General features: G+C 67.1%; 60 protein-coding genes and 2 pseudogenes (1 of these 62 running past the window's edge). 23 read left to right on the forward strand and 39 right to left on the reverse strand.

The genetic code is table 11. The features are described 5' to 3' along the window. A pseudogene (locus B7R22_RS19405) lies at positions 1–183 on the forward strand (HNH endonuclease); the annotation flags it as partial. Between the two features lie 70 nt (positions 184–253). Here B7R22_RS19405 and B7R22_RS00005 read toward each other — a convergent pair. Beyond that, positions 254–748 carry a GNAT family N-acetyltransferase gene (locus tag B7R22_RS00005; protein ID WP_116409794.1) on the reverse strand — a complete coding sequence of 165 codons (495 nt, stop codon included), beginning with the start codon at positions 746–748 and terminating at the stop codon, positions 254–256. A gap of 119 nt (positions 749–867) precedes the next feature. Between B7R22_RS00005 and B7R22_RS00010 the strand changes: the two genes are divergently transcribed. Then, positions 868–1,377 carry a GNAT family N-acetyltransferase gene (locus B7R22_RS00010; RefSeq protein ID WP_253258785.1) on the forward strand — a complete coding sequence of 170 codons (510 nt, stop codon included), beginning with the start codon at positions 868–870 and terminating at the stop codon, positions 1,375–1,377. 15 nt (positions 1,378–1,392) lie between these two features. Here B7R22_RS00010 and B7R22_RS00015 read toward each other — a convergent pair whose 3' ends face one another. The 4 genes from B7R22_RS00015 to B7R22_RS00030 all read right to left on the reverse strand — a co-directional run bounded on the left by B7R22_RS00015 (position 1,393) and on the right by B7R22_RS00030 (position 5,200). Further along, the gene (locus tag B7R22_RS00015; protein WP_253258786.1) at positions 1,393–2,214 is read right to left on the reverse strand and encodes a carbohydrate ABC transporter permease; all 822 of its coding nucleotides are present in this window, start codon (positions 2,212–2,214) and stop codon (positions 1,393–1,395) included. A 10-nt stretch (positions 2,215–2,224) separates the two neighbouring features. Next, positions 2,225–3,205: a carbohydrate ABC transporter permease gene (locus tag B7R22_RS00020; protein ID WP_116409795.1), complete on the reverse strand. Its 981-nt coding sequence runs from the start codon at positions 3,203–3,205 to the stop codon at positions 2,225–2,227. After that, positions 3,202–4,530, reverse strand: a complete 1,329-nt coding sequence (locus tag B7R22_RS00025) for an ABC transporter substrate-binding protein (protein ID WP_116409796.1) — start codon at positions 4,528–4,530, stop codon at positions 3,202–3,204. Before B7R22_RS00025 ends, B7R22_RS00020 begins: the two co-directional genes overlap by 4 nt. 103 nt (positions 4,531–4,633) lie before the next feature. Further along, positions 4,634–5,200: a TetR/AcrR family transcriptional regulator gene (locus B7R22_RS00030; protein ID WP_116409797.1), complete on the reverse strand. Its 567-nt coding sequence runs from the start codon at positions 5,198–5,200 to the stop codon at positions 4,634–4,636. A 120-nt stretch (positions 5,201–5,320) separates the two neighbouring features. On the opposite strand from B7R22_RS00030, the gene B7R22_RS00035 reads away from it, so the two are divergent. Then, positions 5,321–6,220: an SDR family oxidoreductase gene (locus tag B7R22_RS00035; protein WP_116409877.1), complete on the forward strand. Its 900-nt coding sequence runs from the start codon at positions 5,321–5,323 to the stop codon at positions 6,218–6,220. Here B7R22_RS00035 and B7R22_RS00040 read toward each other — a convergent pair. From B7R22_RS00040 to B7R22_RS00050, 4 genes are all read right to left on the reverse strand, one after another. After that, complete coding sequence (locus B7R22_RS00040) at positions 6,202–7,008, reverse strand: ferritin-like domain-containing protein (protein ID WP_116409798.1); 807 nt, start codon at positions 7,006–7,008, stop codon at positions 6,202–6,204. The two genes, B7R22_RS00035 and B7R22_RS00040, sit on opposite strands and share 19 nt — an antisense overlap. A 130-nt stretch (positions 7,009–7,138) precedes the next feature. Further along, positions 7,139–7,447 carry a siderophore-interacting protein gene (locus B7R22_RS20385; protein WP_437184117.1) on the reverse strand — a complete coding sequence of 103 codons (309 nt, stop codon included), beginning with the start codon at positions 7,445–7,447 and terminating at the stop codon, positions 7,139–7,141. Further along, a complete protein-coding gene (locus B7R22_RS20390; RefSeq protein WP_437184118.1) occupies positions 7,444–7,932 on the reverse strand; it encodes a siderophore-interacting protein in 489 nt (162 codons plus the stop codon). Before B7R22_RS20390 ends, B7R22_RS20385 begins: the two co-directional genes overlap by 4 nt. A 41-nt stretch (positions 7,933–7,973) precedes the next feature. Beyond that, positions 7,974–8,597: a TetR/AcrR family transcriptional regulator gene (locus B7R22_RS00050; protein WP_116409799.1), complete on the reverse strand. Its 624-nt coding sequence runs from the start codon at positions 8,595–8,597 to the stop codon at positions 7,974–7,976. 122 nt (positions 8,598–8,719) lie between these two features. On the opposite strand from B7R22_RS00050, the gene B7R22_RS00055 reads away from it, so the two are divergent. After that, a complete protein-coding gene (locus tag B7R22_RS00055) occupies positions 8,720–9,286 on the forward strand; it encodes an NAD(P)H-dependent oxidoreductase (protein ID WP_116409800.1) in 567 nt (188 codons plus the stop codon). A gap of 143 nt (positions 9,287–9,429) precedes the next feature. On the opposite strand, the gene B7R22_RS00060 is transcribed toward B7R22_RS00055, so the two are convergent. The 4 genes from B7R22_RS00060 to B7R22_RS00075 form a co-directional block, all read right to left on the reverse strand. Next, positions 9,430–10,548 carry an ABC transporter permease gene (locus B7R22_RS00060; RefSeq protein WP_172582122.1) on the reverse strand — a complete coding sequence of 373 codons (1,119 nt, stop codon included), beginning with the start codon at positions 10,546–10,548 and terminating at the stop codon, positions 9,430–9,432. A 110-nt stretch (positions 10,549–10,658) separates the two neighbouring features. After that, on the reverse strand, positions 10,659–11,420 hold the full coding sequence (locus tag B7R22_RS00065) for an ABC transporter ATP-binding protein (RefSeq protein ID WP_116409802.1): 762 nt from the start codon (positions 11,418–11,420) through the stop codon (positions 10,659–10,661). After that, the gene (locus B7R22_RS00070; RefSeq protein ID WP_116409803.1) at positions 11,417–12,529 is read right to left on the reverse strand and encodes a peptidoglycan-binding protein; all 1,113 of its coding nucleotides are present in this window, start codon (positions 12,527–12,529) and stop codon (positions 11,417–11,419) included. The genes B7R22_RS00065 and B7R22_RS00070 overlap by 4 nt, the downstream gene beginning before the upstream one ends. Next, positions 12,526–13,239: a hypothetical protein gene (locus B7R22_RS00075; protein WP_116409804.1), complete on the reverse strand. Its 714-nt coding sequence runs from the start codon at positions 13,237–13,239 to the stop codon at positions 12,526–12,528. The genes B7R22_RS00070 and B7R22_RS00075 overlap by 4 nt, the downstream gene beginning before the upstream one ends. A gap of 114 nt (positions 13,240–13,353) precedes the next feature. Between B7R22_RS00075 and B7R22_RS00080 the strand changes: the two genes are divergently transcribed. From B7R22_RS00080 to B7R22_RS00095, 4 genes are all read left to right on the forward strand, one after another. Beyond that, positions 13,354–14,007 carry a response regulator transcription factor gene (locus tag B7R22_RS00080; RefSeq protein WP_147305253.1) on the forward strand — a complete coding sequence of 218 codons (654 nt, stop codon included), beginning with the start codon at positions 13,354–13,356 and terminating at the stop codon, positions 14,005–14,007. 17 nt (positions 14,008–14,024) lie between these two features. Then, the gene (locus B7R22_RS00085) at positions 14,025–15,251 is read left to right on the forward strand and encodes a sensor histidine kinase (RefSeq protein ID WP_147305254.1); all 1,227 of its coding nucleotides are present in this window, start codon (positions 14,025–14,027) and stop codon (positions 15,249–15,251) included. A 40-nt stretch (positions 15,252–15,291) separates the two neighbouring features. Beyond that, a complete protein-coding gene (locus B7R22_RS00090; protein WP_216363337.1) occupies positions 15,292–15,900 on the forward strand; it encodes an RBBP9/YdeN family alpha/beta hydrolase in 609 nt (202 codons plus the stop codon). Between the two features lie 66 nt (positions 15,901–15,966). Beyond that, complete coding sequence (locus tag B7R22_RS00095) at positions 15,967–16,428, forward strand: hypothetical protein (RefSeq protein ID WP_116409808.1); 462 nt, start codon at positions 15,967–15,969, stop codon at positions 16,426–16,428. Here the strand turns inward: B7R22_RS00095 and B7R22_RS00100 are convergent. Next, positions 16,385–17,026, reverse strand: coding sequence for an alpha-ketoglutarate-dependent dioxygenase AlkB (locus B7R22_RS00100; RefSeq protein WP_116409809.1), 642 nt, complete (start codon positions 17,024–17,026; stop codon positions 16,385–16,387). The two genes, B7R22_RS00095 and B7R22_RS00100, sit on opposite strands and share 44 nt — an antisense overlap. 119 nt (positions 17,027–17,145) lie before the next feature. Here B7R22_RS00100 and B7R22_RS00105 point away from each other — a divergent pair, with 119 nt between their 5' ends. Both B7R22_RS00105 and B7R22_RS00110 read left to right on the forward strand, forming a co-directional pair. Beyond that, positions 17,146–17,490, forward strand: coding sequence for a hypothetical protein (locus B7R22_RS00105; protein WP_116409810.1), 345 nt, complete (start codon positions 17,146–17,148; stop codon positions 17,488–17,490). A gap of 32 nt (positions 17,491–17,522) precedes the next feature. After that, positions 17,523–19,991: a phosphoketolase family protein gene (locus B7R22_RS00110; protein WP_116409811.1), complete on the forward strand. Its 2,469-nt coding sequence runs from the start codon at positions 17,523–17,525 to the stop codon at positions 19,989–19,991. A gap of 17 nt (positions 19,992–20,008) precedes the next feature. Here B7R22_RS00110 and B7R22_RS00115 read toward each other — a convergent pair whose 3' ends face one another. Continuing rightward, a complete protein-coding gene (locus tag B7R22_RS00115) occupies positions 20,009–21,340 on the reverse strand; it encodes an MFS transporter (RefSeq protein WP_147305255.1) in 1,332 nt (443 codons plus the stop codon). 79 nt (positions 21,341–21,419) lie between these two features. Here B7R22_RS00115 and B7R22_RS00120 point away from each other — a divergent pair, with 79 nt between their 5' ends. After that, positions 21,420–21,965: an SRPBCC family protein gene (locus B7R22_RS00120; RefSeq protein ID WP_116409813.1), complete on the forward strand. Its 546-nt coding sequence runs from the start codon at positions 21,420–21,422 to the stop codon at positions 21,963–21,965. Then, complete coding sequence (locus tag B7R22_RS00125; protein WP_116409814.1) at positions 21,962–22,630, forward strand: dienelactone hydrolase family protein; 669 nt, start codon at positions 21,962–21,964, stop codon at positions 22,628–22,630. Before B7R22_RS00120 ends, B7R22_RS00125 begins: the two co-directional genes overlap by 4 nt. Before the next feature lie 5 nt (positions 22,631–22,635). On the opposite strand, the gene B7R22_RS00130 is transcribed toward B7R22_RS00125, so the two are convergent. Then, entirely contained in the window at positions 22,636–23,154 is a 519-nt protein-coding gene (locus B7R22_RS00130) for a DinB family protein (protein ID WP_116409815.1), read from the reverse strand. A gap of 109 nt (positions 23,155–23,263) precedes the next feature. On the opposite strand from B7R22_RS00130, the gene B7R22_RS00135 reads away from it, so the two are divergent. After that, positions 23,264–23,575: a DUF2470 domain-containing protein gene (locus B7R22_RS00135; protein WP_116409816.1), complete on the forward strand. Its 312-nt coding sequence runs from the start codon at positions 23,264–23,266 to the stop codon at positions 23,573–23,575. A gap of 29 nt (positions 23,576–23,604) precedes the next feature. Then, complete coding sequence (locus tag B7R22_RS00140) at positions 23,605–24,258, forward strand: heme oxygenase (biliverdin-producing) (RefSeq protein WP_116409817.1); 654 nt, start codon at positions 23,605–23,607, stop codon at positions 24,256–24,258. A 3-nt stretch (positions 24,259–24,261) separates the two neighbouring features. Here B7R22_RS00140 and B7R22_RS00145 read toward each other — a convergent pair whose 3' ends face one another. The 6 genes from B7R22_RS00145 to rpmB all read right to left on the reverse strand — a co-directional run bounded on the left by B7R22_RS00145 (position 24,262) and on the right by rpmB (position 28,745). Continuing rightward, positions 24,262–25,536: an ATP-dependent DNA helicase gene (locus tag B7R22_RS00145; protein ID WP_116409818.1), complete on the reverse strand. Its 1,275-nt coding sequence runs from the start codon at positions 25,534–25,536 to the stop codon at positions 24,262–24,264. Continuing rightward, positions 25,533–27,482: a cytochrome c oxidase assembly protein gene (locus tag B7R22_RS00150; protein ID WP_116409819.1), complete on the reverse strand. Its 1,950-nt coding sequence runs from the start codon at positions 27,480–27,482 to the stop codon at positions 25,533–25,535. Before B7R22_RS00150 ends, B7R22_RS00145 begins: the two co-directional genes overlap by 4 nt. Before the next feature lie 157 nt (positions 27,483–27,639). Then, positions 27,640–27,927: an HU family DNA-binding protein gene (locus tag B7R22_RS00155; protein ID WP_104245587.1), complete on the reverse strand. Its 288-nt coding sequence runs from the start codon at positions 27,925–27,927 to the stop codon at positions 27,640–27,642. Between the two features lie 105 nt (positions 27,928–28,032). Then, entirely contained in the window at positions 28,033–28,338 is a 306-nt protein-coding gene (gene rpsN / locus B7R22_RS00160; protein WP_116409820.1) for a 30S ribosomal protein S14, read from the reverse strand. Between the two features lie 3 nt (positions 28,339–28,341). Further along, on the reverse strand, positions 28,342–28,509 hold the full coding sequence (gene rpmG, locus B7R22_RS00165; RefSeq protein ID WP_104245585.1) for a 50S ribosomal protein L33: 168 nt from the start codon (positions 28,507–28,509) through the stop codon (positions 28,342–28,344). Further along, complete coding sequence (gene rpmB / locus B7R22_RS00170; protein ID WP_116409821.1) at positions 28,509–28,745, reverse strand: 50S ribosomal protein L28; 237 nt, start codon at positions 28,743–28,745, stop codon at positions 28,509–28,511. The genes rpmG and rpmB overlap by 1 nt, the downstream gene beginning before the upstream one ends. Positions 28,746–29,089: 344 nt before the next feature. Between rpmB and B7R22_RS00175 the strand changes: the two genes are divergently transcribed. Continuing rightward, entirely contained in the window at positions 29,090–29,329 is a 240-nt protein-coding gene (locus B7R22_RS00175; RefSeq protein ID WP_116409822.1) for a hypothetical protein, read from the forward strand. Then, positions 29,320–29,898 (forward strand): ABC transporter permease, encoded by a 579-nt coding sequence (locus B7R22_RS00180; protein WP_116409823.1) that lies wholly within the window; start codon positions 29,320–29,322, stop codon positions 29,896–29,898. The genes B7R22_RS00175 and B7R22_RS00180 overlap by 10 nt, the downstream gene beginning before the upstream one ends. Here the strand turns inward: B7R22_RS00180 and B7R22_RS00185 are convergent. The 8 genes from B7R22_RS00185 to B7R22_RS00220 form a co-directional block, all read right to left on the reverse strand. Further along, on the reverse strand, positions 29,865–30,254 hold the full coding sequence (locus tag B7R22_RS00185; RefSeq protein ID WP_116409824.1) for a Fur family transcriptional regulator: 390 nt from the start codon (positions 30,252–30,254) through the stop codon (positions 29,865–29,867). The two genes, B7R22_RS00180 and B7R22_RS00185, sit on opposite strands and share 34 nt — an antisense overlap. 67 nt (positions 30,255–30,321) lie before the next feature. Beyond that, positions 30,322–31,212 carry a metal ABC transporter permease gene (locus B7R22_RS00190; RefSeq protein ID WP_116409825.1) on the reverse strand — a complete coding sequence of 297 codons (891 nt, stop codon included), beginning with the start codon at positions 31,210–31,212 and terminating at the stop codon, positions 30,322–30,324. Next, positions 31,212–32,105: a metal ABC transporter ATP-binding protein gene (locus B7R22_RS00195; protein ID WP_116409826.1), complete on the reverse strand. Its 894-nt coding sequence runs from the start codon at positions 32,103–32,105 to the stop codon at positions 31,212–31,214. The genes B7R22_RS00190 and B7R22_RS00195 overlap by 1 nt, the downstream gene beginning before the upstream one ends. 10 nt (positions 32,106–32,115) lie before the next feature. Continuing rightward, positions 32,116–33,060 carry a metal ABC transporter solute-binding protein, Zn/Mn family gene (locus tag B7R22_RS00200; RefSeq protein ID WP_116409827.1) on the reverse strand — a complete coding sequence of 315 codons (945 nt, stop codon included), beginning with the start codon at positions 33,058–33,060 and terminating at the stop codon, positions 32,116–32,118. Positions 33,061–33,172: 112 nt separating this feature from the next. Continuing rightward, the gene (locus B7R22_RS00205; RefSeq protein ID WP_116409828.1) at positions 33,173–34,624 is read right to left on the reverse strand and encodes a dihydrolipoamide acetyltransferase family protein; all 1,452 of its coding nucleotides are present in this window, start codon (positions 34,622–34,624) and stop codon (positions 33,173–33,175) included. Positions 34,625–34,696: 72 nt separating this feature from the next. Further along, a complete protein-coding gene (locus B7R22_RS00210) occupies positions 34,697–35,683 on the reverse strand; it encodes an alpha-ketoacid dehydrogenase subunit beta (RefSeq protein ID WP_116409829.1) in 987 nt (328 codons plus the stop codon). Beyond that, a complete protein-coding gene (locus B7R22_RS00215; protein WP_116409830.1) occupies positions 35,683–36,804 on the reverse strand; it encodes a thiamine pyrophosphate-dependent dehydrogenase E1 component subunit alpha in 1,122 nt (373 codons plus the stop codon). Before B7R22_RS00215 ends, B7R22_RS00210 begins: the two co-directional genes overlap by 1 nt. Positions 36,805–36,839: 35 nt before the next feature. Beyond that, positions 36,840–37,946: a histidinol-phosphate transaminase gene (locus B7R22_RS00220; RefSeq protein ID WP_116409831.1), complete on the reverse strand. Its 1,107-nt coding sequence runs from the start codon at positions 37,944–37,946 to the stop codon at positions 36,840–36,842. A gap of 125 nt (positions 37,947–38,071) precedes the next feature. On the opposite strand from B7R22_RS00220, the gene B7R22_RS00225 reads away from it, so the two are divergent. Genes B7R22_RS00225 through purB form a run of 5 tightly spaced genes read left to right on the forward strand, consistent with a single transcriptional unit; the run spans position 38,072 to position 44,149 of the window. Beyond that, a complete protein-coding gene (locus tag B7R22_RS00225) occupies positions 38,072–40,351 on the forward strand; it encodes a glycosyltransferase (protein WP_116409832.1) in 2,280 nt (759 codons plus the stop codon). Next, positions 40,348–41,700 carry a nucleotide disphospho-sugar-binding domain-containing protein gene (locus B7R22_RS00230; RefSeq protein ID WP_116409833.1) on the forward strand — a complete coding sequence of 451 codons (1,353 nt, stop codon included), beginning with the start codon at positions 40,348–40,350 and terminating at the stop codon, positions 41,698–41,700. The genes B7R22_RS00225 and B7R22_RS00230 overlap by 4 nt, the downstream gene beginning before the upstream one ends. A 17-nt stretch (positions 41,701–41,717) precedes the next feature. Further along, on the forward strand, positions 41,718–42,128 hold the full coding sequence (locus B7R22_RS00235) for a phage holin family protein (protein ID WP_116409834.1): 411 nt from the start codon (positions 41,718–41,720) through the stop codon (positions 42,126–42,128). 51 nt (positions 42,129–42,179) lie between these two features. Then, positions 42,180–42,770, forward strand: a complete 591-nt coding sequence (locus tag B7R22_RS00240) for a low molecular weight protein-tyrosine-phosphatase (protein WP_116409835.1) — start codon at positions 42,180–42,182, stop codon at positions 42,768–42,770. Continuing rightward, on the forward strand, positions 42,767–44,149 hold the full coding sequence (gene purB, locus B7R22_RS00245; RefSeq protein WP_116409836.1) for an adenylosuccinate lyase: 1,383 nt from the start codon (positions 42,767–42,769) through the stop codon (positions 44,147–44,149). Before B7R22_RS00240 ends, purB begins: the two co-directional genes overlap by 4 nt. Here purB and B7R22_RS00250 read toward each other — a convergent pair. The 8 genes and pseudogenes from B7R22_RS00250 to rpsF all read right to left on the reverse strand — a co-directional run. Further along, on the reverse strand, positions 44,143–44,451 hold the full coding sequence (locus tag B7R22_RS00250; protein ID WP_216363338.1) for a hypothetical protein: 309 nt from the start codon (positions 44,449–44,451) through the stop codon (positions 44,143–44,145). The two genes, purB and B7R22_RS00250, sit on opposite strands and share 7 nt — an antisense overlap. Continuing rightward, positions 44,448–45,095 carry a DUF308 domain-containing protein gene (locus B7R22_RS00255; RefSeq protein ID WP_116409837.1) on the reverse strand — a complete coding sequence of 216 codons (648 nt, stop codon included), beginning with the start codon at positions 45,093–45,095 and terminating at the stop codon, positions 44,448–44,450. The genes B7R22_RS00250 and B7R22_RS00255 overlap by 4 nt, the downstream gene beginning before the upstream one ends. A 95-nt stretch (positions 45,096–45,190) precedes the next feature. After that, a complete protein-coding gene (locus B7R22_RS00260; RefSeq protein WP_116409838.1) occupies positions 45,191–46,864 on the reverse strand; it encodes an RNA-binding domain-containing protein in 1,674 nt (557 codons plus the stop codon). 103 nt (positions 46,865–46,967) lie between these two features. After that, positions 46,968–48,344, reverse strand: coding sequence for a replicative DNA helicase (dnaB, locus tag B7R22_RS00265; RefSeq protein ID WP_116281252.1), 1,377 nt, complete (start codon positions 48,342–48,344; stop codon positions 46,968–46,970). Between the two features lie 379 nt (positions 48,345–48,723). Then, positions 48,724–49,176, reverse strand: a complete 453-nt coding sequence (rplI, locus tag B7R22_RS00270) for a 50S ribosomal protein L9 (protein ID WP_116281253.1) — start codon at positions 49,174–49,176, stop codon at positions 48,724–48,726. Between the two features lie 9 nt (positions 49,177–49,185). Further along, positions 49,186–49,449, reverse strand: a complete 264-nt coding sequence (rpsR, locus tag B7R22_RS00275) for a 30S ribosomal protein S18 (RefSeq protein WP_104245567.1) — start codon at positions 49,447–49,449, stop codon at positions 49,186–49,188. A 30-nt stretch (positions 49,450–49,479) separates the two neighbouring features. After that, on the reverse strand, positions 49,480–49,998 hold the full coding sequence (locus tag B7R22_RS00280) for a single-stranded DNA-binding protein (RefSeq protein ID WP_116409839.1): 519 nt from the start codon (positions 49,996–49,998) through the stop codon (positions 49,480–49,482). 237 nt (positions 49,999–50,235) lie between these two features. After that, positions 50,236–50,565: pseudogene (gene rpsF, locus B7R22_RS19620) on the reverse strand (30S ribosomal protein S6); the annotation flags it as partial. A gap of 181 nt (positions 50,566–50,746) precedes the next feature. On the opposite strand from rpsF, the gene B7R22_RS00290 reads away from it, so the two are divergent. Then, on the forward strand, positions 50,747–51,988 hold the full coding sequence (locus B7R22_RS00290; RefSeq protein WP_172582123.1) for a glycosyltransferase: 1,242 nt from the start codon (positions 50,747–50,749) through the stop codon (positions 51,986–51,988). Positions 51,989–52,064: 76 nt separating this feature from the next. Here the strand turns inward: B7R22_RS00290 and B7R22_RS00295 are convergent, their stop codons facing one another. Continuing rightward, on the reverse strand, positions 52,065–53,501 hold the full coding sequence (locus B7R22_RS00295) for a CCA tRNA nucleotidyltransferase (protein WP_116409842.1): 1,437 nt from the start codon (positions 53,499–53,501) through the stop codon (positions 52,065–52,067). Between the two features lie 79 nt (positions 53,502–53,580). Here B7R22_RS00295 and B7R22_RS00300 point away from each other — a divergent pair, with 79 nt between their 5' ends. Beyond that, positions 53,581–55,217 carry the 5' portion of a DUF6049 family protein gene (locus tag B7R22_RS00300; RefSeq protein WP_116409843.1) on the forward strand. It continues 793 nt past the right edge of the window, so 1,637 of the gene's 2,430 nt are visible here — the first part of the coding sequence; its start codon is at positions 53,581–53,583; its stop codon lies off the right edge, out of view.

The raw sequence follows: 55,217 nt of genomic DNA on the forward strand, positions 1-55,217 counted from the left end.
AGCAGCCACCACAAAGTCAAACACCACACCGAATGGTCGGTAGAACAAGCACCTCACGGCACCATCACCTGGACCTCACCCGCCGGACACGAATACACCGTCGAACCCACCCCCATCGCACCACCCATCGCACCACCCACCATCCGGTTCGACAACAGACCCACCACACCACCACCCTTCTGACAGGGGCCCCGCCAGATCCAGGAGAGTTTTGAACAGAGGCGCTCCTGCAGCACGGGCAGGGCTCGGCGCGTCAGACGGAGGCGGCGACCGAGCCCGCGGCGGCGGGGAGGTCGCGGGCGAAGCAGAGCGATCCTTCCGAGTGCACGTAGTGGCCGAAGAGGGGGATGCGCGTGTATCCCTCTCGCGTGTAGAAGCGCACGGCGTCGGGCTGGGCGGGGCCCGTTTCGAGTTTGAGCGTCGTGATTCCTCGCGCGGCGGCCTCCGCTTCGAGGGCTCGGAGGATCGCCGTCGAGACGCCGCTTCCCCGCGAGGCCTTCACCACGAACATCCGCTTCACTTCGGCTTCGGACGGTCCGAGCATCCGGAGCGCACCACAGCCCACGGCCGAACCGTTCTCGTCGCGGGCCACCAGGAACACTGCGATGTCGTCGGCTGACGGCTTCACGCCCGGTTCTGTGTCGGCACCGTACCGGGTGTCGAGTTCGTCCCGTTGGGCGCGGCGCAGGGTCTCGCCGTCGGGGTGGTTCCAGTCGGTGGGCAGGATTGTCAGGGTCACAGGATCCATTTTCGCTCATCCTCGAGGCTCCCCCGTCTGCCCCACGCATCGCACAGCCGACCAGCCCGCTCCGCACAGCCGACCAACCCGCCCCAGCACGCGAGGCCGCGCGAGTTTAGGCTGGGTGGGTGAACACCCCGTCGATCACCGTGCGCCGCACCGCAGAGAGCGACTGGGCCGCGGTGCGCACGCTGCGGCTCGAGATGCTCGCGGACACGCCCATCGCTTTCGGCGAGACGCTCGCGGCCGCCGAGTCACTCGGGGAGGCGGCGTGGCGCGAGCGGGCCCGCCGGGGTGAGAACCCGCGCGGTACGGCACTGGTTGCGATCGACGAGAGCGCGGGCGGGCGGTGGGTCGGCACGATGGGCGGGTACCGCGATCCGGTGGGTCCGATGCTGGTGGGCGTCTACGTGACGCCCGACTATCGCGGGCGCGCGTCGGGTGTCACAGATCTGCTGCTCCAGGGCATCGAGGAGTGGGCGCGCAGCGAGTCCGATGCCCTCTACCTGCACGTGCACACGGAGAACGCGCGGGCGATCGCAGCGTACGAGCGCCGTGGGTACATCGCCACGGGAGTGCTCTTTCCGTACATCCTGAACCCGCACCAGCGCGAGATGGAGATGCGCAAGGCACTCTGAGTGCCGAAGCCGGGCTCAGCGGATCCCGCTCCGCGCAAAGCCCTGCACGAAGTACCGCTGGAACACCAGGAACAGCACCACCATCGGCAACACGTTGATGAGCGCGAAGGCCATGGTTCCGCCGTAGTCCGCACCGAACTGGCCCTGCAGGTAGAGCAACCCGATCGGCAGCGTGAACAGCGCGTTCTGCTTCAGAGCGATCAGCGGCCAGGCGAAGTCGTTCCAGGTCTGCAGAAGGCTCATGAAGAACAGCACCGCGATCAGTGGTTTCGAGAGCGGCAGGATGATTCGGGTGAACACCCGCCAGTTGCCGGCCCCGTCCATCCGTGCCGCCTCGATCAGGTCGCGCGGAATGGCGAGGATGAACTGTCGGGCCAGGAAGAGCCCGAACGCCGAGGCGGCCGTCGGCAGGATGACGGCCCAGTAGCTGCCGTAGAGCCCGAGCCCGGTGACCAGCCCGAAGAGCGGGACCATGATGACCTGCACCGGGATCATCAGCGTCGCGAGCGCGATCAGGAACAGCACGGTCGAGCCCCGGAAGCGCAGGTCCGCGAGCGCGTACCCGCCCAGCAGGTTGACGGTCACGGTGATGATCGCCACGCTGACGGCGATCGCGGTCGAGTTGCCGAACCAGGTCGCGATGGGGAAGGCCGCGAACACCCGCTCGAAGTTCGCGAACGTGAGGTTCTCGGGCCAGAGGCGGAGCTCACCGCCGAGCAGGTCGGAGCGGGTCGAGAAGGCGACCACGATCATCCAGTAGAGCGGAAAGATCACAATGATCGAGATGATGACGGCGAGGGCGACGCGCACCATGCGCCAGCGGAGCGTTTCGGTCACGGCGGCTCTCCTAATCGACCAGGTCGCGGGTTCGGCTGACCCGCCACTGCACGGCGGTGAAGACGAGCGTGATCACCAGCAGCACGACTCCGATGGCGGCCGCGTAGCCCTGGTCCCGGGTGACGAACCCGTTGTTGTAGGCGTAGGTCACGAGAACGGATGTCGCGTTCTGGGGCCCTCCGCCCGTGAGGACGAAGACGATGTCGAACACCTGGAACGAGTAGATGACGTTCATGATCAGCAAGAAGAACGACGACGGACCGACCAGGGGAACGGTCACGAACCGAAAACGCTGCCAACCACCGGCCCCGTCGAGCCGGGCCGCCTCGTAGAGCCCGGGGCTGATCCCCTGCAGGCCCGCCAGGTAGATCAGCATGTTGAAGCCCACCCGCCACCACAGTGTCACGATGACCACGGAGGCGAAGGCGGCGGCACCGCCCGACTGCCATTCGACCGCGGGCAGACCGACGAATTTGAGCAGCTTGTCGAGCACCCCGTTGTTCTGGTCGAAGACCAGCACACCGATGAGGGCCGTCGCGACTCCGGAGATCGCCATCGGCAGGATCAGGATGCTGCGGAAGAGCCCCCGCGCCGGCAGCACCGAGTTCATCAGCACGGCCGCCCCGAGGCCGAGCAGCATCGACAGCGGCGTGACGATCGCCGTGAAGAGAGCGGTGTTGATGGTCGAACGCCAGAACACGGGGTCTGTCGCCAGTCGGGCGTAGTTGTCGATCCCGGTGAATGTTCCGGTACCGAATCCGTCGGTGCGCTGGAAGCTGATGACGACAGCCGAGACCAGCGGCACGATGACGAAGAGGCCGAGCAGCAGGAGGTTCGGTGTGAGGAAGGCGTAGCCGGCAAGGGTCTCGCGGGCACGACTGCGGCCGCGGCGCCGGGGGCTCGCCGTGCGGGCGCCCGCTGCGGAGGGGGTACCCGGCGCGGCAGAAGCAGCGGCGGCAGCCCCCGCGCCGAGGCCGACGGCAGCGGTCATGACCCGGCCGTCGCGGCCGCGATCCCCGACGTCATCGCGGCGAGCGTGTCGGATGTGCTCTGGCCGCCGACGAAGGCCTGCTCGAGCTGGTCCTGCAGCACCGTGATGATCTTCGACATCGACGGTGACGTGACCTGCCCGGAGTCCTTGGCCTGCACGCTCGACGCCTGGCCGACGAACACCGGCGAGAGTTCGGGGCGCACCGCGAAGTCGATCCCGCTCGCCGTGAGGTCGGCGCGGGTCGGCAGCAGCGAGGCTCCCGCGCAGAACTGCCGCATCTCCTCCTCCTGGGTGACGAACTGCAGGAACGCGCTGGCGAGCTCCGGGTTCGCCGTGGCCTTGGTGGCGACCAGGGCGTTGCCGCCGAAGTCTCCCGCCGAGCGCACGTTACGGGGGGAGAACGTGGCTCCCCATTCGAAGTCGAGTGTCGACGTAGCATCCGGAACCAGGAAGGCACCCGCCGACACCATCGCCGAGGTCTGGGCGTACCAGATGTCGCTGGCGAGGGTCGTCGACTTGACCGAGTTGTTCTGCGGCACGAAATTCGAGCTGAAGAAGTTCTTCGTGTAGTCGACCGCCTTGCGGCCGGCGTCCGAGTCGATCGCCGGGGTCACGAGGTCGTCGTTCAGGAACGCACCGTCGGATTCGAACAGCCAGCTGAGCCAGCGGGTGACGCCGTTGCCCTGCCAGTTCGCGGCGTACGGATACTTGTCAGCCGGCAGGGATCCGCGGAGCTTCTGCAGCACGGAGCCGAATTCATCCCAGCTCCACGCGTCGTCGAGGGTGGTCGGAATCGAGGTAATGCCGGCCGTCTCGAGGGCGGCCCTGTTGTACAGGATGACCGAGGTGTCGGTGTGGTGGGGAACACCGTATGGGGTCTTCCTGTTCTGCACAGCAGCCCAGGCCGCGGGCGTGAACGCATCGCTGAAGCCTGCGGGCAGGTAGCTACTCAAGTCGAGGAGCTGGTCGCGCCCGGCGTAACTGCCGAACGTGTAGTAAGGCACGCGGAAAATGTCCGGCGGGTTGCCCGCCTGCAGCTGGGCATCGATGTTGGTGAACATCTGGCCGTAGGGAACGGAGTTCAGGGAGACGGTCGCCCCGGCGTTCGCCTGCTGGAACCGGTCGATGGCCGACTTGAAGCCCGCCAGTTCGGCGTCGGTGCCCCAGGTCGTGAAGGTGAGGGTGCCCGTGGCGCCCGAGCCGCCCGAGCCGGTTGCTCCGCCGCCCGACGTGGTCGCGGGGGGCGCGAACCCGCAGCCCGCGAGGAGGAGCGGGAGGGATGCGGCCGCCGCACCGATCAGGATTTGGCGTCGAGTGAGCTCCATGGGGGATCCTTCCGAGTACGCGTGTGCGTGCGCGTGTGCGAGACAAGCAGTCTCACCCGCGCGCCCCGGACTCCGACAGGGCTTGCGCGCCGCGCAGAATCCGTCAGGATGCCGCGGTCAGCTCGCGCAGCTCCGCGAGCGCCATGCGGATGCACTCGGCGAAATCGCCGGGCGGATCGGCGCCCACCCAGGTGTCGAACCCGATCGAGAACACGCTGACCCCGGTGTGGGCAGCGAGCCGAGCCGGAAGGGCCGCGACCCCGCGCAGGCGGAGGGCATCCGCGGCCGCCTCCCCCAGCGCGGACAGTTTGAGCAGCTCCCGCTCCATCAGGCTGGGGTTCGCCGCGAGCAACGCGGCTCGCTGGCAGGACCAATCGCGGTTGCCGCCGATGCGCTCTGCCCCCGCGAACATCCCGGCGAGCACCGCATCGACCGGCGACGCCTCGGTCGGCGCGGCCTCGATCGCTTCCAGCACAATTCGCTGCAGCTCACTCGCACCCCCGAAGAGCACCTCGCGCTTGTCGGCGAAGTAGCGGAAGAAGGTGCGCTCGGTCACCCCGGCCCGCTCGGCGATCTCCGCCGCGGTCGTCTGCTCGAATCCCCGCTCGACGTACAGCTCCATGGCACTCTGCATCAGGCGGCCCTCGGCGCCCGGTTTCCATCGTCCCATCTATCCAGTCTAGCAATCGGGCGAACAAACGATGTCGGTGACTGACATCGCGTGTTACGGTTCTGATGTCAGCAACTGACATGGATGTCCGGCCCACGAGCCGGAGGAATGGAGAACATCATGCGCGTATTCGTCACCGGCGCTTCCGGCTGGATCGGCTCAGCCGTCGTCCCCGAGCTTCTGGATGCCGGCCACACCGTGACCGGACTCGCCCGCAGCCAGGCGTCGGCGGACGCCCTCACCGCGGCCGGTGTCACGCCGCTCGCCGGGAGCCTCGACGACCTCGAGAGCCTGAAGGCCGGCGCAGCCGACTCCGACGGCGTCATCCACCTCGGCTTCAAGCACGACTTCAGCGACATGGCAGGCGCCGGGCGCACCGAGCGGGCCGCCGTCACCGCGCTCGGCGACACCCTCGCAGGCTCCGACCGCCCCCTGCTGTTCGCCGCCGGAGTCGCCGGCCTCACCCCGGGCCGCGCCGTCACCGAGAACGACCCGTCACCCGCGGTCGGCCCCGATGCTCCCCGCGGCGGCGGCGAGAACTTCGCCTTCGAGTACGCCTCGCGCGGTGTTCGCCCCGTCTCGCTGCGATTCGCCCCCACCGTGCACGGCGAAGGCGACCACGGCTTCATGTCGACGATCGCCGGTGTCGCGCGCGATCGCGGCGTCTCGGGATACGTCGGCGACGGGTCGAACCGCTGGGCGGCCGTCAATCGCAGCGACGCCGCCAGGCTCGTGCGTCTGGCACTCGAGCAGGCCGAAGCCGGCGCGATCGTGCACGCGGTGGGAGAGGAGGGCATCAGCGCCCGCGAGATCGCCGAGACCATCGGACGCCAGCTCGGTGTGCCGGCCGAGTCGGTGGCTCCGGATGCCGCAGCCAGCCATTTCGGCTGGATCGGCATGTTCTTCGGGCTCGACATGTCCGCCTCGAGCGTGCTGACCCAGCAGCGGTTCGGCTGGTCGCCCACCCACCCCGGCCTGGTGGCCGAACTCGAGGCCGGCTACTACACCCGCCGCGCGTAGCCCGCGAAGTACTCGCGGGCCTCCACCCCGGGGCCGAACGCCGGAGGCTCGGCCCCGAGACGGAAGGCCGCGGGAACGGCTCGCCCGAACTGGCCGAGCGCCCGTCGCCAGAACACGGTCGGCGAGAGCCCCAGGGCGCGCATCGCGGCACCGTGGTCGACCGCGAGCACGGTGGCCGCACCGACGGCGACGATCCATGCGGCGCCGGCCGCGAGCATCCGCGCCGCCCGGGGAGTGCGCGCGAAACCGGCCCGCAGCTGGTCGATCTGGAACTTCACGTGCTCCACCTCGTCGGTCAGCACCCGGCGCGCCACGCCGTGGATGACCGGATCGCTCGACCGGCTGAGCGCTCCGAAGTACTCCATCGCCGTCGTCTCTGCGATGAGGAACAGCGTCACCTCGGTGCGGAGGCCGAGTACTCGGCGCAGGACGACAAAGCAAGCATCCGACCAGTGCGAGGTCAACCGGCTCTCACCGAACCGTTCCAGAGCGGCGGCGAACAGCGCGGAATGCTTCTGCTCCTCGCCGATGAAGCGGATGAGCGCCGATTCGTACGCGGGGTCGTGGCGGCGTGCTGCCTTGCCGAGCAGCCCCTGGCCCTCACCGCTCTCGCCGAGCTCGAAGCGCTGCAGCGAGCGCGCTATCGCCACCACGTCGGCGGGCGGGAGCAGGCACACCGACTGCCAGGGAATCAGCGCATCCAGCCGATCGTGTCTCGCGGTATTGGCTTCGAAATAGGCGTCCCAGATGCCGAAGTCTGGCGTCTGGAAAGGTGTGGGCGTGGGCATCCGGTCTCCTGTCGTCGGGCAGGTCCTCGGTGGCCGGGTGGCGATCGAGGAGGGCCTGCCATTCACTTGCAGGCCTCAAACTATCGAATATCGATATGAATTGCACGCTTTTCGATATGGAAAGGCGTGGTCAGTCAGAGACAGGCGCGATGACCCCCACCGGTTCGCGCTTCTCGGCCTGGAACCGGTCCTCGGTGCGGCCGGCGGCCCAGTACCCCGAGAGCGACAGCTCCGAGCGCAGCACGCCGCGGCGCTTGAAGACATCGCGGAGCTCCTTCATCGACTCCCGCTCGCCGTGCGCGAACACCTGCGGCCGGCCCGCGAGCCAGTCGGCGCCGTCGACTGCCGCTGCGAGCGTCAGACCGGGGGCGCTGTGGATCCAGACCACCGTCACGTCGGCCGGAACATCCAGAACCAGCTCGTCGGCGGCATCCGTCACCTCCACGAACGCGAGGCCGCGAGCAGTGCGGGGCAGGCGGCGAGCGCAGATGCGATGGCGGGCAGGACGGACTGGTCGCCGGCGAACAGATGCCAGTCGGCAGCGGGATCGGGCGCGTAACCGGCACCCGGGCCGGCAAAGGTCAGCAGGTCGCCGGGCTCTGCCGCAGCTGCCCACGGCCCGGCGAGTCCCTCGTCGCCGTGCACCACGAAGTCGATGGAGAGCGTGCGCGCGACGGGGTCGACCTCCCGCACGGTGTAGGTGCGCGTGACCGGCAGCTCCCCCGGTGCGGCGAACGCGATCTTGACATATTTGTCGGTGGAGTCGTTCGCCTGGAACGCGTCGAACTCGTCGCCGCCCAGCACGATGCGAACAAGGTGGGGGCTGAGCTGCTCGCGGCGCACGACGGCGAGGGTGATCTGCGGGCGCGCAGGGCGCTGGGTCTGGGATGGGGTCGGGGTCGGGGTCGGGGTCGGGAATGTCATCGGCTTGCTCCTTCGAAGTAAGGCAAGCCTGACAAGCCGCCTCAGGATGCCCGGGGTGCCGTGACCCGGCGAACGAGGTCCTCCCAGCCGTCGGCCACCCGCTCCATCGTGACGTTCTGGCTGCGGTTCTCGTAGAGCACCAACGTGGCGTCGAGGCTCGCGAGCAGGTTGAACGCCATCACGGCCGAGTCACCGTCGTAACCCGCCCGGTTCAACAGCATGTGGATGTGCAGTGCGCTCGCCGAGCGTGGGGCCGACGCATATCGCTCGTCCGGGCGATCCTCGGCCGCCCGCAGCAGGTCGCCCTGCACCTCGAGCATCGCGATCCGCTCGCGACCGAAGGCTACGAGACGATCGGTCGGGGACGCTCCCGGCCCGAGTGGTGGTTCGCCGCTCATGAACCGTCGCTGAAAATCGGTCTCGATGTCGTTCACCAGCGCGAGCATGAGCCCGGTTCGGGATCCGAATCGCCGGAAGACGGTGCCCTTGCCCACACCGGCCTCCGACGCGACCAGGTCCATGGTCAGCCCGTCGACCCCCCGCTCGGCGAGGATCCGGCGGGCGGCGGCGATCACGAGGGCGCGGTTGCGCTCGGCGTCGGCACGCGGCGGAACGGCAGGCTCCCCCACGAGCAGAGGCCGTGGCGGCAGCGGCCGGGCATCCATCCCTCGACCGTAGCACCTGGGCCGCGGGGGCCCCGCGAAGAAAAGTGGACAAGCCGGGAATAACCGGACCACAGTCCGGTTGCACCCATTGACACCCCAGCCGCCCTTTCTCAGGAGAAACAATGTCAGACACCTCGATCCTCGTTCTCGTCGGAAGCCTCCGCACCGGATCAACCAACCGCCAGCTCGCAGAGGCCGCCATCGGCGTCGCCCCCGAGGGAGTCGACCTGACCATCTTCGAAGGCCTCGCCGACATCCCGTTCTACAACGAGGACATCGACGTCGAGGGCTCCGTTCCCGCCGCGGCCACCACCTTCCGCGATGCTGTCGCCGCGGCCGACGCCGTGCTCGTCATCACCCCCGAGCACAACGGAACCATCCCCGCCGTGCTGAAGAACGCCATCGACTGGGCCTCGCGCCCCTTCGGCTCGAGCCCCATCTCAGGCAAGCCGGTCGCCGCCATCGGCAGCGCCTACGGCCAGTTCGGCGGCGTCTGGGCCCAGGACGAGGCCCGCAAGGCTCTGACCATCGCCGGCGCCTCGGTGCTCGAGGAGATCAAGCTCGCGATCCCCGGCTCCGTCGTGCGCTTCGCGGAGATCCACCCGAAGGACGACGCCGAGGTCGTCGCCCAGCTCGAGGCCGTCGTGCGTGACGTCGTCGCCGCTGTCTCCGTGAAGGCTGCGGCGTAACCCGCACCCCCGCCTTCACCCCCGCCTCCACCCCAGCGACACTGCGGCCCCGGATGCCCGACCCACGTCGGCGCGCCCGGGGCCGCCTCTGTATCGGGGGATCGCCTGTCCGTGCCGTCACTCTGCTCAGGCAGCGCGCGACTTCACCCGGCCTTAAGCGCGGTCGTGGGCGGCACGCGCGCTGCGCGCGTGGCGGGCTGAAGACCGGCCAACACTCCGACGATCACGGCGACGGCTGGGAACAGGCCCGCCGAATAAAGCGGAAGCACGAACGCCTGGCCACTAACTGTTGTCGCGACTCCCACGACGACCGCTCCGGCAGCCCACCCGGCCAGGCCTCCCACCCCGGACAAGACGATGCACTCGAGGAGAAACTGCCGGGCGATGTGATTCGCGCGGGCCCCGAGTGCCCGTCGCAGGCCGATCTCTCCGCGACGTTCGAGCACCGCGACCACCATGGTATTGGCGATTCCGATGGCGCCGACCAGCAGAGCGACGGCTGCCAGACCGGCGACGAGCACCGACATGCTGTCGTCGACAATGGCCCTCGTCGAGACCAGTGCTGACGGGTTCGACACACTCACAGTGCGAGGGTTGGACGGGTCGACAGTCGGTGCGAGCATCCGGCGAACCGTGTCGAGGCTCTCCGCTCCCACCCTCATCGTCATCGAGATGATGTGCGAGGCGTCGTGATCGGACCAGAGCCGTTGCTCGGCCCAGACGTCACCGAGCAGCACGGAGGTGTCGAGGCCGGCTACCCGCGGCCGTGGGTCGAGGATGCCCGAGACCGCGTACCACTCGGAGCCCACCCAGATGCGCTGATTGGCTTGGTCCACACCGAGAAGACGGGCCGCTTCGTACCCCAGCACCACCTCGGGGAGGGCACGCCCACCCTCGCTGAACGATTCCCCTTGGCCGAACTCTGCACCAACGGCATCGAAGTACCCGGGGTCGACGGCCGCGACCGTCAGCCCGTTCGACTCCCCCGCTGGCACGAGGTCGTTCCGGTAGGCATGCACCTCGCGGGGAACGGACCGGAGAACCGCCACCGATTCGACCGCTGGCATGCGTGAGATCATCGCGGGCGCACTGGAGGGCAACTCGGCGGCCTCGCCGTCGACCCCGGCAACCGGCGTGACGACCACGAGGTTGGCACCCTGTGCGTCGAGGTCAGCTAGGACATCTGCCTGGTTCGATGCCGAGAGCCCCAGTATGGCGGTCAGTGCGGCAATGCTCACGGCGATGCCGAGGGAGGAGAGCAACGACCGCGTGGAACGTGATCGGATACCGCTGAGGGCGGTACGCCAGGCATCGAGGTGTCTGAGGCGTGAGGGAGCAACACACCCTCCCGTTGGAGCACGAAGCTCTCCCATCAGACGCTCCCTTCTGGTTCGGGCAGACAACCGACGCCCGCGGCGTGCGCCGCATCAACCCGTCGCGTCTCGTCGCTCAGAATCCGCCCATCGCTCAGCACGATGCGACGATCCAGTGCTTCTGCGATCTCACGGTCGTGCGTAACCACGACGACGGCCGTGCCTGCGCCGGCGACCGATCGGAGCAACCGCATGACTCTGGCGCCAGAGACGGAGTCGAGCGCCCCCGTCGGTTCGTCGGCAAGCACGAGCGAGGGTTCCCCGACGAGCGACCGCGCGACAGCGACCCGCTGCTGCTCTCCGCCTGACAACTGCGACGGGCGATGTGCGAGGCGAGCACCGAGTCCCACCCTCTCCAAGGCGAGAGCAGCCCGAGAGCGCCGGGTACGGGCATCCGTTCCCGTATAGAGGAGCCCGAGTGCGACGTTCTCGACAGCGCTGAGGGTGGGCAGTAGAAAGAACTGCTGGAAGACGAAACCGACGAACCGTGCACGTACTGCCGAGCGGTGCGCGTCCGTCATGCCCGATACGTCATGTCCTGCAATTCGCACCGCGCCGTGGTCTGCAACATCAAGCGCGCCCATGAGTGCCAGAAGTGTGCTCTTCCCTGAGCCCGACGAACCGACCAGCGCGACGATCTCGCCGGCCCGAACCGTGAGGCTCACATTGTCGACCGCCCTGACGGGAACCGCGCCACCGAAGCTCCGGCTGACCCCGGCGAGTTCGAGGACAGTCTCCGCCTCGATGGATTCGCCGTTCATCCGGGAACCACCACCCTGTCGCCCTCGTGGAGGTCGCCTGCCGTGATTTGTACACGCGAGTCGGCGATAAGACCGATCTCGACGGGCACGGTGCGCGAGCGGGAACCGGCAGGCACGGAAGCGCTTGCCGGAGAGCTGTCGGGGGAGTTGGCAGGAGGGCTGGCCGCATCCACGATCTCGACGCCGTATCCGCCACCGGCCAGCGCGACCAGTGCCGTCACCGGAACCACAAGGGCGTTCTCGGCGCCTCCTGTTCCCACGGTCACACGCAGCGCAGGAAGCCCCAGACCCTCGAGGAGCGACTGGTCGGGGAACTCGACGCGCGCAGTCGGCGTCGTCGTCTTCGCCGGATCAGTCGTGGCCACCCCTTCCGGGTCGAGCGCAGCAATCGTCGCGGGAGTCTCCACGCCGCTCGGCAGCCTGACCGTGACGGCCATCCCGGGGGCCAGTTGCGTCAGCTGCGCTGCCGTCACCTTCATTCGGCCGTGGATGCCCGGCTCCGTGTACGACAGGACGGGGCCTGCCGCACTGGCCCCGACGAGGGCGCTGATCGCGTTGATCCTGACGGCGGGCGCCGAGACCATCACCACGTCTGCCTGTTCGATGACACCGCTCCTCTCCCTGCCGGCCGCCTTCTGCCATGCACGGATCGCCCGTTCGGTCGCCGCCGTGAACGTGTTGTCGATCGTGAGTCCGTCGCCGAAGCCGAGGTCGGCCAAATTCTGCTCCACCTGCTGCACGTCGGGCCCGTCGCTCATTCCGCTCTCGACAGATCGCCAGAGTGGCCGCGCTCCCCGGAACGCGACGACCGCGTGCCCGTCGACCTCGTAGAGTGCCTGCCCGACGCCCACGACCTCACCCGGTTGCGGTAGCCGGGTGAGGGTTCCACCGACCCCGACCAGCACGGTCGGCGCCGAATACTCCAGTGATGCATTCAGGATGAGATGGGCGGAGAGTGTGGTGCGTTCGGCGACTGCGGTCTGACGCGGCGCTTCGGGGCTGCTGCCAGCACCGGCCCATGGCTGCCAGAGCGCGGCAACGAGTCCTCCCCCGAGGAGGAGGCCGACAGCGGCGACACCCGCTATCCGCACAACCGGATGAGTGCTCACTGTCCGGTGCCTTCGGCCGGCTCAAGAGCGGCGAACAAGAGTGAAGTGACCTCCGGGGCCCAGGCTTTGTCGTAGGCTCCGCCGAACTGGGGCATCGCAATGCTGAAGGTCTGTCCCTGACCTGCCTGAGCGTTGGCGTCGACGCTCGGGTCGGCGATCTGGGTGCCCTGCCCGAACGCTGGAGCACACGCCGTGACCACAGCAAGGAACGCTGACTTGGTCGTGCCCTCGGGTACCAGCAGAGTGCCCTCAGTCGCTCCGTCGGGGTCAGGGAAGTCGGAGAGACCGTTCTGCCGCGCGCAGGCAGCAAACGCGCGGCTCTGTTCGATCATCTGGGCCGCGACCACGGGGTCTTCGTCGAAGACTTCGGCGTGGTACTCGGGCAATCGCGCGGAACATGCTTTCTCTGCCTCACCATAGGCACCGTCGGCGGAGGCATCCATGAAGATGCTGGAGTCGCCGCCATCCCCCGCCTCGCCGCTCCCGCCCGGCTTGGCCTCCACGCTCACCCCGACGAAATTCGCATCGTTGACGAACACCCCGTCGATACCTTCGCCGGTGAGGCAGTCGGCGTAGGCCCGGGCGACCTCGGGCGAATTGGCTGGCGCGGATGCAGCGGTCTCGCCCGATGAGCTGCAGCCCGCCAGCGAGAATGCGGCGACAAGTGCGAACGGAACCAGGAGGAGTGGTACGTGTCGGAGGGGTTTCATGACGGAGTTCCTTTTTTTCTGTGGGTTCTCAACCGTTCTAGATGACCGACCAGTGGTAATTTAGCCGAAACTTTCTCATGTTCTTCTCATGAATGGATCGCTAGATTGCTCCGTGTGCTGATAGCCGAAGACGAGACCGACCTCGCCGATTCCGTTGCCGAGGGTCTCCGCGCCGAACGGCACGTGGTCGAGGTCGCCTACGATGGAGCCTCCGCGTTGTCGCTCGCGGAAGCGTTCTCCTTCGACGTGATACTCCTCGACCGCGACCTGCCCCTGCTGAGTGGCGACAGCGTCTGCCGCGCCCTGACCGCCCTGCGGCATCCGGCTCGCATCATCATGGTGACCGCCGCGTCACTACCGGGTGCGAGTGTCGAAGGGCTCGACCTCGGTGCCGACGAATACATCACGAAGCCATTCGGCTTCGACGACCTGCTCGCACGGCTCCGTGCCGTCGAGCGGCGGCAGGCGAGCGCGGCACTCGACTTGACCTGGCGAGACCTCTCCCTCGACTCTGCGGCCCGGCGGGTGACTCGGTCAGGCAGACCGATCGAACTCGCGCCCAAGGAGTTCGACTGTCTGCGCGTACTCCTGGCATCGGCAGGCCGGGTGGTGCCCTTCTCCGAGTTTGCCGATCGCGTGTGGCCCGTGGACTCCGAACCGTCCAGGGGTGCGGTCAAGGCGGTCATCCACTCCCTCCGCAGAAAGCTCGGGCAACCCGACCCTCTCGAGACCCAGCACGGTCTCGGCTACCGGCTGGGACAACCGTGAGCGGTGGTCGGTTCACTGTGCGACCCGGTTTCCGCCTCCGCCTCACGTTCGTGTTCTTCGCCGTCTTCGTTGTCGCGGCCGCTGCGCTGCTGATCATCGAATACGGTGTCGTCTCGGCCTTGTTCGATCGCTCGCTCGCCAACGGGTTCGTCATAACACCGGCTGAGATGATCGATCCGTCCGCGGTGTCCGACCCGTCCGCCACTTCATGGATCGTCCAGAGCGGCGACGGATCGTCGCGCAATTCAGACCTGGTGGCTACCTTTTCGATCGTCGCCGATGCCCAGGCCGCCACCCGGGACGAAGTGCTGAACGGACTGGTTCTGTGGTCGGCGCTCTCGCTCGCCGTCTTCTCGGGCCTCGGCTCCGCGGTCGCCTGGTGGCTGGCGGGTCGACCGCTTCGCCGCATCCGGGACGTGACCGCTCTCGCCCAGAACATCTCCGAACACGACCTGACAGATCGGCTCGCTCTGGCCGGTCCCCGGGACGAGATCCGCGTACTCGGTGACACCTTCGACGACATGCTCGCCCGACTGCAGGTCGCCTTCGAGTCGCAGGGCGTGTTCATCGCGAACGCCTCCCACGAATTGCGGACTCCGATCGCCGTGATTCGAACAAGCCTCGAGGTGGCGCTTCGACGACCGTCCGTCTCCCCGGAGGTGCGAACCGGAATCGAGCGGGCGCTCCGCGCGAACCAGCGGAGCGAGTCGCTGATCTCGTCACTCCTCACGCTCGCTGGGGTGCAGAACGCCGATCGCCCCTCGAAGAGCTCCCAGCGGATCCTCCCTCTGGTGTGCAGCGAGATCGAAGCGTACGCCGGCCAGGCCCTTCTTCGCGACATCGTCGTGCTGAACGCCTGCCCGGCATCGATCACAGCGGTGATCGACACCTCGCTCTTCGAGCTGCTGTTCACCAATCTGTTGTCGAACGCGATTCGCTACAACCACTACGCAGGGTCGATCACGATCGAGTGCGAAGAGCGACCGAATGCCGCGATCCTCGTCATCACGAACACCGGCGACATCCTCGGGGAACCCGTGTCCGACCTGCTGAAACCGTTCCACCGTGGTGCGTCGACGCGGCTCGCCAACCAGATCGGGGGCTCGGTCAGCGTCACGCCCGGGTCAGGCCTCGGCCTGGCCATCGCAACATCGGCGGCTGATTCTTTGGGCGGCACACTGCGCCTCCAGCCACGGGAAGGCGGCGGCATGCGCGCCGAAGTCGTGCTGCCCCGCTTCGAGTAGAACGTTCTCGCGAGCACTCCGCGTACCAGAATGGTCGTACGTGCTCGACAGGAGGTTCCGGATGCTGTTCACCATCGTTCCCGGTAGCGGGAGTTCGGGCCCGGAGCACTGGCAGACACTCTGGGAGGCGGAACTGCCCGTCGCCGTGCGCATCGCACCGCCCTCGTGGGACGACCACGACCCGGCCGACTGGAGCCGGGCGCTCGATGTCGCGGCCGACCTACATGGCTGCGAGCGCGCGGTTCTGGTCGCGCACAGCTTCGGGTGCCTCGTGGCGGTGGACTGGGCGGCACGAAATTCCTCGCGGGTGGCCGGGCTGTTCCTCGTGGCGCCGCCCGACCGGCGCGGCATCGCCAGCGACATCATCACGGGCCTCGACCACACCGACGACATCCGGCTCGTCGTTCCAGCGGAAGTGCTGGTCAGCACTGATGATCCGTACTGTTCGACCGGGCGGGCGCTCGAACTCGCGCGCGCGTGGGGTGCGGTTCCGCGGGTGCTCGGCGCGCTGGGGCACATCAATGCGGCAAGCGGCCTCGAGGCCTGGCCGGAGGGGCGGCGGATGCTCGATGAGTTCGTTCTCACGGCAGCCGGTCGCCCGGCGGTGCCACCCTCGTTCCGAACCTCTCCTCCCCAGAGCGCTTCCTGACACACTTCTCCACAGATCCCGCGGGCAGCCGCCCGGACGGTGGATGACCGGGCCATTCTTCTCGGTATGAACACTCTTCTGGCCGCCACGGCCCACCGAACCCCGCTCACCACCGATGCCCAGATCGAAGACCGCGTGCTCGCCCTGATCGGCACCGCCGGCCACCGCCAGCTGTGGCTGATGTTCCTCGATCACGACGACGACCAGCTGCCGGTCGTGATCCCGCTCGACGATCTGCCCCGGGTACCGGATCGTGCGCAGACCGACGTGCTCGTCGGGCACCTCGCCGGGGTGCTCCATCAGGTGGCGGCAGTGCAGATCGTGCTGGTGTGGGAGCGCCCCGGCAAGGGCAAACTGACCGAGCTCGACCAGGCCTGGGCTCGGTCCATCGCAGAGAACTGTTCCCGTCGCGGGGTGCGCCTCCGAGCACAGCTCCTCAGCCACACCCGCGGCGTGACGATCCTCCACCCCGCGGACTACGCCCTCACGCCGACAGCCGCTTCCAGTACGGGCGGAACTGAATGCTGATGCGCGGGCCGACAGCCTGCTTCGATTTGAGGATGGCGTGCTCGTGCGTTCGCTGGCAGCTGCCGCCCATCACGAGCAGGTCTCCATGACCGACGGGAAACCGCTGCACCTCTCCTCCGCCCTTCGGACGCAGCGACAGGGTGCGCGCCGCCCCGACCGAGACGATCGCCACCATGGTGTCCCGGTTGATCGCCCGGCCGACGCGGTCGCCGTGCCACGCCACACTGTCGTCTCCGGTGCGGTAGAAGCACAGGCCTGCGGTCTCGAAGACCTGGTCTGCCGGGCGGCGGTAGTGATCGTTGAGGTCGTTCTGAGCGCGCTCGAGCACCGGGTCGGGAAACGTCGCCTCCGGACCGAACCACGACACGAGCCGCGGCACCTCGACCACCCTGTCGTACATCTCCCGCTTGTCTGCCTGCCACGGAACGTGCTGCGCCAGGCGCTCGAAGAGCGCGTCGGAGTTCGTCACCCACCCGGGCCGGATGTCGAGCCAGGCACCCACGCCCAGCACGATGCGGCGCACGGAGTCACCGAGCGTCTCGAGTTCGGGCTCGGCGTCGATGTCGTCGAAGAGGGAGGACTGGAATGCGATGCTCATCCCGCCAGCCTACAGACATTCGAACATGTGTTCTAGAGATCCGCGCACAGGCGTAAACAGCGGGCGTCGAGTCGGGGGGAGGGGTATCGCCCGGACCTCCAGTGGGATAGACCGGAGGAATGACGAACCCCGGTTCCGACCGACCACCCGACCTCGACCCGACAAAGGTCACGAGCCAACCCTCGCTGACCACGTCGACGGGTCGCATCTGGCTGGTCGTCGGCGGCCTCTTCGCCCTGATTGCAGCCGTGATGCTGTTCGCGCTGATGTCGTTCGCCCCGCACGGGCTCGCGGCGGTCGCGCTCGTGATCGTCGTGCTGCTCTACGTCGCGATGGTCATCACGCAATTGCTCACCCGCCGCGGACGACCCCGGCTCGGCATCCTTGCGGCACTGATGATCCTGATGGCCCTCGTCGCACTCGGCAGTGTGCTCGTTCTCGCCGCATCCCAGACAACCACCTAGAAGATCCCGGCAACGCCCGAAGGAAGGTTCCCATGAACACCCCCACGACCTGGCCGCACCTCGAACCGCAGAAGCTCGAAGGCGAGGAGCTCCGGCGAGTCGATGCCTGGTGGCGTGCTGCCAACTACCTCTCGATCGGGCAGATCTACCTGCTCGACAACCCGCTCCTGCGGCAGCCGCTCAGCCGGGACGACATCAAACCGCGCCTGCTCGGGCACTGGGGCACCACCCCGGGGCTGAATTTCGTCTACGCACACCTCAACCGCATCATCCAGCAGCGCGACCAGGCCACGCTCTACATCACCGGGCCCGGCCACGGCGGCCCTGGGATGGTCGCAAACGCCTGGCTCGACGGCACGTACAGCGAGGTCTACTCCCCCATCACGCAGAACGAGAAGGGCATGCAACGACTCTTTCGTCAGTTCTCGTTCCCGGGCGGCATACCCAGCCACAACGCACCGGAGACCCCGGGTTCCATCCACGAGGGAGGCGAACTCGGGTATTCGCTGTCCCACGCCTACGGTGCCGCATTCGACAATCCGAATCTGCTCGTCGCCTGTGTCGTCGGCGACGGCGAGGCCGAGACGGGCCCGCTTGCCACCAGCTGGCATTCGAATACGTTCCTGGATGCCGCCCAGGATGGCGTCGTGCTGCCGATCCTGCACCTCAACGGCTACAAGATCGCCAACCCCACGGTGCTGGCCCGGATGCCCGAGGAGCAGCTTCTCGCCCTGATGCGCGGCTACGGGCACAACCCGCACCTCGTCTCCGGTGGATTCGACGGCGAAGACCCACTCCTCGTTCACGAACGGATGGCCGAGACCCTCGACCTCGTGCTGAACGAGATCGCCGACATCAAGCAGCAGGCCGCCGACGGAACACTCGAGGGCACGCCGAACTGGCCGATGATCATCCTCCGCACCCCGAAGGGCTGGACGTGCCCGGCCGAGATCGACGGCCTCCCCGTCGAGAACACCTGGCGCGCACACCAGGTTCCGCTGGCGAATGCGAGGGACACCGAAGCGCACACGCGCATCCTCGAAGACTGGATGCAGAAGTACAAGCCCGAGGAACTCTTCGACGAGTCGGGCAAACCTCTCGACTTCATCACCTCGCTCGCACCGGCCGGCGAGCTGCGCATGAGCGCCACCCCGTTCGCCAACGGCGGCGTGCTGCGAAAGGAGCTCGACCTGCCCGACTTCCGGAAGCACGGCGTCGAGGTTCCCTCCCCCGGGGCGACGAGCGAATCGGCGACCCGGATCCTCGGAGACTGGCTGGCGGGGGTGATCGAACAGAACCCTGACAACTTCCGGATCTTCGGGCCCGACGAGACGGCATCCAACCGCCTGCAGGGTGTCTATGCAGCCACCGACAAACAGTGGAACAGCGCGATCTGGCCTGTGGACGAACACCTCGCCAGAGCCGGGCGGGTCATGGAGATGCTGTCGGAGCACCAGTGCGAGGGCTGGCTCGAGGGCTACCTGCTGACCGGGCGGCACGGTCTGTTCAACTGCTACGAGGCGTTCATCCACATCATCGACTCGATGGCAAACCAGCATGCGAAGTGGCTGAAGGTCTCCCGTTCGATTCCCTGGCGACGATCGATCTCCTCATTGAACTACCTGCTCTCGTCCCATGTCTGGCGCCAGGACCACAACGGTTTCAGCCACCAGGATCCCGGGTTCATCGACCATATGGTGAACAAGAAGGCCGATGTGGTGCGCATCTACCTTCCGGTCGACGCGAACACCCTGCTGTCGACCTACGACCACTGCCTCCGGTCGGTCGACTACATCAACGTCGTCGTGGCGGGCAAACAGCCCGCTCCCAACTGGCTGACGATGGACGAAGCCGTCGCGCACTGCACCCGGGGTCTCGGCATCTGGGACTGGGCCGGCACCGAGGTGCAGGGCGAGGAGCCCGACGTCGTGCTGGCCTGTGCCGGCGATGTGCCCGCCCTCGAGACGCTGGCTGCGGCGGCCCTGCTCCGCGAGCATCTCCCCGACCTCGCGGTGCGCGTCGTGAACGTCATCGACCTGATGCGCCTGCAGTCCGCCACCGAGCATCCGCACGGGCTGCCCGACCCGGAATTCGACACGATCTTCACCACCACGAAACCCGTGGTGTTCGCCTATCACGGCTATCCGTCGCTCATCCACCGTCTGACCTACCGGCGCATCGGTCACAACAACCTGCACGTGCGCGGCTACAAGGAGGAGGGCACGACGACAACGCCGTTCGACATGGTGATGATGAACGACCTCGACCGGTATCACCTGGTCATCGACGTGATCGATCGGGTTCCCGGGCTTGCCGTGTGCGCAGCCACGCTCCGCCAGCAGATGCAGGATGCCCGTATGCGCGCCCGGGCATACACCCGTGAGCACGGGGAGGACATCCCCGAGGTGGCCGAATGGAGCTGGGGGCGGGGCGGTGGCGTCGGCATCTCGCAGCAGAGCACGACGGCCGACGACACCGGCGACGACAACGCGGTCGCGTAGCGCAGCCCGGTTGTGGCTCAGCGAGCGGAGGTCGCCGGCCGGCGCCGCTCGCTGAGAGCGCCGACGACACCGAACACGCCGACCACGAGCGCCGCCCACGCTGCGACCTCGAATGCGCTGTAGGCCGAACCGCGGTCGATCGCGGCTCCGACCACGGCGCCGCCGAGCGTGACCCCGACCGAGAGCCCGATAGAGGGCCAGGTGAGCGCTTCGGTGAGCCGGGAATCTTCGACCAGCCCGGCGATGAGCGAGGTGCCCGAGATCAGCACCGGAGTCGTGACCAGCCCCGCGACGAAGATGAGGCTCGCGAGCGCGACCGGCGTCTGGAGCACGAGCAGGCACGGCACCACCACCGTGTAGGCGAGCGTCGCCACGAGCACCCGGCGGGCCGGTGCCCAGCGGGCGCTCAGCGGCCCGAACGCGAACCCCGCCACGACACTTCCGGTGGCAAAGACAGCCAGGATGACACCCGTGAGCCACGGCTCCCCCGCCTGGCGGGAGATGCTGATCGCTCCCACATCGACCGAGGCGAAGACCACCCCGACTCCGAGGTAGACCGGCAGCAGTCCGAGCACACCGGCGGGCAGGCGGAAGCGCTGCCGCAGAGGCAGAGGCAGAGCAATCGCAGGCGGCGGGACCGGCACCACCGGCGGCATGGTGCTGCGCTGCATCCACAGGGCGACCCCTCCGACCAGCGTCACGAGCACCCCCGCCGTGAATCCCGCAAGCGGTCCCGCTGTCGCGGCGATCAGCGTCACGGCGGGTGGGCCGACCACGAACACCAGTTCGTCGTTGACCGCCTCGAGAGCGAGCGAGGTGTGCCGGCTCTCATTCGACTCCAGCACTCGACGCCAGCGCGCCCGAACGAGAGAACCCATGTCGAGGGAGCCTGCCCCGAGCGCGAACGCACACACGAACCAGCTCCATACCGGGGCTCCGAGCACGATCGTCAGGGCGAGAGCCGCTGCCGCGACCACGGTGGCGGCGAGGCTGACCGGCAGCACCAGGGCCTGGCCCCGCGCATCCGCCGCCCGCGACCACAACGGGCCACCCACCGCGATACCGAGCACGATGGTTCCGGCAACGGCGCCTGCCAGAGTGAAGCTGCCGGTCTGCGCGGAGATGAGCAGGATGGTCGCGATTCCGCTCGTCGAACGGGCGAACCGACCGAGCCAGCCCGCAAGCGTGAACTGCCACGATCCGGGCACGCCCAGAATGTCGGCATACGACCCGAACACGCGCAGGCGCTCCCGCGGGCGCTCCCCCCGGCGCAGTGAATCCGACGAGACCAACGAACCCTCACCGCCCTGCCCCGAAGGCAGGTGAGCCTGCCGGCCACTCGGGGCCACGGCTCCAGTTTAGACGACAGGCCGTTCGGACGGCGGGCGAAGTAGAGTTGACCAACCGACAACGCCTGGTGGGAGTCTCATGGAGCGCGAGCAACTGGTCATGTTCACTGTGGTCGGAGTGAGCTTCTCGCCACCCGACGTCGCGTTCGACATCGTCGTTCCGCGTGACGACAGCACCCTCTTCAAGGGGTACCTCAAGGTGCTCCCCGCCGTGGTCGACACGGTCGACTTTGAAGGCGGCGACTACGACCACCCCGGGGCATCCAGAACCGTGAAGCTCTCCGACGGCGGCTCGTTCCGCGAGGAGATCGTGCGCTACGAGCGCCCGGGAACGACCGCTCCGGATGCCGCGGGCCACTTCGACTACGACGTCACGCTGTTCACCGGCATCCTCAGCCGCATCGTCTCCGAGGGCATCGCCCGCTGGACCTACGCACCCGGCTCGACAGGCCGCACCCACATCATGTGGACGTACGGCTACCGCCCGCTGCCCGGTCGACGGTTTCTCGTGAAACGCGTCATCGGCCCGCTCTGGATGCAGTACATGCGTCGTGGCATGGCCGCCGCCCTCACCGCCGTCGCCGAATCCCGCCCCGCAGAGGTCGCCCCGCCGGATGAGTCGTGAGCGCGTTCATCGACATCCCCTCCCCCGGCTGGCCCCTCACCTTCGGCACGCCGGGCAATCCCTGCGTGGTGATCGTCCATGACCGTTTCGGTCGATTGCCCTACCTCGAGTCCTACGCCACAGCACTGGCGAACCGTGGGTTCTTCGTCGTCGTTCCAGACCTCTTCAACGGACTCGCCACGATCGACGGGCCGAGCGCCGACGAGCTGCGCGGTGGCTTGGATCTGGGTTTCGCGCTGGCGACCCTCGACGATGCCATCGAGCTCGGGCGGGGTGGCTCGGCGGCCACCTCCACGTCGGCGGGGGCGAAAGTCGGCATCCTCGGGTTCGAGGTCGGCGGCTGGCTGGGGCTCCAGGCCGGGCAGGCAGGCTCGGCGGACGCCGTCGTCTCGTACGCCGGGGGCCTGGCTGAGAGCGAATCGGGCATCCTGCCCTGCCCCGTGCTGCTGAACTACTCCGACCTCGGCGAGTGGGGAACCGGCACCGAAGCCGACCAGTTCGTCAGCCGGCTGAAGGAGATGGGAACGCCGGTCACTCGGCACACCTACATCGGCACGAACGACATCTTCGCGAACGCAACCCTGATCGAGCGCCTCGACAAGAACGCTGCTGCGTTGGCGTTCGCCCGGTCGACGAACTTCCTGCAGGAGCAGCTGACTGACTGAACTCCCTAGCCCCTCACATCGTGGAGGTGGTGCACCGGGTCGTGGATGAAGTAGCAGGCGAGGCTCTCGACCGTGAACGACGAGCCGTCGCCGCGGCGACCGGTGCGCTGCCGCGAGCCTCCGGGTACGGCTTCGAACGCTCGGGCGGCCTTCTCGGCAGCCTCGGTCAGTTCGCGCAAGACGGTCGCCGGGTCCTGCTCGCTGTAGCGTTCCTCGAGCGCCGTCGCGTCCTGGTCCCAGTTTGGGAAGGCCGGATCGTCTTCGGCCAGCATCAGCTCGAGTCGCCCCCGGAAGATCCGGAACACGTCGCGCACGTGCGCAGCGTACTCGAGATCGGACCAGGTCGACGCGTCCGGCCTGTCGCCGACTCCCGGCCGGACGAGCACGGCTGGCCAGGCCGCCGCATTCTCCCTGACCAGGCCGGGAACCTCATCGAGCGTGATCGCCCCCGAGTCGAAACCGCATTCGGAGCATTCGCGCTCGAGCACCCAGGTCCAGTTCTTCGTGTCGGGAACGATAGTCATGCGCTCATCCTATGAAGCCGCCAGCCGCAGCGCGTCCCGGTTCGGGCCAGCGCCCGACGACTTCCTGCCAACCCGGACACACCGGGCCGATTCCGCTACGGTTGCCCCCATGACTGCATTCGAACCCGATGTCGTGGCTGCCATCCTCTCCCACATGAACAACGACCACCCCGACGACAACCTCGTGATCGTGCGGGCCTTCGGTGCGCCGGATGCCGAACGGGCCGCCATGGTCGACCTCGACACGGTCGGGGGCACGTGGACAGCGTGGCTGGTCCCCGAAGACGAGACGGTTCAGGTGGTCATCCCGTGGCCCGCCGGCACGATCGCCACCCGAGGCGAGGTCCGCCGGGAGATCGTGGCGCTCTACGACGCAGCATCCTCGGCCCTCGGTCTTCCTGCGCGCGACCACGTCGGGTAAGGTAAGGGCAACCTAACCTAGGAGTCGCTGTGTCGAATGTGATCCCCTTCTCGCAGGCCCTCCGCGAGCGCACCTGGTCGGGGCGCGGCGCGAGTGAGAGCGCCGGGTTCATGACCGACCTCATGAACGGCAAGGGCAACCGCGACGACTACATCGCGGTTGTCGCCCAGCACTTCTTCATCTATGAGGCCATTGAGGCTGCCGCCGAGCGCATGAAGAACGACCCCGTGGCGGCATCGTTCATCTCACCGAAGCTGACGCGGCTGCCGGCGATCACCGAAGACCTGCGCTTCCTGATCGGCGACGACTGGGCGGAGCAGATCACGCCGCTGCCGACGACAGCCCGTTACGTGGCCCGCATCAACGAGGTCGGGGCGACGTGGAGCGGAGGGTTCATCGCCCACCACTACACCCGGTACCTGGGCGATCTCTCGGGCGGCCAGTTCATCCGCACCCTGATGCAGCGCCAGTTCGGCTTCGAGACGAACGGCGTCGGCTTCTACCTCTTCGCCGACATCGCCGAACCGCGGGAGTTCAAGGACACCTACCGTGCCCAGCTCGACGCCGTCGGCTGGAGCGACAACGAGCGCGAGCGTGTCATCGACGAGGTCGTCGCCGCGTACGGTTTCAACACCGACCTCTTCCTCGACCTCGCCCACGCGAAGGCAGTCGCTGCGGCCTGACCCTCAGCCGCGGCGCATGAAGCGCTGCACGTTCGCGTCGACGATGATGTCGGCCGGCCGGAGCGGTCTCGTCAGGTAGAGCCCCTCCAGGGAGGTGAGCCTGCTGAGTGCCACGTAGGTCTGGCCAGAACTGAACACCCGTGACCCGAGGTCGACGATCGCGGAGTCGTAGGTCTTTCCCTGCGACTTGTGGATGGTGACAGCCCACGCCAGCCGCAACGGGAACTGGGTGAACTCCCCCACCACGTCTTTCGTGAGCTCCTTGCTCGTGGCCGAGTAGGAGTACTTGTACTTCTCCCAGCTCACCGGCTCCACCTCGTGCACGTCGCCGTCGACCTCCACCCAGACGGATCCCGCGATCTTCGTCACCGTGCCGACGGTGCCGTTCACCCAGCGCTGCTCGGAGTCGTTGCGGAGGAACATCACCCGCGCACCGGCCTTCAATTCGAGGCTCTCGTCGGCCGGGAAGGTGCGGCCGGCGAAGTCACCGGAGACCTCTGCCCGAGCTGTCTTCACCGGGCCCTTCAACCGCTTCAGCGCCTCCGCGTTGATGCGGTTGACCGAGTCGTTGCGGGTCGCGAGGGTGATCGTGCCGTCATTCGGCGGCGTACGCGCTCCAGCACCGTTCAGAACGTCGGCGATCTCCTTGGTGACCATGCCGTGCCGCACCGCATTCAGCATGAATTTGAAGTCGTCGTCGCTCTGCCGGTGGATCTCCGTCAGTTCGACGATGTTCAGCTGCGTCTCGCCCCAGACCTTCGCGTCGAAGAACCACATCGAGGCGTAGTGGTCGGAGAAGTACGCCCGTTCATCGGAGTCGCCCGGCACCGGAGCCAGCTGGTAGGGGTCGCCGAACAGCACCACCTGCACCCCACCGAAGGCTTCGAGCGGTCGTTGCCTGGCTTGTCTCAGGCTTCGGTCGATCGCGTCCATCAGGTCGGCATTGACCATCGACACCTCGTCGATGACCAGAGTGTCGATCGTGTTGAGGAGCTTCCGCACCTCGGCGTTCTGGTCGATGTCGTGGTCGGCGATCACGCCGATCGGCAGCCGGAAGAGCGAATGGATGGTCTGGCCGCCCACATTCAGGGCGGCGACGCCTGTCGGGGCAGAGATCACCAGTTGCTTCTCGGTGTTCCAGGCGAGATGGTTCAGCAGCGTGGACTTGCCCGTGCCCGCCCGACCGGTCACGAAGACGTGCTTCTTGGTGCTCTCGATGAGCTCGAAGACCCGCTGCTGCTCGGCCGAGAGCGTCTTTGCGCCGACCGGGCCACTCACCGCCGGGTGTCCAATCGCTCCAACATGCGGTTGTACTCGGTGAGTTCGGCATCGTTGGTGCGATCGGCGTTCCGGTCGAGCCGCTTGGTCTCCTTGGTGTCGTTCCTCCCCCACTGGATCGCCACCGCGATGGCCAGGATCAGGGTGGGGATCTCGCCGATGCTCCAGGCGATGCCGCCGCCGGCTTGCTGGTCGGCGATGGCACTCGCCCCCCAGGGCCGGCCCATCGAGCCGTACCAGTCGGCCAGCAGCAGCCCGGATCCTGTCATCAGCGTGAGACCGAAGAAGGCGTGGAACGCCATCGTGGCGAGCAGAAGCAGCAGACGGAACGGGTACGGCAGCCGATACGGAACGGGGTCGACGCCGATCAGCGCCTGTGCGAACAGATAGCCCACGATGAGGAAGTGCACGATCATCCACTCGTGCCCGATGTGGTCGGTCGTCGCCCAGCGGAACAGAGGCGTGTAGTAGAAGGTGAGGAGGCTCGTCGCGAAGAGCACGGCCGCGACGACGGGGTTCGCGAGGAAGGTGCCGGCCTTCGAGTGCACTGCGAGGAGGATCCATTCGCGACCGCCGCGCGTACCGTCGGTGCGCTTGTGGATGGCGCGGAGCGCAAGCGTCACCGGCCCGGCCGACACCAGCAGGATCGGGATCATCATGGCGAGGATCATGTGCCCGAGCATGTGGATGCTGAACAGGTACTTCTCGTACACGTTCATGAATCCGTTGGTGACGAAGAGCAGCAACAGCATGCCCAGCACCCAGAGGATCGTACGGTGCAGAGGCCAGGAGTCGCCGCGCCGGCGGAGCCGCACCACCCCGGCGATGTAGAAGAAGATGCCGAAACCGCAGATGAGGATCCAGAGCAGGTCGAAGTTCCAGGCCGAGAGGAAGTTGCCGTAGGTGAGCTCTACCGGAAGCGGCGATCCGGTCAGGATCTGTGCGGGGGTCGCCTCGGGCGGAACCGTCTCGGGCACGGGCGTGGCGGTTCGCGCCAGGGCCACCGCGACACCGGAAGCGACACCCATGAAGGCGAGCTCAGCGACGACCACCTTCCAGAAGGTGCGGCGGCCGGCTCCGTCGGCGAGACGGCGGATGAGCATCCGGCGGTACATCGCGCCGATGAGCCCGAGCACGATGAGGGCACCGACCTTGATGAGCACGAGCACGCCGTAGGGCGTGAGCAGCCGGTCGAGCGAGCCGACCCGCAGCTCCGCGCTGACGTACCCCGACGCCGCGACAGCGATGAAGCAGACCAGTGTCACGCTGGAGTACCGCGAGACCACCTCGACGAGCCGTGCATTGTCGAGCTGCATCGAGAGCAGGGCGAGCACCGCCAGCCCGCCGAGCCAGACTGCGGCGAACAGAATGTGGATGAACAGGGCGGTGACCGCTGCGTCGTGCCCGTCGGCTCCCGCGGCATGCCCCTGCTGTGCCATCGGAACCAGCGTGACGACGGCGAGCACGGCGACGAAGACCAGGGCGGTGAGATTGCGCACGGCGAAACACAGCACCGTGACGGCCGCCGCGAGAAGAGTGGTCTCGAGCCAGGCCTGGCCGAGCGGCACGGACACCAGGAACTGGCCGAGGATCTCGCCGAACTTCGAATCGAGACTGGCTGACGACGACGTCACGTTCAGAAAACTCAGGAAGCCGGTTATCGCCGATGTCGCCGTGAGCAACGCGGCACCGGCGGCGGCGACATCCATCGCCCGGTCGAACTCCGGCTTGTCGGAGCGGAGGGCGAAGAGCGCGAGAACGAGCGCACCGATCGTGAGGGCCACGCTGAGGTTCACGAGCATGGTCGCGATCGGCAGGCCGAAGCGCACGAGCGGCCCTGGGTCCGACAGCAGGAGCGCGGTCGCGCCTCCCCCGAATTCGAGACCCAGAATCAGCGCGACGAAAGCCACCCCGACCAGAGCGGCCGGGCCGGCGACTCGGATCATTTTCGGCACTCGTCAACCCTACGTCAGCACAGCTGGGAACCCCGCCGCAGCAGGGATTGTGGAGAACTCCGTCACTCGGGGCAGCTGTGGAGGAGCATCCGTAACGCAGAGAGGGCCCCGCGTGTGTACGCGGGGCCCTCTCTGCATCAGGTAGTGACTACTTGACGGCTGCCTTCAGCTTGCTGCCGGCGCTGATCTTGACCGAGTTGCCTGCGGCGATCTCGATTGCCTCACCCGTCTGCGGGTTGCGGCCGGTGCGGGCGGCACGGGAGGTGCGCTCGACGGCGATCCAACCCGGGATCGTGACCTTGACGCCGTTCGACACCGAGTCGGCGAGGGTTGCGAACAGGGAGTCGAGCACCTCGTTGACGGCGGTCTGCGTCTGGCCAGATGAAGCGGCGACTGCAGCGACGAGCTCGGTCTTGTTCAGTGACTTGTCAGCCATTTAGTGTCCTCCTCGGACCATCCTGCTGCTGAAGCAGCAATTCGTGTGGATCTCATGATTCTGTCGTGCGGGTGCGCCACTTCAGAAGCGACGCGCGAGGGTAACCTACCAGCTTGACTTCGTGATGCCCGGCAATTCGCCCCGGTGAGCCATCTCACGGAAGCGAACACGGGAGATCCCGAAGTTCGAGAGGTGACCGCGGGGACGACCGTCGACGGCGTCGCGGTTACGCACGCGCACCGGCGAAGCGTCACGGGGAAGCTTCTGGAGGCCCAGGCGAGCTGCCTCGCGGGACTCGTCGGTGCCGTTCAGGTCGACGAGGGCCTTCTTCAGTTCGAGGCGCTTGGTTGCCCAGCGCGCCACAATGACCTTGCGCTGCTCGTTCTTTGCGATCTTGCTTGTCTTAGCCATGTGTTACCGCTCCTCTCTGAAGTCGACGTGCTTGCGGATGACCGGGTCGTACTTCTTCAGCACGAGGCGGTCGGGGTTGTTGCGGCGGTTCTTGCGGGTCACGTAGGTGTACCCGGTTCCGGCCGTCGAGCGCAGCTTGATGATCGGGCGTACGTCTTGTGCTTTAGCCATTAGATCTTCACCCCACGAGCCAGGATGTCTTTGACGACAGACTCGATACCGCGGGCATCAATGACCTTGATGCCTTTGGCCGAGAGGGTCAGGTTCACGTTGCGCTTCAGCGACGGAACATAGTAGGTCTTCTTCTGCACATTCGGGTCGAAACGACGCTTGGTGCGTCGGTGCGAGTGCGAGATTGCGTGACCGAAGCCGGGAACGGCTCCAGTCACCTGGCACACTGCGGCCATGATTTTCCTCCAATTACCGTAGAGCGGATGCTCTACCCAAGTTCTCTTGTCGGCATGAGTCACCCGAGACTCGCTGGGGCGCGCATACGAAGGCAGGCGGAGATACCGCCGACCAGCGACCCACACTAGCACCCCCTCGCGTACTCTGGTAATCGAGAGGATGGAAAGCGACTGGTGACCGTGAACACTCCCCGGAAGCCGGAGGTGAACGCCTACCGCCGCTGGTACTCGACCCTGCACCCCTCCCTCCAGCTCATCGGCCTGCAACTGTGGCTGCCTCTCTTCTTCATCGTGGCGTTCTGCCTCTGGTATGTCGCCACTTTCCACGCCCCCATCCGCACGATGTGCCCGTCGGGATCGTCGGCGCCGCGCAGCAGTTCGTGTCCGACCTCGACCGCACGGTGCCGGGCGTCGTCTCGGTAGAGAGCCTGGCGACGGTCGACCTCGCCCCGCTCCCGCCCTACGACGAGTACGGCACCGTCTCGATGTACCTCATGCTCGCCTGGTGCATCGGCGGCTACATGGTGGCGATGTTCATCGGACTGATGGGGCGCCGCTTCGCCACAGGTCCCGGATGGCCGTGATCGTCGTTGGCGGAGCGCTGATCTCCCTTATCACCAACGTTCTCGCCGGCCCCGTGGTGGGCGCTGTCGGCGGGCACTTCGGCGCACTGTTCCTCGTCGCGTGGGGCTGGATCGTCGCGGTCGGCTTGGCCGTGAACGGGCTCAGCTACTTCGCCGGGTGCTTCATCGCGGTTCCGGCGATGATCATCTTCGTCTTCCTCTCGATGCCCTCCTCCGGCGCCGCGTATCCGTCATGGTTCATGCCGGAGCCCTTCGCGTGGCTCAACCACGTCGTGGTCGGTCTTGTGCTCATGTTCGTCGGCAAGCCGTACCTCGAGATCCTGTCCCGGCACGGGCTGCTCACCACGGACACGGGAACGATCCACACGATCTCCGCAGGCGAGCGGGAAGAACTCGACGAGCCCACCACCGCGAGCATGCTCCTCGGCACCCCAGGGGGGCTCGAGCCCGAACTCCCCGACGATCGGCAGAACCCGCATGGTCCGCATGGTCCGCAGGGTCCGCAGGGCCGGCAGAGTCCGCGGGTGAAGCCGGCTCAGTCCACCGTCGGCACGCACGCGGAGCAGTAGCCGAACACATCGACGACGTGCTCGGCCTGTGAGAAGCCGTGCAGGGCCGCGACGCTCTTCGCCCACTGCTCCACGTCGTCAGCCTCGATTTCGACGGCGAGTCCGCAGCCGCGGCAGATCAGATGGTGGTGGTGGCCCGTCGAGCACGCCCGGTAGAGGCTCTCGCCCTCGGGCGACTGCAGAGAGTCGGCCTCTCCCTCTGTGGCGAGGTCCCCGAGGGCGCGGTACACCGTGGCAAGACCGATCTGCGAGCCGGTTCCCTTGAGGTTCGAGTGCAGGTCCTGGGCGCTGACGAAGCCCATCTGGGTGCCGAGGGCTGTGCGCACGGCCTCACGCTGCCAGGTGTTCCGCTTCATCGCCACTCCTCTCCTCCACTATGCCGATCTCCTCCACAATGCCGATCTCCGTCAGTTGTGCACAATTTTAGCCCCGGGCCAGCAGCGGTTCGGCAGTGCGCCCACTATTGCCATGGCGCTTCCGAACAGCGGCGATGACGCGGCAGACCACGTAGATGAGAAAGGAGATCGTGGTCACGTAAGGGCTGATCGGCACCGAACCGCCGAGGGCGAGCATGATCCCGCCCACCAGCGACACGACGGCGAACAGGGAACTGAGAAGCGGCACCAGAACCGGCGATGACGACAGCCGGAGGGCCGCCGCAGCGGGAGTCACGAGGATCGACAGCACGAGCAGAGAGCCGACCACCTGCACGGAGACGGCCACTGCCAGACCGAGGAGAAGCATGAAGTACAGGGAGAGGAACCGGGTGGGAACACCGCGGGCCGATGCGACGTCCACGTCGACACTGGCGAACATGAGCGGCCGCCAGACGACGGCGAGCCCGACGACCACAACGATCGAGATGGCGATCAGCGAGCCGAGGCGGGGGTTGTCCACCGCCACGATCTGGCCGGTCAGCAGCCCGAACTTGTTCGCCGAACGCCCCGGGTACAGGGCGAGACAGAGAATACCGAGTCCGAGTCCGAAGGGCATCAGCACCGCAATGATCGAGTTGCGATCGCGTGCCCGGGTGCCGAGCAGGCCGATCAGGGCTGCCGCGACGAGAGAGCCCACCAGCGACCCCTCGACCACGCCCACGCCGAAGAGCAGGCCCGCGGATGCCCCGGCGAACGAGAGCTCGCTGATTCCGTGTACGGCGAAGGCCATGTCGCGCGACATCACGAAAACGCCGATGAGGCCGCCGACGACACCCAGCACGGCACCGGCGATGATCGAGTTCTGCAGCAGCACGAGCAGCTCGCCGTAGTTCGTGAAGTTGAAGATCTGCGACCAGAAGTCGGCATCCGCCGTCATCACGATGCCTGTCCGTCGGGTGTGGGGTGCCGGTCGTGGTGGGCGGTTTCGCCGGTGGCATCCGGATGCCCGTGGCTGCCGTCTGGCGTGCCGACGACGATGACCCGGCCTCGCGTGCGGATCACATCGACCGGTGAGCCGTAGAGCGCGGAGAGCACCGACGACTGCAGCACCTCATCGGGCGTGCCGATGCGAAAGCGCCCGTTGGCGAGATAGAGCACACGATCGACCATGTCGAGGATGGGATTGATGTCATGGGTCACGAAGAGCACACCGAGATCGCGCGCCCTGCGCTGGGTGTCGATCAGCTCACTCACCGTGCGCTGGTAGTTCAGGTCGAGCGAGAGCAGGGGTTCGTCGCAGAGCAGCAGGCTCGGGTTGCCGGCCAGAGCCTGACCGACCCGCAGGCGCTGCTGCTCGCCGCCCGAGAGAGACGAGATGGGGGCGTCGGCGTAGCGGGTTGCTCCGACGGCAGCGAGGAGTTCGTCCACCTGGTGGCGGCGCGACGCAGAGGGCAGGGGCACGCCGAAGCGGTGCCCGCTGATGCCGAGCCCGACCAGGTCGCGGGCGCGGAGCGGCGTGCCGTCGTCGGCCAGCTTCTGTTGCGGAATGTACCCGATACGGCGATTGCCCCGTCGAAGCGGAGCGCCCAGAAAGCTTGCCGTGCCCCCGCTCAGGCGTTGCTGGCCGAAGATCACCTTGAGCAGGCTCGTCTTTCCCGAACCGTTCGCCCCGATCACGGCGATGAACTCCCCGGCGGAGACCGTGAGGTCGAGCCCGCTCCAGAGCATGCGACTGCCGAACCCGAGCGTCGCGTCGCGGAGGGCCAACACCGCATCGGCCGGCGCCGCGGGGGCACCGGCCGAAGGGGAGGTCGAAGTCGACGGAGTCATCTACCGAAGATTACTGCGAAAGCGCGCTCTTCAGCGCCGCCAGGTTGCCGCTCATCCAGTCGAGATAGCTGGTGCCGGTGGGCAGGGTCTCGGTCACGGGAACCACGGGAACGTTCCCCGCCCTGGCCGCCTCGAGGACCGCGTCGGTCTGCGGGCCGCTCGTCTGCTCGTTGTAGACGAGCACCTTCACCTGGCCCGCGGAGAAGAGCGCGAGGGTCTGGGCGAGCACGTCTGGAGCAACATCCGTGCCCCCCTCGATGGCTTCACTGAACTCGGCCGGGGTCTCGTCGACAAGGCCGGCGGCGTCCATCAGGTACAGCGGCACCGGCTCGGTGATCGCTGCGCCGGTGCCCTGGAAACTCGACTTCAGTTCGGCCTCCGAGGCGACGAGCGCGTCGAGCTTCGTGGTGTACGTCGAAGCGTTGGCGGTGAAGGTCGCGGCGCCCGCCGGATCGATGGCCGCGAACGAGGTCGCAAGCTGGTCGACGACCTTCTTCACCGTCGGGAAGTCGTACCAGAGGTGCTCATTGAAGGCGCCCGTTGTCGGTGCGAGATCGTAGCCCGACACGGTGGCCGCATTCACGATCGTCGCGCCCGCGTTCTTCGAACTCGAGAGCATCGTGTCGACGAAGTCGTCGTATCCGCCGCCGTTCTCGACGACGACAGCGGCCTTCGACAGGGCGAGCTGGTTCTGAGCGTCGGCCTCGTACTCATGCGGATCCTTCGACGGGTCGTCGATGATCGACGTGACGGAGACGAGATCCCCGCCGACCTGGGCGGCGATGTCGCCCCAGACATCGGTCGAGGCGACGACGGCGATCTGGCCGGAACCGGAAGCGGCTGTCGAAGCGCCGTCAGCGGCGGGTGACCCGGACGAGCAGCCGGCGAGCGTCACCGCAGCGAGCGCGGTTGCGACGACGAGAGCGAGCCTGGTGGGGGTACGGAATGAGCGCATGGCTGGAGGGATCCATCTAGACGTGGGGGAACGCGCCACGTGCGGGCGCCCTCCGATGCTAGAGCTTATTGATAATGATTGTCAAAAGCAATAACGAGCCGAGAGAACAGCGTCAGTCGAGCAGCAGCGCGGGTTCCTCGACGATCGCCGCGACATCCGCGAGGAATCGGCTCGCCACGTCGCCATCCACCACACGGTGGTCGAAACTCGCACCCAGCGTCGTGACGAACCGGGGGCGCACCTCGCCGTCAACGACCCAGGGCTTCTGCTTGATCGTGCCGAGGGCGACGATGGCCACCTCGCCCGGATTGAGGATCGGCGTGCCGGTGTCCATGCCGAAGACGCCGATGTTCGTGATCGTGATCGTTCCATTGGCCATGTCGGCCGGGCTCGTCCGACCCTCTCGCGCCGTCAGAGTGAGGTTCTCGAGCGCGATCGCGAGCTCCCGGAGCGTCATCGACTGCGCCTCTTTGACGTTCGGCACCAGCAGGCCCCGGGGAGTGGCCGCAGCGATGCCGAGGTTCACGTAGTTGCGCACGATGATCTCCGTGTCGGTCCACGCCGAGTTGACCATGGGGTTCCGCCGGACCGCCCAGATGATCGCCTTGGCGAGGATGAGCAGGGGAGACACGCGCACGCCCACGAAGTCGGCGGAGTCCTTCAGCCGCTTCACGAACTCCATCGTGCGGGAGGCGTCCACATCCACGAACAGACCCACGTGCGGGGCGGTGAAGGCACTCGAGACCATCGCTTTGGCGATCTGTTTGCGCACGCCCTTGACGGGGATGCGCTCCTCGCGCTCATCCGCCCACTGGGGGGTCTCGATGTTGTGGAAGACCTTCGCCTGGGAGGCATGCCTGATCACGTCGTCGCGTGTGATATCGCCGATCAGGCCCGTGGGCGTGACCTCGTTGAGGTTCACGTCGAGGTCTTTGGCGAGCTTGCGGATCGGCGGCTTGGCGATCACCGGCAGGCCCGTCACCGCGGGTGAGGAGTGCCCGACGGGCCGGGTGGCCACAGGTGCGGCGCCGGTCGCGGCAGGCGTCGGGGCAGACGGGGCAGCCGCGGCAGCAGCCGGTGCGGCAACCGCTCGGGAAGCCGGCGTGCCCGCCGTGGGTGCCGAAGCGCTGCGGGGCCGACGGCGGCTGGTGACATGGCCCTTGATGCCGTAACCCACCAGCACCGCTCCCGCGGACTCCTCGGGCTCCGCAGGCGCCGCGGGCTCTGCCGACACCGCGGGCTCTGCCGACACCACGGGCGTGACCTCGGCGACGACTTGCTGCGGGCTGGCACCAGCACCGGCGCCGACACCAGTACTGGCACCGCTGCCCGTGACCCGGATGATCGGGGTACCGACCTCGACGGTCATCCCCTCGCTCACCATGAGCTCGCCCACGACACCCTCGAACGGAGACGGCAGCTCGACCAGCGACTTCGCCGTCTCGATCTCGACGATGACCTGGTTGACCTCGATGGTGTCGCCGGCGGCCACCCGCCAGGAGACGATCTCTGCCTCGGTCAGGCCTTCGCCCACATCGGGCAGCCTGAACAGTGAATCACTCACGGGAACTCCTGGGATCGACGGGGTGGATGGTGGACGGAGGGATGACCGGCGGGTGAACCGGAGCGGCTGGGGTCAGAACGCGAGCGCCCGGTCGACTGCCTCGAGCACCCTGTCGGCGTCGGGGAGGTAGAACGACTCGATCTTCGACGCCGGATAGGGGGTGTCGAAGCCCGACACCCGGAGCACCGGTGACTCGAGCGAGTAGAAGGCCCGTTCGGCCACGGTCGCGGCGATCTCTGAGCCCACGCTCGCGAAGCCGGTGGCCTCCTGGCAGACGACCAGCCGACCGGTCTTCTCGACCGACCTGAGGATCGGGCCGTAGTCGACAGGGCTCAGCGAGCGAAGATCGAGCACCTCGATGCTGATGCCCTCATCCGCGGCGACCTGCGCGGCCTGGAGGAGGTTGGCGACCATCGCGCCGTGGCCGATCACCGTCACATCGGTGCCTGTGCGAACCACGCGGGTCGAGTGCAGGGGCGCCGCACTCAGGGCGAAGTCGACAGGCCCCTTCGGCCAGTAACGACTTTTCGGCTCGAAGAACATCACCGGGTCGTTCGAGGCGATGGCCTCCTGGATCATCCAGTAGCCGTCGTTCGGTGTGCTCGGGCTCACTACGCGAAGGCCGGCCGTGTGAGCGAAGTACGCCTCGGGGCTCTCCTGGTGGTGTTCGACCGCGCCGATGTGCCCGCCGTAGGGCACGCGGATCACCACGGGCATCGGCACCGCGCCCGCCGTCCGCGCCGTGAACTTGGCCAGTTGGCTGGTGATCTGGTCGAAGGCCGGGTAGATGAATCCGTCGAACTGGATCTCGCAGACCGGTCGGTATCCGCGCATCGCGAGGCCGATCGCCGAGCCGACGATACCGGACTCGGCGAGAGGCGTGTCGATGACCCGATTCGTGCCGAACTCGGCCTGCAGGCCCTCGGTGACCCGGAAGACACCACCGAGCGTGCCGATGTCCTCACCCATCAGGAGCACGCGGTCATCTGCTGCCAGCGCAGCCCGCAGGCCCGCGTTCAACGCCTTCGCGAGGGGGAGTTCTTCTGTTGCCGCTACCATCAGGCGCCTTCCGCAAGCGAGGACTCATAGGCCTGGAGCCAGGCCTTCTGTTCATCGATGACCGGGTGGGCTTCCGAATAGGCGTTGTCGAAGATCGTCGAGAGCGGGGGGGCGCCGAGCTCGAGCGTGCGACGACGGAGGTCGGCAGAGAAGTCCTCCGCCTGCGTGTGCACCTCGTCGAAGAACGCATCGTCGGCCCCCTGCGAACGCAGGTAGGTCTCGAACCGGATGATCGGATCCCTCGCCACCCAGTACGCCAGTTGCTCGGGCGTCTGGTACCTGGTCGGGTCGTCGGAGGTCGTGTGCGCGCCGATCCGGTAGGTCAGCGCCTCGATGAGCTGCGGGCCGCCGCCGGCTCGAGCATCGTCGAGGTGCTTTCTCGAGGCCGCGTAGCTCGCGAGCACGTCGTTGCCGTCGATCTGCACGCTCGGGATGCCGAAACCCTGGGCACGGAGGTAGAGCGGAGTGCGCGATTGGGTGGTGACCGGGACCGAGATCGCCCAGTGGTTGTTCTGGAGGAAGAACACCTGGGGGTTCTGGCCGCTTGCCGAGAAGACGAACGCCTCGCTCACGTCACCCTGGCTCGTGGCCCCGTCGCCGAAGTATGCCATCACGGCTATATCCGACTCGGCGTTGCCCGTCGCATATGCCCCGTCGAACCGGACACCGGTGGCGTACCCAGTCGCGTGCAGGGTCTGGGAACCGATCACGAGGCAGTAGTTGCGGAAGTTGCCGTTGGCGGGATCGGTGGCATCCCATCCACCCATGCTCACACCGCGCATCACCTTCACGATGTCGACGATGTCGACTCCGCGCACCAGCGCCACCGCGTGCTCGCGGTAGCTCGGAAAGATGACGTCCTGCGCGCGGGCGGCACGTGCAGAGCCGACCTGCGCGGCCTCCTGGCCGTGGCTCGGTGGCCAGAGGCCCATCTGCCCCTGGCGCTGGAGGTTGGTGCACTCCTCGTCGAAGCGCCTTGTCACCGCCATGTCTGTGTAGAAGCGGCGGTGATCCGCTTCATCCAGCTCCTGCAAGTAGGGGAGGTACTCCTCAGCCGCCTCGTTCGGGGCGAATTCGCCATCGATCGAGAGGAACTGTACGGCTGGCGAAACTTCTGCCACGTGGCTTACCTCGTGCTTCTGTGTTGGGGCCAGCTTCACAGTATCGGCTGGGCGACGGGCTGGTTTGAGAGGAAATCCACAATCTCTTGGGTCGATGCCAAGAGTTTGTCTACAGATTCCGACTCCCCGATGGAGATGCGGATGCCCTCCGGCGAGAAGGGTCTCGCCATGATGCCGTGGCTGAGGAGGATGGCCGCTGCAGCATCCGTGTTCTCGCCGGTCGACAGCCAGACGAAGTTGCCCTGCGGTTCGGGCACCGTCCAGCCCTGAGCCAGGAGGCCATTCCAGATGGTCGTGCGGAGCTTCGCGATGTGCCCGACACGCTCGAGCAGCTCGGCCTCCTGATCGAGCGAGGCCATTGCGGCACGCTGGGCCTGGTGCGTCACCGCAAGAGGGATGCTCGCACTCCGGGCCGCATCGATCACCGGCACAGGGCCGATCCCGTAGCCGATACGCAGCCCCGCGAGCCCGTAAGCCTTCGAGAAGGTGCGGAGCACCACCAGGTTCGGATAGCGCGAGAGAAGAGGTATGCCACTCACGGCATCGGGGTCCGTCACGAATTCGGCATATGCCTCATCGAGAATGACCAGCAGGTCGGTCGGCACCTGCGCCATGAAATCGGCGAACTCACGGTTCGTGACGATCGTGCTGGTGGGATTGTTCGGCGTACAGACGATGACGAGGCGTGTGCGTTCAGTGATCGCCCTAGCCATAGCGGGGAGGTCGTGCCCGTGATCGGCCCGGTTGGGCACTTTCACACTGGTGGCACCGCTCATCACGGGCAGAAGTGGGTAGGCCTCGAACGAGCGCCAGGAGTACACCACCTCGTCGCCGACCCCGGCCGCCGCGATCACGAGCTGCGCGAGAAGCGACACCGAACCCGCACCGATGATGACCTGCTCAGAGCTGACACCGAACCTCTCGGCGAGCCGAGCGGAGAGTTCGGGCGCGTGACCGTTCGGGTAGCGGTGCAGCACCTCCGAGGCATCCTGGACCGCCCTCAGAACACCCGGAAGGGGTGGGAACGGATTCTCGTTGGCCGACAGCTTGAAGCCGCCCTCGACCGCCTTCCCCTGTCGGTAGGCCGGCAGCGCGACGATCTCCGGGCGCAGCTTGACGGGGGAAGTCTGGGGTACATCCATGGGCACAGTTTATGGGTTCCACCTGTCATGACCTCCCGTTCCCCCCAACGGAGGATTTCTGTGCTCAGCCGTGCATTGTCAAGGTGTTGCCGGTTCTCAGCCGGATGAGCTTCACTTGATGAATCATGGAACTTGAACAGGCACTTGCACGACTGAACGAGACACCGTTCATCCTCGATGTGCTGAGATCGGCCGATGTTCTTGCCGATGCCGTCGATCGGTTCGGCGCCGACTCCGTACCGACGCTCATGTCGCTCATCGCCGATGACTCGGATGCCCTCACGTCGATCGCCGCAGTCCATGCTCTGGCCCGTATCTACGACGACGAGGCGGAGTTCGCCCTCTCGGAACTGCTCTCCTCAGACCGGGCGTACCTCCGCGAGCACGCGGCCTGGGCCTTCTGGACCCGCCTGCCCCGCCTCGACGCCGTCTCCCGACTCGTCGGGGGAGTGATCGGCGGAGGGTTCACAGGTGCCTTGGCGGAGCGCACCCTGCAGCAGTGGGCCCTCACCACACCCGACCACATCGCCCTGGCTCTCGAGGGGGCGCTGGCCAGCGAGGAACGGCCCGCGCCGCGCGCACGTCTGGCGGAGACGCTCGGGCTGATCCCGGGCCCCGTAGCCGGTCGCGCCCTGTGCGTTCTCGCCGCCGACGCCGGTGAGAACGAGCTCGTGCGTGTCGCCGCCATGGCGGCGCTCGGCGACCGGTCGGTGGATGCCCGTGCCCGCGCAGTGGTGCAGGAGTTCGCCGAGCAGAAGGGGCTCCTCGGGGATGTTGCGCGTCTTGCCGCCTACGACATCGACCTCTCCCTGAACCCGGCCGGCCCCCTGCCCGGCGGCTTCCGCACGGCAGCCGCAGAGCGCCCCGGCCGACAGCGCGGGCTGACCGTCGCCCAGCTCTTCCTGCACGCCGACATCGACAGGGGTCTCACGCGGGCCGGAGCCGGTGACAACGGCGGAATCGCCACTCTCCTCGTGCGACTCGGGGACTCCCTGCTCGCCGAGCCGGGGATAGACAGGGTCATCACGCTCTCCAGGGGCAGCGCTGCTGCCTCACTGGCCGCGCTGCCGGGCGAGCACACGTGGCTCTCAGAAGCGCCGGAGGAGAGCCACGAGCGTCACATCCTCGCGCCCGTTCCTCTGCTTGCCGAGGCGACGTCGACCGCGAGCGCCTGGCCCACCCGCGTCGCTGCCGAACGGGGCATCCGGCGAGCCCTGCTCGCCCTTGGTCCCGTCGACGTTCTGCACCTCCGGATGGCGGACGTCGGCAGCATGGCGGCCGCCACGGTCGCCTCCCGGCTCGGTATCCCTGTGGTGTTCACCCTCGCGCCCGATCCGCACGGCGTCATCCATGCCCTTGACATGGCCGGCACGCTCACCCGCGAGTCGTTCGGCGTCGTCGACGAGCACGAGCACTACTGGTTCCGAACGCGTCTCGTGCAGCGGCTGGCCGGCCAGGCCGGCCACACGGTGCTGTTCCCGCGGCCCGAGCTGCGGAACGACCTCCGAGAGCTGCTCGGCATCGACATCGATGACGACCCCGGGCGGTTCACGGTGGTGCCCGAGGGCATCGACGTCTCCGTGATCGAAGCGGCGCTCATCGAGGCCGAGGAGCGACCAGCGTCGGGCACTGAGGGTCCTGCGGAAGTGGCAGGCCCGTACTCCGCGACCGCGGCCTTCGACCTCCTCGACGAACTGGTGCGCGCCCTGCCGCCCCACCGCCACGGTCTGCCGCTCGCCATCACCGTCGGCCGGCTGCACCACGTCAAGGGGATGGCCACCATCGTCGAAGCGTGGGCAGCGGATCCGGCGCTCCGAGAGGCGAGCAATCTCGTTCTCGTGGGCGGCGATCTCGCGAACCCGTCGGCCGACGAACAGGGCCAGCTCGACCGGATCGAGCGCACCCTGCTCGAACACCCGGCCGCCCGCGACGGGCTCATCCTCGCCGGCCACCGCCCCAATGACGTCGTCGCACGGTGGCTCGGTGCGACGCGCTTCGGGAGCGCACGCGACGGGCACCAGCCCGCTCGGCCCCTCATCGCTGCGCACGGTGTGTATGTCTGCGGCAGCCTGAAGGAGGAGTTCGGCATCGCCCTGCTCGAAGCCCTCGCCGCCGGCCTGGTTGTCATCGCGCCGAACGGGGGAGGCCCCGCCACGTACATCGATGACGGTGTCACCGGGTTCCTGGTGGACACGCGGGCGCCGGCCGGCATCCGCAACGGCCTCCGCAACGCCTTCGAGCTCGCCGCCGCTCCGGACGACGCCGACAGCGACAGAGTCAGCCGTGCCCAGAACCTGGTGCACGCCGAGTTCACCGTGAGCGCGATGGCCCACGCCCTCACGGCCGTCTACAGTGACGTCGCCGGCCGCTCGAGCGAGCCCGTGCAGACGGAGTACGCCCAGTGACCGTGCTTGTCATCAGCCCGGACTACGCCTCGCACCTTCTGCCCCTTGCCACCCTTGCCACCGCCTGGCGGGAGCGCGGCGAGGAGGTGGTCGTGGCGACCGGGCCGGCCACCTCATCCATCGTGTCGGACTTCGGGTTCTCACGGGTCAACCTCCAACTGGGCCGGGGGTCCAACCCCGGTGTCATTCGTGCGGAAGACCAGCCGGTCGGCGAAGACGAAGCCCTGCGAGGCTTCTTCGACGCCACGCGCTCCGGCATGATCGAGACCCTCCGTTTCCAGGCCGAGGGCCGCAGCAGTGACCTGTTGTACAAACCTGTGGAGAAAGCTCGCGAAGTGCTCGCTGTGGTGGAGAAGACGCAGCCGAACCAGATCCTCGTCGATCACCTCGCGTTCGGAGCGCGACTCGGGTTGGACGCCGCCGGTCTGACCTACGGAGACGTCGTGCTCGGGCATCCGAGTGCCCTCCCGATCGGCGAGGAGGTGTACGGCCACCCGCCCTTCTGGCCCGCGGCCTTCACGCCGTCAGCGCAGGAGCTCGGAGAACTCCGCACGCTGAATGAGAGGATCCGCGATCGATTCACAGCCGAGTGGAATGCAGCCCTCGCCATTTTGAATCCGGATGCCCGACCCACGACCGACGCGTTCGCCGAGCACGGCGACCTGCTGATGCTGAACTACCCCGAAGCGCTCCATCCCCCGCACCGCACCGCCGACCTGCCGCGGCATGTGTTCCTCGGGTCAGCCGTGCGCACCGAGCCCGCCGACCAGGAGGTCGAGACGTGGCTCGCCGCCAGCGACCGACCCGTCGTCTATGTGAGCTTCGGCAGCTTCCTCTCGGTACGCTCCGACGTGCTCCGGCGGGTCGCGGATGCCCTGCAGTCGCTCGACGTGAGGGTCGCCCTGGCGACTGGGTCCTCGGATCCCGCCGCCTTCGCCGGCGTTCCCGCCGACTGGCTCGTGCGGGGCTTCCTGCCCCAGGTGACCCTGCTCGAACGAGCCAGTCTGATCGTCACCCATGGGGGCAACAACAGCGTGACAGAGGCTGCGACGGCGGGCGTCCCCCAGCTCGTGCTGCCCTTCAGCACCGACCAGTTCGCCGGGGCGGCCGGTGTCGTCGACGCCGGGATCGGGATCGCACTCGACCCGAACACGGCCAGCGTGGCCGAGCTGCGTGCGGCGAGCATCCGCCTGCTGGGGGATACCAGCGATGAAGCCCAGTCCGCACAGTCGCGTGCCCGGGCCCTCGGCGAGCAGCTCCGCGCCTGGCCCGGCCCCCAGCGGGCTTACGACTTCCTCGCGTCGCAGGGCACGCCGCACGCACGACCGGCTACCGCACCCCGGCATTAGCTGGGATAGTGGGGGGCATGCGCAGATTCCTCGTCTCCCTGGTCGCGAATGCCATCGCCCTCTGGGCCACCGTGCAGATCGTCGGGGGAGTGAATCTCGTCGCCTACGACACCGGTGTCCTCGCCGCGATCCTCTCGTACCTCTTCGTCGCTCTCATCTTCGGGATCGTCAACGGCATCATCGGCACCGCGATCAGGGTCGTGGCGTTCCCGCTCTACATCCTGAGCCTCGGCCTCATCTCGCTGGTCGTCAACGCCGTGCTGTTGCTGCTGGCGGGCTGGATCACCAGTCTCTTCGGGTTCGGTCTCGAGGTCGACGGGTTCTGGTGGGCTGTGCTCGGCGCCCTGGTGCTCGCCGTGCTCTCCGCCATCATCGGCGCGATCCTCAAGGCGATCTTCCGCGTCGGCCGGGGCGCCAACCGAGCCTGAACCCCTGCCCAGCCGCCACACCGGGCAGCGCCCGGCTGAGACAATGGACATATGCCCGCCGACACCGCACCGCGACCCGACGGAGTGTTCCGCGTCTGCATGGTCTGCACCGGCAACATCTGCCGCTCCCCGATGGCCGAAGTGGTGCTGCGCGACCTCGTTCTGAAGAGCGGGCTGGATGATCGGATCGTCGTCTCCTCGGCCGGAACCGGCGACTGGCACGTGGGTGAACAGGCCGACCCGCGCACTCTCGCCTCTCTGACCGAGCACGGCTACGACGGTCAGGCGCACCGGGCGCGCCAGTTCGATCCCAGCTGGTTCGAGGGGCTCGATCTCGTCGTGGTGCTCGACCGGAGCCACGAACGGGTCGTGAGGGACTGGGCCGACAACGACGCCGACCGCTCCAAGATCCGCCTGCTTGCCAGCTTCGACCCCGAAGCAGGCACACAACTCGACGTACCCGATCCGTACTATTCGAACGCCGCTCTCTTCGACCGAGTGCTCCTCACGATCGAGCGGTCGTGCCGCGCACTGTTCGCCCAGCTCGAGCCGGCGCTCCGCCACACCCCGCACACTTCGCCCACCCGACCGCCCACACCCGCCGCCGACGCGGCCGCAGCCCTCTTCGGAGTACAACCATGACCCTTCCCCTCCAGCCCCTCAGCCCGCTCGACGGCCGTTACCGGGCGGCCGTCTCCGGCCTCGGCGAGTTCCTCTCAGAGGCCGGCCTGAACCGCGCGCGGGTCGAGGTCGAAGTCGAATGGCTGCTCTACCTCACCGACCACGAGTTCTTCGGCTCATCCAGACTCACAGAAGACCAGCGCCGCAGCCTCCGTCAGCTCGTCACCGACTTCGGGCAGCCCGAAATCGACGAGCTGGCCGGCCTCGAAGCCGTCACCCGGCACGACGTCAAAGCCGTCGAATACCTCGTGCGCAACAAGCTGAAGCAGCTCGGCCTCACCGCCGTCGAAGAGCTCACCCACTTCGCCTGCACCAGCGAGGACATCAACAACCTCTCGTACGCGCTCACCATCCGAGAGGCGGTCACCGGAGTCTGGATGCCCGCCCTCCGTCTCGTCGTCGCCGAACTCCGGAGCCAGGCGTTCGAGCACCGCGCCGTGCCGATGCTCGCGCGCACCCACGGCCAGCCGGCCACGCCGACCACCATGGGCAAAGAGTTGGCGGTGTTCGTCTACCGGTTGGAGCGCATCATCCGCCAGCTCGAACAGACCGAGTACCTCGCCAAGTTCAGCGGGGCGACCGGAACGTTCGCCGCGCATCTCGCAGCGTCGGAATCGACCGACTGGCCGCATGTCTCCGAAGAGTTCGTGACCTCGCTCGGCCTCACCTGGAACCCGCTCACCACCCAGATCGAGTCGCACGACTGGCAGGCAGAGCTCTACCAGCGCGTGGCACATGCCAACCGGGTGCTGCACAACCTCTGCACCGACATCTGGACGTACATCTCGCTCGGCTACTTCACGCAGATCCCGGTAGCCGGAGCCACCGGCTCGTCGACGATGCCGCACAAGATCAACCCGATCCGGTTCGAGAACGCCGAAGCGAACCTCGAGCTCTCGAGCGCGCTGCTCGACTCACTCAGCCAGACCCTCGTCACCTCGCGCCTCCAGCGCGACCTCACCGACTCGAGCACCCAGCGGAACGTCGGCGTCGCACTCGGCCACTCATTGCTCGCGCTCGACAACATCCTCGGTGGACTCGGCCAGATCTCGCTGAACGCAGAGCTGCTCGCCGAAGACCTCGACGGGAACTGGGAGGTGCTCGGTGAGGCGATCCAGACTGTCGTGCGCGCTGAGATCGCCGCAGGCCGCAGCTCGATCAGCGATCCGTATGCACTGCTCAAGGAGCTCACGCGCGGAAAGCGGATCGGCCAAGCCGAACTCGTGGCGTTCGTCTCAGGCCTCGACATCGGCGCCGAGGCCAAGGCACGACTCGTCGCCCTGACCCCCGCCACCTACACGGGGCTGGCGAGCGAACTGGTCGACTACCTGTCTCAGTGAGCCTTCGGGCCCGGGCCGAGGTACGGGCCCGCCACACCGCCGGCACCCGACCCCGCCTCGTCTTCGTCGTGAAGCTCCTGCTGCTCAGCCGCGTTCGGCTTGAACGTGAGGGTGAACATCGCGATCACGACCAGTGACACGATGAATGCGATGCCGAAGAAGACCACGGCCAGCAGGGGCTGGCGAGTGGACAGCAGCACCACGACGCCCACGAACAGTGCGAGGCCCGCAGAGAGCAGCACCAGTTCGACGGGCTTCAGGATTTCGCGGCGGGTGGGAGGTTTCGGGTCTTCAGAAGTCACGAGATTGTTTCCTGGTTCAGCGGAGCAGTGTGGTCGACGTGCTGTCCCCAGCGGAGGGACAGCCCACCGATCACGAGGAAGATGGCGAGGATGACGGCGTAGCCGCCGAAGAGACCCACCGCGGTGACGATGTCGAGGGGCAGCACAAGGAACACCAGGGCGAGCACGGCCGTGAAGCCACCGACGGCGAGCCAGTCCTTCGACGCGAGCGCATCGGTCTCACGCTCGTCGGCGGCTCCATCCCGGGAACCCCGGTCGACGACCGTGCGGCGGGGCCGGCTGCGGAGGCCCGCGTAGAGCTCCAGGAAGCCCGTGAGCGCCGCGAACAGCGTGACGAGGTAGAGGAAGTACGGAACCCCGCCCTGGTTGAAGACCAGAGCGAGAACACCGACGACGACGCCGACGATGCCCTGCGCCACGAAGAGCCGCCGGGTGACCCGAACCGCGACATACCGCGGCGAAAGGAGCAGCACCAGCACACCGGAGACGACGGCGTAGGCACCGAACACGAACAGACCGACCTGCGCGGAATGGTTGAGGCTGAAGGCGAGGAACATACCCACCACGAGTGCCGGAATCGCCCGGGCGACCGGAACGCCCCAGTAGGGCGATCGACCTTCCGTGCGTGCTGCCTGGCTGCTCACCTGAAATGGCCTCTTCTCGAAGTGCTGACCATCCATTGTATTGCGCCCGGCCTGTGAGCTCCCCGCCCCGGGGCGCACCTTCCGCTCTGTCTCGATCAGCGCGAGCCCTTCGTGACATAGTGGGCCGTACGTCGCTCACCGCGAAGTTCGAGCCGCCCTGAGTCGACCAGCCTCCTCAATACCACCCTTGCCTGGTCGGGGCTCAGTCGACACAGTTCTGCCACCTTCCGGCGAGTGATGCTGCCGTACTGGTCGACGTAGGCGACCACCATCCGATCCTGCTGGATGGGGTCCGTGTCTTGAAGACGCACATATTCGCTCGACTGGGCGATCCGGTAGAAGGCTGCCGTCAGGTGGTTCCGCCGATGCCTACCGGATCCACGAGCCTCGACGAGCCCTTGCTCAGTCAGACGCGTGAGTAGTACCCGCACACGTGCGCTCGATTCTTTCAGTCCGGTTGCCAGTTCATCAGCGGATTGGGGACCCGTCGACTTCAGTTCCTGGATCATTCGCAATTGAAGGAGTGTCAGTCGTTGCCCGGTGCTCTCTTCGAAGTCGAGCACGAATCGAACCGTCTCCACATCCGATCCACTGGTGGGAACGGAGACAACCACAGAGGAGGTGGTGGATCGCGAATAGTCAGGCTCACCACGCCCCGCACGCAGAAGCTGGTCGAAGATCTCGCGCACACCGCGCCCTGCCCGGTCTACGATTCCGGCGCGTTTGAAGGCATCCGCGATGATGGGGCTGCGTGGACGGGAGTCTTCGAGGAGGTTGTCCAGGGTGATCCCCGCCGGAAACCCTCCCGGACTCGACACGCGGAAGGTGTCATCATCCAACTCCACGGAGATCGGACCGAGGGATGCGTAGTCCCGATGTACGAGAGCATTCGCGACGACCTCGCGGATTACCGGCTCAGGCACGCGGCGGATCCCGACCCGGTGGAGGCCCACGAAGACCTCTTGTTCTGTGTTGCGTGTCTCGATTAAGTCATAGATGCGGGCGGCGGCTCTGAAGAGGGGGGCACGAACGACCTCGGACGTCACGATTTGGCCTTCTCGCAGTTCAGTGAAAACGACTTCCGACGTCGGAACAAAACGCGCCAGGGCACCTTCCGTTCCGAAGACCAGAATCGCGCCCAGGGTCAGCGGGTCCGGGCCCGGAACAATGAGACGGAGTGCGCGAAGCACATCCTCGTCACTGGCCGAAGCCAGAACCCCGTCACCCCTCCGTGAACCGCACATCACGCGGAAGCGTTCGAACTCCTGCGGGTCGAGGTCATCCCACGTGGCCCCACGCGCAGGAGTCGATGCATAGTCACGGCCCTGTGCGGAGAGTCCGGTGGAGAGCATCTCATGAAGGGGGTAGGGAACGCACTCAGGTTCACCCTTGGCATCGAGCCGGCGCCGAAGATATCTGCCTCCGGACGTGCCGACTGGGGAAACTTCATTCGGCACGTCGATCACCGCAACCGTGTGATTCCCGACGGTGACCAGCTCGACGAGCGTCGCAACCGGAGGCTCGGTCCGGTTGAGGATCATCGCTTGTAGAAGATGCGGTTCTGTCGTCGGGCCGTGCCGGGCATCCAGTCCCGTGATTGAGCCATCGTCCTCAACGCCGAGGAACAGGATTCCACCCTCACCGTTCGCCAGGCAGGTGACAGCCTCGACGATCGTGTCGTCTCTGAGGTGCTGGCGGGTTCCACGCTTGAACTCGGTTCGCAACGTCTCACCGGCTGCAGCGATTTCCTGAAGTTCCCTCGGCGTCATCTCCCAAAGTTACCTAAAGTTATGGTACTCCGCAAGGGTTTCGATATTGACTACCAAAGTTTTGCAAACATTGGTGTGAAACAGCGACGAGGCCAACGCCGCACTAGGCGTGCGGCATGTCCGCGAAGCGCGAGAAGTGCCCGTGGAAACCGACGGTGACCGTCGCCGTCGGGCCGTTCCGGTGCTTCGCCACGATGAGGTCGGCCTCGCCGGCTCGCGGGTTGTCCTTCTCGTAGGCACTCTCGCGGTGCAGCAGGATCACCATGTCGGCGTCCTGCTCGAGGGAGCCCGACTCGCGGAGATCGGAGAGGGCCGGCTTCTTGTCGGCGCGCTGCTCTGGGCCACGGTTCAGCTGGGAGAGCGCGATGACGGGAACCTGCAGCTCCTTCGCCATCAGCTTCAGGGCCCGGGAGAACTCACTGACCTCCTGCTGCCGGGACTCGACGCGCTTGCCCGACGTCATCAGCTGCAGGTAGTCGATGATGACCATCTTCAGACCCACGCGCTGCTTCAGCCGCCGGCATTTGGCGCGGATCTCGACGAGCGTCATGTTGGGGCTGTCGTCGATGTAGAGCGGCGAGTCGTTGATGCGGCCGCGGGTGGCGGCGATCTTGGTCCAGTCGTTGCTCTCGACCGTTCCCTTTCTCATGTTCTGCAGGGGAATGGATGATTCGGCGGAGAGCAGACGCATGGCGATCTCACTCCGCCCCATCTCGAGCGAGAAGAAGATCGAGGGCATGTCGTGCTTGATGGACGCCGCACGGGCGAAGTCGAGCGCGAGGGTCGACTTACCGAGAGCGGGGCGCGCAGCGACGATGATGAGCTGACCCGGGTGCAGGCCGTTGGTCAGCATGTCGAGTTCGGCGAAGCCGGTCGGGACACCCGTCATCTGGCCCTCGCGGCCCTTCGCCGCCTCGATCTCGTCGATGGCCGCGCTCACGGCGGTCGTCAGAGGCACGTAGTCCTCGGTCTCCGTGTTGCCGTTGACGGCGTAGATCTCGGCCTGGGCGTTGTTCACCAGGTCCATCACCTCGCCCTCGCTGGCGTAGCCCATCTGCACGATGCGCGTGCCAGCCTCCACGAGACGCCTGAGGATGGCCTTCTCCGCCACGATCGACGCGTAGTACCCGGCGTTCGCTGCGGTCGGCACGAGGCTTGTGAGCGTGTGCAGATACTCGGCTCCGCCGGCCCGCGTGAGGTCGCCGGATTTCGTGAGCTCGTCGGTCACCGCGATGACGTCGGTCGGCTCGCCGTGCGAGTACAGGTTCAGGATCGCGTCGAACACGAACTCGTGCTTGGGGATGTAGAAGTCCGCGCCACGCACGACCTCGACGACGTCGGCCACAGCGTCTTTGCTGAGCAGCATTCCGCCGAGGGCACTCTGCTCGGCCAGCAGGTCGTGCGGGGGAGTACGTTCGTGACCCCGGGTCTCGCCGATCGACCTCGTGTCGCCTGTCAGGCCGAGATGCGCTATCGACACCCGAACTCCTCTTCTCGTGATCTCAGGCTTACCGCCACCGTCTGACATCCGGGCGACATGACACGCGAGCGATGCTGGCTAAGACTAGGAACCGCGTGTGACCGTGCACAAATCAGGCTGTGTATAACTCTGTGGAATTAAACGGGTAAACGCGGCGAGTCTTGTGCACAACATGTGGAATCAGCTGTGTAGAACAAAGAATTTTTTGCCGCAAAAGAGCCCTTGATCAGGCTTTTAATATTCCCACAGCCTGTGGACTGATGAATGTTTGAATGCGGAGTTGAATGTTGGTAACCCGACACGCCCTGTGTACAAAACACTTGACAAAAACGACGAAGGAGGGGAGCGCTCGAAGCGCCCCCCTCCTTCGGGTTACAGACTATTTTGCGGCTACGACCTGGATGGTGATGGTCGCGCTGAGGTCGTCACGGAGGCGGATGGAAGCCTCGTGGGTACCTGTCGACTTGATCGGCGTGGTGATCTCCACCTTGCGTCGATCGATCGATCCGAAGCCCGCAGCAGCGACCGCGTCAGCGATAGCGCTCGGCTTGACGGAACCGAACAGGCGTCCTTCTTTGCCCGCCTTGATGGCGAGCTTGACGACGTTGTTCTCGAGAACCTGCTTGAGGTGCTGGGCCTCTTCGATCGTTGCGAGTTCGCGGGCGGTGCGGGCAGCCTTGATCGATTCGATCTGCTTCTCGCCACCGCGGCTCCACGTCACCGCGAAGCCCTGGGGGATCAGGTAGTTGCGCGCGAAGCCGTTCTTGACCTCGACGACATCACCTGCGGAACCGAGGCCGGAGACCTCGTGCGTGAGAATGAGTTTCGACATTGTGAGTTCCTACCTGCCCGAGCCGGCGTAGGGCAGCAGGGCCATCTCGCGGGCGTTCTTGACTGCACGGGCGATGAGACGCTGCTCCTGCACGGAGACGCCGGTGATGCGACGAGCACGGATCTTTCCGCGCTCGGAGATGAACTTGCGGAGGGTGTTGACGTCTTTGTAGTCAATGACGCCGACGCGGATCGACTTCGCGGGGGCGGCATTCTTGCCGTCTTTCCCCTTGCGGATCGGCTTGCGGCGGTCGCCGCTGCTCTTTCCAGCCATGGTTGTTCTGCTTTCTGAAAAAGGTGAAGTTTAGAAGGGGGTCTCGTCGCTGAAGCTGCCTGGAGTGTTCCAGACATCAGCGCCGCCACCGGAGGTAGCCGTTGCGGGCGCGCTTGCGGCCCACGGCTCGTCGCCGCCACTGGCAACCTGGCCACGCCCGCCGCCGCCACCGGCGGAGCCGGAGGATGAGGCACGGGTGACCTGGGCCGTCGCATAACGGAGGCTGGGACCGATCTCGTCGACCTCGAGCTCGATGGAGGTGCGCTTTTCGCCCTCTTTCGTCTCGTAGGAACGCTGGCGCAGGCGACCGGTCGCAACGACACGGGAACCCTTCGTCAGCGAACCGGCCACGTGTTCAGCGAATTCACGCCAGACACTTGCACGAAGGAACAGTGCTTCGCCGTCTTTCCAGTCGTTCGACGCACGATCGAACGTGCGCGGCGTGGAAGCGATGGTGAAGTTGGCAACCGCCAGCCCATTCTGCGTGTAACGCAGCTCAGGATCTCCGGTGAGGTTGCCGACCACGGTGATGACGGTTTCGCCAGCCATGGTCGACTACTCGGCGGTTGCAGCGGCAGGCGCGGCCGGAGCAGCAGCTGCCGGAGCGGCATCGGCAGCAGGAGCGGCATCGGCAGCAGGAGCAGCGTCAGCAGCAGGCTTCGACGCAGCCTTGACCGCAGCAGCGGCACGAGCCGCGGGTGCAGCAGGAGCAGACGACTTGCCGGCGGTCGCGGACGACGAGGAGGGAGCCGACGAAGACGACGAAGCCGAAGAGGACTTCGGGTTCGCGGCAGCGCGGGCAGCCTTGGCCTCGGCGAGCTTCGCAGCCTCGGCGACCTGGGCGATGGCCTCTTCGGCACGCAGCACCTTGGTGCGCATGACGGCTTCGGACAGCTTCAGCTGGCGGTCGAGCTCCTTGGTGGAGTCGGCCGTTGCGGTCAGCTTCACGACGGCGTAGATGCCTTCGGTCTTCTTGTTGATCTCGTAAGCCAGGCGACGGCGTCCCCAGATGTCGACGTTGTCGACGGTGCCGCCATCCTTGCGGATGACGTTCAGGAACTTGTCGAGGCTCGGAGCCACGGTGCGCTCATCGATTTCTGGATCGAGGATGACCATGAGTTCGTATTTGTGCGTCACTAACCCACCTCCTTTGGACTAGATCGGTCACAGACGTTCTGTGACAGGAGGGTGTGTGCAGCAGTCATGACCCGCGTGGGAGAACCCCACTGGGTGTAGACAACCTGTAGAGCTTACCAGATCTGGTCTTCGATCGGGGGGCGCCACTAGAGTGACCCTCGTGGGTCTCAAACGGGTCGGTCTGGTGTCGTTGCACACCTCCCCTCTTGCGACTCCCGGATCGGGTGATGCCGGTGGGCTGAACGTCTACGTGGTGGCTCTGGCGGAGCAGCTCGCAGCGCTCGGGCTCGAGGTCGAACTCCTCACGCGCGCGGCCAGCCCCGATCATCCGGAGACCGGGTACACCAGTGCCGGAGTTCCGGTGCGGTTCCTGCGGGCGGGCCCTGCCGAGCCCGTGCCGAAAGACGATCTCGCCCGCCACATGAACGCGTTCCGGGATGCCCTGAGGGCTCTGCCGCGGTTCGATCTCCTGCATTCCCACTACTGGTTGTCGGGTGCCGGCGCCCTGATGGTGGCCGAGGAGCAGGGGATTCCGCACATCCAGAGCCTGCACACGGTCGCCGCCCTCAAGAACGAACACCTTGCGCCCGGAGACCGGCCGGAGCCGAACGAACGGCTCTGGGCGGAGCAGAGGCTCGTGCAGGATTCGGCGGCGACGATTGCCTCGACCCTCGAGGAGGCCCGCGCGATCGTGCAAGCCTACGACGCGGAGACCCTGCGTGTGAAGATCGTTCCCCCGGGGGTCGACACCGGACTGTTCCACCCGGTCAGGCAGGTGGACGGGCCGAGGATCTTCGACTGGCCGGCCCCTGTGGACGAGGAGAGGAGACGCGGCATACTCGTGCTCGGCCGCATCCAGCCGCTGAAGGGCCAGGATCTCGCCATCCGGGCTCTCGCTGAAATACCCGCCGAACGCCGGCCCCTGCTCACCATCGCGGGGGCGCCGACGCCGGGTGAGAAGAAGTACGAGAAGTCGCTGCACACTCTCGTCGACGAACTCGGCCTGGCGGATGACGTCGTGTTCGTCGGAACCCAGACCCGGGATGTCGCGGCCGAGCTCATCAGGCAGTCCGCACTGCTGCTCATCCCGTCGCACTCCGAGACGTTCGGGCTGGTCGCTCTCGAAGCGGCTGCATCGGGTACCCCTGTCATCGCCTCCCGCAGCACGGGAACGGGCAGTTCGGTCATCCACCGCTCCACAGGAGTGCTGCTCGGAACCCGCGACCCGGCCGCCTGGGGGCAGGCCATCGACGAGCTGCTCTCCGACCCCAGGCAGCTCGGTGCCCTCTCGCTCAAGGCGACCCGGCACGCGTTGCAGCACACCTGGAAGCTCACCGCCGAGCTCACGATGGTGGCCTACCGGGATGCCGTCAGGGAGAACCAGTGGCTTCGGCCGAGATGAGCTGACGGAGCCAGGCATCCAGATCGGCCGCGGTCATCCTCGTTTACAACGACGGCGGCGACGACGACGAGCGCGACTACGGCGAAGACGCGCGCGCAGCGAACCAGGCGAGCAGGCGGCGGGTCGCCTCCTGCTCGCCGAGCGGGCCCTCTTCGAGGCGCAGTTCCAGGAGGAAACGGTAGGCCTCGCCGACGTCACGGCCGGGCGTGAGGCCCAGGATCGCCATGATCTGTTCGCCGTTGAGGTCGGGCCGCGTCGAATCGAGCTCCTCCTGCGAGGCGAGCTCGGCGATCCGCGTCTCGAGGTCGTCGTAGGCAAACGACAGGCGATCGGCCTTCCGAACGTTCCGAGTGGTCACGTCTGCCCGCACCAGGATGTGCAGTCGCTCGAGGAGTGGGCCAGCATCCCGTACATAGCGGCGAACGGCTGAGTCGGTCCAGGCGCCGTCGGTGTAGCCGAAGAACCGCAGGTGCAGTTCGATCAGCCGCGCCACCGCCGCGATGGTGTCGTTGTCGAAACGCAGCGCCTTCAGCCGCTTCTTCGCAAGCTTCGACCCGACCAGGTCGTGGTGGTGGAACGACACGACCCCGCCGGGCTCGAGTCGCCTCGTTGCCGGCTTTCCGATGTCGTGGAGCAGCGCTGCGAGTCGCAGCACGAGATCGGGGGCGCCGTCGAACTGTCGCGAGCGCTCGAGGTCGATCGCCTGGTCGAGCACCGTCAGGCTGTGCTGGTAGACGTCTTTGTGGTGGTGGTGTTCGTCCATCTCGAGGCTGAGTGCGGGGATCTCGGGCAGCACGAAGGCGGCGAGCCCCGACTCGACCAGCAGTTCGATGCCGCGGCGAGGGGCCGGTGAGAGCAGCAGTTTACTCAGCTCCTCGTTGACGCGCTCGGCGCTGATGATCTCGATCCGACCGGCCATCTCGTCGAGGGCGAACCGCGTCTCGTCGTCGACCGTGAAATCGAGCTGGGCGGTGAAACGCACGGCCCGGAGCATTCGGAGCGGGTCGTCGCCGAACGACACCTCGGGCGTCGACGGGGTTCGGAGCACACCGGCGAGCAGGTCATCCATTCCCCCGGAGGGATCGACGAGAACCAGCTCGGGGAGCTTCAGCGCGAGCGCGTTCACCGTGAAGTCACGCCGCAGCAGGTCGGCCTCGAGTGAGGTGCCGAACTCCACGGAAGGCTTACGACTGGCCTGGTCGTAGACATCCGAACGGTACGTCGTGATCTCCACCGTCTCACCGGCGATCCGCGCGCCGATCGTGCCGTAGGCCCGGCCGATGTCCCAGTGGGCGTCGGCGAGCGGCTTCACGATCCGGAGGATCTCGTCGGGCGTCGCGTCCGTAGTGAGATCGAGGTCGTGCACGGTGCGGCCGAGGAAGGCATCGCGCACCGGCCCGCCGACGAGCGCGAGGTCGAAACCCGCCGCCCGGAACGCACCGGCGAGCTCGGAGATGGGCGACGATGCCGCCAGTTCGGCCAGGAAGCTGAGGGAGTCTGCCACGGAACGCACCCCGTCACCCTACTGGCCGAAGCTGCCGACCAGCGAGGCCTACGTGCCCTCCTCAGGCCGACACCCTAGAATCACTGGCATGGATGCGGCGTTAGATTCGGGCGTCCGCCGCAGCCCGAGACGTGACTTCCGGCTGGCCCCGGCGGGCCGGTTCGGTCGTCTGGCGGCGGTTGTCGCGGTCGTCACGCTTGCACTGCTCTGGATGCTCGGCGGCACCGTCCCGGCCGAAGCCGCAAGCACGCCCGCACCCTCTGCGCCTGTCACCGCTGCGCCCGCGACCACCTCCCCCACCGGCGATGCGAACACCGGCCCCGCCGCTCCGACCGGCAGCACAGCCGCGACCGGCACCGTCGTCGTGTCTCTCGCCCCCGACAGCGCCGGAGTGCTGGCGGCCGGAGCCGACCTGGCCGTCACAGTGAGCATCGCCAACACGACGGGCTCCGCGCTGCCACCGGGGAGCATCCACCTCTGGCTCGACCGCACCCCCCTCAGCACCCGGGACGATCTGAGCACCTGGCTCACCCCCTCGACGAGCTCGACGCAGTCACGCGACTCCGTGGCGACAGACGTGGCCGCACCCGGGCTGGCTGCTGGCGCGACCGGCACCTTCCGGGCGACGCTTCCCGCCGCCGAGCTCAGGCTCAACACCTTCGGGGCCTACGGGATCGAGGCCACCTACACCGCTGAGACAACCCTCGTCGACACCCGGAACACCGTCGTCTGGTCGGCCGGTTCTCCCGAACGGGAGACCTCGGTCGCGGCGATCATGCCGCTCACCGCCCCCGCCGGCGCGCAGGGGCTGCTCACCGCAGCAGAGCTCAACACGTACACCTCAGCCGGCGGTGTGCTCGCCCGCAAGCTCGACTCGGTCGTCGACCGGCCTGTCACGCTCGCGATCGATCCGATGGTCATCGTCTCGATCCGGGTGCTCGGCACTGCTGCACCGCAGTCGTCGCTCGACTGGTTGGCCCGGCTCGCGTCCGCCACGAACCCCACGTTCCCGCTGTCGTACGCCGACTCCGACATCGCGATCGAGCGCCAGGCCGGCGCCGCGAACCTGCTCACGCCGACGTCCTTCGACTACGCACTCTCGAGCGCCAACTTCCAGGTCACGCCGACACCCGATCCGTTCGCCCTGCCGGGGCAGGTGGCGACGGATGCCGCGGGCACGGGCTCCGGCTCGGCGACCACCACCACGACCAGCACGTCGACCAGCACCGGTGCCACCGCGGCCCCCGCCACCCCGGGCTCCACCCCTACACCCACCACCGCGCCGGCGCCCGGCTCACTGCCCACCCTCGCCGACCTCACCGCCTGGAACTACACCCGCACCGACGTCGCCTGGCCCGCAGCCGGCACCGTGACGACCGACGACCTCAACTTCTTCGCAGCCGCAGGGCTCGGAACGAGCATCCTGAGCACCGACAACGTGGCCCTGCCCGCCTCAGAGGACAACCTCACGCCCAGCGCCCCAGCCACCATCGGTGACAAGAGCGCCGTGCTCGTCGATGCCGGGCTCTCGGATGCCCTGCAGACGGCCGCCGCAGCAACGACCGACACGGGGCTCGACGCGGCCCTGGCCGAAGTGTCCGGCATGCTCGCGATCGCCGACGCCGAGGGCGGCCAGGGGCCGCCAGCACTCGTGGTCGACCTCGGCAGGCAGGCTCCCGCCACGGCGTTCGGTGTCGGCCGGGCCCTCGACCTCGTCGAGTCGCT

The sequence above is a fragment of the Subtercola boreus genome (genome assembly GCF_003399635.1).
GTDB classification, from domain to species: domain Bacteria; phylum Actinomycetota; class Actinomycetes; order Actinomycetales; family Microbacteriaceae; genus Subtercola; species Subtercola boreus_B.

Bases quoted from the DNA above. Each gene is read 5' to 3' on its own strand.
- B7R22_RS00005 (WP_116409794.1), bottom strand. From the start codon at position 748: ATGGATCCTGTGACCCTGACAATCCTGCCCACCGACTGGAACCACCCC.
- B7R22_RS00020 (WP_116409795.1), bottom strand. From the start codon at position 3,205: ATGACCGCTGCCGTCGGCCTCGGCGCGGGGGCTGCCGCCGCTGCTTCT.
- B7R22_RS00025 (WP_116409796.1), bottom strand. From the start codon at position 4,530: ATGGAGCTCACTCGACGCCAAATCCTGATCGGTGCGGCGGCCGCATCC.
- B7R22_RS00030 (WP_116409797.1), bottom strand. From the start codon at position 5,200: ATGGGACGATGGAAACCGGGCGCCGAGGGCCGCCTGATGCAGAGTGCC.
- B7R22_RS00035 (WP_116409877.1), top strand. From the start codon at position 5,321: ATGCGCGTATTCGTCACCGGCGCTTCCGGCTGGATCGGCTCAGCCGTC.
- B7R22_RS00040 (WP_116409798.1), bottom strand. From the start codon at position 7,008: ATGCCCACGCCCACACCTTTCCAGACGCCAGACTTCGGCATCTGGGAC.
- B7R22_RS20390 (WP_437184118.1), bottom strand. From the start codon at position 7,932: ATGACATTCCCGACCCCGACCCCGACCCCGACCCCATCCCAGACCCAG.
- B7R22_RS00050 (WP_116409799.1), bottom strand. From the start codon at position 8,597: ATGGATGCCCGGCCGCTGCCGCCACGGCCTCTGCTCGTGGGGGAGCCT.
- B7R22_RS00055 (WP_116409800.1), top strand. From the start codon at position 8,720: ATGTCAGACACCTCGATCCTCGTTCTCGTCGGAAGCCTCCGCACCGGA.
- B7R22_RS00065 (WP_116409802.1), bottom strand. From the start codon at position 11,420: ATGAACGGCGAATCCATCGAGGCGGAGACTGTCCTCGAACTCGCCGGG.
- B7R22_RS00075 (WP_116409804.1), bottom strand. From the start codon at position 13,239: ATGAAACCCCTCCGACACGTACCACTCCTCCTGGTTCCGTTCGCACTT.
- B7R22_RS00095 (WP_116409808.1), top strand. From the start codon at position 15,967: ATGAACACTCTTCTGGCCGCCACGGCCCACCGAACCCCGCTCACCACC.
- B7R22_RS00100 (WP_116409809.1), bottom strand. From the start codon at position 17,026: ATGAGCATCGCATTCCAGTCCTCCCTCTTCGACGACATCGACGCCGAG.
- B7R22_RS00105 (WP_116409810.1), top strand. From the start codon at position 17,146: ATGACGAACCCCGGTTCCGACCGACCACCCGACCTCGACCCGACAAAG.
- B7R22_RS00110 (WP_116409811.1), top strand. From the start codon at position 17,523: ATGAACACCCCCACGACCTGGCCGCACCTCGAACCGCAGAAGCTCGAA.
- B7R22_RS00120 (WP_116409813.1), top strand. From the start codon at position 21,420: ATGGAGCGCGAGCAACTGGTCATGTTCACTGTGGTCGGAGTGAGCTTC.
- B7R22_RS00130 (WP_116409815.1), bottom strand. From the start codon at position 23,154: ATGACTATCGTTCCCGACACGAAGAACTGGACCTGGGTGCTCGAGCGC.
- B7R22_RS00135 (WP_116409816.1), top strand. From the start codon at position 23,264: ATGACTGCATTCGAACCCGATGTCGTGGCTGCCATCCTCTCCCACATG.
- B7R22_RS00150 (WP_116409819.1), bottom strand. From the start codon at position 27,482: ATGATCCGAGTCGCCGGCCCGGCCGCTCTGGTCGGGGTGGCTTTCGTC.
- B7R22_RS00155 (WP_104245587.1), bottom strand. From the start codon at position 27,927: ATGGCTGACAAGTCACTGAACAAGACCGAGCTCGTCGCTGCAGTCGCC.
- rpsN (WP_116409820.1), bottom strand. From the start codon at position 28,338: ATGGCTAAGACAAGCAAGATCGCAAAGAACGAGCAGCGCAAGGTCATT.
- rpmG (WP_104245585.1), bottom strand. From the start codon at position 28,509: ATGGCTAAAGCACAAGACGTACGCCCGATCATCAAGCTGCGCTCGACG.
- rpmB (WP_116409821.1), bottom strand. From the start codon at position 28,745: ATGGCCGCAGTGTGCCAGGTGACTGGAGCCGTTCCCGGCTTCGGTCAC.
- B7R22_RS00180 (WP_116409823.1), top strand. From the start codon at position 29,320: ATGGCCGTGATCGTCGTTGGCGGAGCGCTGATCTCCCTTATCACCAAC.
- B7R22_RS00185 (WP_116409824.1), bottom strand. From the start codon at position 30,254: ATGAAGCGGAACACCTGGCAGCGTGAGGCCGTGCGCACAGCCCTCGGC.
- B7R22_RS00190 (WP_116409825.1), bottom strand. From the start codon at position 31,212: ATGACGGCGGATGCCGACTTCTGGTCGCAGATCTTCAACTTCACGAAC.
- B7R22_RS00195 (WP_116409826.1), bottom strand. From the start codon at position 32,105: ATGACTCCGTCGACTTCGACCTCCCCTTCGGCCGGTGCCCCCGCGGCG.
- B7R22_RS00200 (WP_116409827.1), bottom strand. From the start codon at position 33,060: ATGCGCTCATTCCGTACCCCCACCAGGCTCGCTCTCGTCGTCGCAACC.
- B7R22_RS00210 (WP_116409829.1), bottom strand. From the start codon at position 35,683: ATGGTAGCGGCAACAGAAGAACTCCCCCTCGCGAAGGCGTTGAACGCG.
- B7R22_RS00220 (WP_116409831.1), bottom strand. From the start codon at position 37,946: ATGGATGTACCCCAGACTTCCCCCGTCAAGCTGCGCCCGGAGATCGTC.
- B7R22_RS00225 (WP_116409832.1), top strand. From the start codon at position 38,072: ATGGAACTTGAACAGGCACTTGCACGACTGAACGAGACACCGTTCATC.
- B7R22_RS00235 (WP_116409834.1), top strand. From the start codon at position 41,718: ATGCGCAGATTCCTCGTCTCCCTGGTCGCGAATGCCATCGCCCTCTGG.
- B7R22_RS00240 (WP_116409835.1), top strand. From the start codon at position 42,180: ATGCCCGCCGACACCGCACCGCGACCCGACGGAGTGTTCCGCGTCTGC.
- purB (WP_116409836.1), top strand. From the start codon at position 42,767: ATGACCCTTCCCCTCCAGCCCCTCAGCCCGCTCGACGGCCGTTACCGG.
- B7R22_RS00260 (WP_116409838.1), bottom strand. From the start codon at position 46,864: ATGACGCCGAGGGAACTTCAGGAAATCGCTGCAGCCGGTGAGACGTTG.
- rplI (WP_116281253.1), bottom strand. From the start codon at position 49,176: ATGTCGAAACTCATTCTCACGCACGAGGTCTCCGGCCTCGGTTCCGCA.
- rpsR (WP_104245567.1), bottom strand. From the start codon at position 49,449: ATGGCTGGAAAGAGCAGCGGCGACCGCCGCAAGCCGATCCGCAAGGGG.
- B7R22_RS00280 (WP_116409839.1), bottom strand. From the start codon at position 49,998: ATGGCTGGCGAAACCGTCATCACCGTGGTCGGCAACCTCACCGGAGAT.